The 56,205-nt window shown below is 60.1% G+C and carries 61 protein-coding genes (1 of these 61 only partly in view); 6 read left to right on the forward strand and 55 right to left on the reverse strand.

What is annotated here, in order from left to right; all coding sequences use genetic code 11:
- Positions 1–88 precede the first annotated feature (88 nt).
- Complete coding sequence (locus Q0K15_RS01220) at positions 89–421, forward strand: cupin domain-containing protein (protein WP_294510881.1); 333 nt, start codon at positions 89–91, stop codon at positions 419–421.
- A 16-nt stretch (positions 422–437) separates the two neighbouring features.
- Complete coding sequence (locus tag Q0K15_RS01225) at positions 438–626, forward strand: ferredoxin (protein ID WP_294510883.1); 189 nt, start codon at positions 438–440, stop codon at positions 624–626.
- A gap of 144 nt (positions 627–770) precedes the next feature.
- On the opposite strand, the gene leuB is transcribed toward Q0K15_RS01225, so the two are convergent.
- Genes leuB through leuC form a run of 3 tightly spaced genes read right to left on the reverse strand, consistent with a single transcriptional unit; the run spans position 771 to position 3,604 of the window.
- Positions 771–1,847: a 3-isopropylmalate dehydrogenase gene (gene leuB / locus Q0K15_RS01230; protein ID WP_294510886.1), complete on the reverse strand. Its 1,077-nt coding sequence runs from the start codon at positions 1,845–1,847 to the stop codon at positions 771–773.
- On the reverse strand, positions 1,844–2,329 hold the full coding sequence (locus Q0K15_RS01235) for a 3-isopropylmalate dehydratase small subunit (RefSeq protein WP_294510890.1): 486 nt from the start codon (positions 2,327–2,329) through the stop codon (positions 1,844–1,846). Before Q0K15_RS01235 ends, leuB begins: the two co-directional genes overlap by 4 nt.
- A 15-nt stretch (positions 2,330–2,344) precedes the next feature.
- Positions 2,345–3,604, reverse strand: a complete 1,260-nt coding sequence (leuC, locus tag Q0K15_RS01240) for a 3-isopropylmalate dehydratase large subunit (RefSeq protein WP_294510892.1) — start codon at positions 3,602–3,604, stop codon at positions 2,345–2,347.
- A 108-nt stretch (positions 3,605–3,712) separates the two neighbouring features.
- Between leuC and Q0K15_RS01245 the strand changes: the two genes are divergently transcribed.
- The 4 genes from Q0K15_RS01245 to Q0K15_RS01260 all read left to right on the forward strand — a co-directional run bounded on the left by Q0K15_RS01245 (position 3,713) and on the right by Q0K15_RS01260 (position 7,426).
- Positions 3,713–4,342, forward strand: a complete 630-nt coding sequence (locus Q0K15_RS01245; protein ID WP_294510894.1) for a Crp/Fnr family transcriptional regulator — start codon at positions 3,713–3,715, stop codon at positions 4,340–4,342.
- Between the two features lie 102 nt (positions 4,343–4,444).
- Positions 4,445–4,591, forward strand: coding sequence for a six-cysteine ranthipeptide SCIFF (gene scfA / locus Q0K15_RS01250; protein WP_130850054.1), 147 nt, complete (start codon positions 4,445–4,447; stop codon positions 4,589–4,591).
- Positions 4,592–4,703: 112 nt separating this feature from the next.
- Positions 4,704–6,080 carry a thioether cross-link-forming SCIFF peptide maturase gene (scfB, locus tag Q0K15_RS01255; protein ID WP_294510898.1) on the forward strand — a complete coding sequence of 459 codons (1,377 nt, stop codon included), beginning with the start codon at positions 4,704–4,706 and terminating at the stop codon, positions 6,078–6,080.
- Positions 6,081–6,082: 2 nt separating this feature from the next.
- Complete coding sequence (locus Q0K15_RS01260) at positions 6,083–7,426, forward strand: amino acid decarboxylase (protein WP_294510901.1); 1,344 nt, start codon at positions 6,083–6,085, stop codon at positions 7,424–7,426.
- A gap of 40 nt (positions 7,427–7,466) precedes the next feature.
- Here the strand turns inward: Q0K15_RS01260 and spoIVA are convergent, their stop codons facing one another.
- The 52 genes from spoIVA to Q0K15_RS01520 form a co-directional block, all read right to left on the reverse strand.
- Entirely contained in the window at positions 7,467–8,945 is a 1,479-nt protein-coding gene (spoIVA, locus tag Q0K15_RS01265) for a stage IV sporulation protein A (RefSeq protein WP_294510904.1), read from the reverse strand.
- Positions 8,946–8,960: 15 nt separating this feature from the next.
- Positions 8,961–10,487: an SPOCS domain-containing protein gene (locus Q0K15_RS01270; protein WP_294510908.1), complete on the reverse strand. Its 1,527-nt coding sequence runs from the start codon at positions 10,485–10,487 to the stop codon at positions 8,961–8,963.
- Between the two features lie 212 nt (positions 10,488–10,699).
- Positions 10,700–11,608: a ribosome small subunit-dependent GTPase A gene (gene rsgA / locus Q0K15_RS01275; protein WP_294510913.1), complete on the reverse strand. Its 909-nt coding sequence runs from the start codon at positions 11,606–11,608 to the stop codon at positions 10,700–10,702.
- Positions 11,605–13,686, reverse strand: a complete 2,082-nt coding sequence (gene pknB, locus Q0K15_RS01280; protein WP_294510916.1) for a Stk1 family PASTA domain-containing Ser/Thr kinase — start codon at positions 13,684–13,686, stop codon at positions 11,605–11,607. Before pknB ends, rsgA begins: the two co-directional genes overlap by 4 nt.
- Positions 13,687–13,705: 19 nt before the next feature.
- Positions 13,706–14,434, reverse strand: coding sequence for a Stp1/IreP family PP2C-type Ser/Thr phosphatase (locus Q0K15_RS01285; RefSeq protein ID WP_294510919.1), 729 nt, complete (start codon positions 14,432–14,434; stop codon positions 13,706–13,708).
- 27 nt (positions 14,435–14,461) lie between these two features.
- The gene (rlmN, locus tag Q0K15_RS01290; protein WP_294510924.1) at positions 14,462–15,508 is read right to left on the reverse strand and encodes a 23S rRNA (adenine(2503)-C(2))-methyltransferase RlmN; all 1,047 of its coding nucleotides are present in this window, start codon (positions 15,506–15,508) and stop codon (positions 14,462–14,464) included.
- Between the two features lie 31 nt (positions 15,509–15,539).
- Positions 15,540–16,904 carry a 16S rRNA (cytosine(967)-C(5))-methyltransferase RsmB gene (rsmB, locus tag Q0K15_RS01295; protein WP_294510926.1) on the reverse strand — a complete coding sequence of 455 codons (1,365 nt, stop codon included), beginning with the start codon at positions 16,902–16,904 and terminating at the stop codon, positions 15,540–15,542.
- A 27-nt stretch (positions 16,905–16,931) separates the two neighbouring features.
- A complete protein-coding gene (gene fmt / locus Q0K15_RS01300) occupies positions 16,932–17,861 on the reverse strand; it encodes a methionyl-tRNA formyltransferase (protein ID WP_294510928.1) in 930 nt (309 codons plus the stop codon).
- 2 nt (positions 17,862–17,863) lie between these two features.
- Positions 17,864–18,355, reverse strand: coding sequence for a peptide deformylase (gene def / locus Q0K15_RS01305; RefSeq protein ID WP_294510931.1), 492 nt, complete (start codon positions 18,353–18,355; stop codon positions 17,864–17,866).
- A 12-nt stretch (positions 18,356–18,367) separates the two neighbouring features.
- Entirely contained in the window at positions 18,368–20,848 is a 2,481-nt protein-coding gene (gene priA, locus Q0K15_RS01310) for a primosomal protein N' (protein ID WP_294510935.1), read from the reverse strand.
- A gap of 104 nt (positions 20,849–20,952) precedes the next feature.
- Positions 20,953–21,162, reverse strand: a complete 210-nt coding sequence (gene rpoZ / locus Q0K15_RS01315) for a DNA-directed RNA polymerase subunit omega (protein ID WP_204738544.1) — start codon at positions 21,160–21,162, stop codon at positions 20,953–20,955.
- A 75-nt stretch (positions 21,163–21,237) separates the two neighbouring features.
- The gene (gene gmk, locus Q0K15_RS01320; RefSeq protein ID WP_294510943.1) at positions 21,238–21,849 is read right to left on the reverse strand and encodes a guanylate kinase; all 612 of its coding nucleotides are present in this window, start codon (positions 21,847–21,849) and stop codon (positions 21,238–21,240) included.
- Positions 21,849–22,124, reverse strand: a complete 276-nt coding sequence (gene remA, locus Q0K15_RS01325; protein ID WP_294510946.1) for an extracellular matrix/biofilm regulator RemA — start codon at positions 22,122–22,124, stop codon at positions 21,849–21,851. The genes gmk and remA overlap by 1 nt, the downstream gene beginning before the upstream one ends.
- A 14-nt stretch (positions 22,125–22,138) precedes the next feature.
- Positions 22,139–23,017 (reverse strand): YicC/YloC family endoribonuclease, encoded by an 879-nt coding sequence (locus tag Q0K15_RS01330; protein ID WP_294510949.1) that lies wholly within the window; start codon positions 23,015–23,017, stop codon positions 22,139–22,141.
- A 38-nt stretch (positions 23,018–23,055) separates the two neighbouring features.
- Positions 23,056–23,592: a hypothetical protein gene (locus tag Q0K15_RS01335; RefSeq protein ID WP_294510952.1), complete on the reverse strand. Its 537-nt coding sequence runs from the start codon at positions 23,590–23,592 to the stop codon at positions 23,056–23,058.
- A complete protein-coding gene (locus tag Q0K15_RS01340) occupies positions 23,592–24,194 on the reverse strand; it encodes a J domain-containing protein (RefSeq protein ID WP_294510955.1) in 603 nt (200 codons plus the stop codon). Before Q0K15_RS01340 ends, Q0K15_RS01335 begins: the two co-directional genes overlap by 1 nt.
- Positions 24,191–25,066 (reverse strand): DUF5685 family protein, encoded by an 876-nt coding sequence (locus Q0K15_RS01345; RefSeq protein ID WP_294510958.1) that lies wholly within the window; start codon positions 25,064–25,066, stop codon positions 24,191–24,193. Before Q0K15_RS01345 ends, Q0K15_RS01340 begins: the two co-directional genes overlap by 4 nt.
- Positions 25,066–25,485, reverse strand: a complete 420-nt coding sequence (locus Q0K15_RS01350) for a SoxR reducing system RseC family protein (protein WP_294510961.1) — start codon at positions 25,483–25,485, stop codon at positions 25,066–25,068. The genes Q0K15_RS01345 and Q0K15_RS01350 overlap by 1 nt, the downstream gene beginning before the upstream one ends.
- Positions 25,486–25,499: 14 nt before the next feature.
- Positions 25,500–26,786, reverse strand: coding sequence for a hypothetical protein (locus Q0K15_RS01355; RefSeq protein WP_294510964.1), 1,287 nt, complete (start codon positions 26,784–26,786; stop codon positions 25,500–25,502).
- On the reverse strand, positions 26,761–27,645 hold the full coding sequence (gene cdaA, locus Q0K15_RS01360) for a diadenylate cyclase CdaA (RefSeq protein WP_294510967.1): 885 nt from the start codon (positions 27,643–27,645) through the stop codon (positions 26,761–26,763). The genes Q0K15_RS01355 and cdaA overlap by 26 nt, the downstream gene beginning before the upstream one ends.
- A gap of 202 nt (positions 27,646–27,847) precedes the next feature.
- The gene (locus Q0K15_RS01365; protein WP_294510970.1) at positions 27,848–28,972 is read right to left on the reverse strand and encodes an aminotransferase class V-fold PLP-dependent enzyme; all 1,125 of its coding nucleotides are present in this window, start codon (positions 28,970–28,972) and stop codon (positions 27,848–27,850) included.
- Positions 28,969–29,223, reverse strand: a complete 255-nt coding sequence (locus Q0K15_RS01370; protein ID WP_294510973.1) for a DUF3343 domain-containing protein — start codon at positions 29,221–29,223, stop codon at positions 28,969–28,971. Before Q0K15_RS01370 ends, Q0K15_RS01365 begins: the two co-directional genes overlap by 4 nt.
- A 106-nt stretch (positions 29,224–29,329) precedes the next feature.
- On the reverse strand, positions 29,330–29,812 hold the full coding sequence (gene ispF, locus Q0K15_RS01375) for a 2-C-methyl-D-erythritol 2,4-cyclodiphosphate synthase (RefSeq protein WP_365932889.1): 483 nt from the start codon (positions 29,810–29,812) through the stop codon (positions 29,330–29,332).
- Positions 29,812–30,540, reverse strand: a complete 729-nt coding sequence (gene ispD / locus Q0K15_RS01380; RefSeq protein WP_294510976.1) for a 2-C-methyl-D-erythritol 4-phosphate cytidylyltransferase — start codon at positions 30,538–30,540, stop codon at positions 29,812–29,814. The genes ispF and ispD overlap by 1 nt, the downstream gene beginning before the upstream one ends.
- 88 nt (positions 30,541–30,628) lie before the next feature.
- Positions 30,629–31,105, reverse strand: a complete 477-nt coding sequence (locus tag Q0K15_RS01385; RefSeq protein ID WP_294510979.1) for a CarD family transcriptional regulator — start codon at positions 31,103–31,105, stop codon at positions 30,629–30,631.
- Between the two features lie 208 nt (positions 31,106–31,313).
- Positions 31,314–33,248 carry a bifunctional 4-hydroxy-3-methylbut-2-enyl diphosphate reductase/30S ribosomal protein S1 gene (locus Q0K15_RS01390; protein ID WP_294510983.1) on the reverse strand — a complete coding sequence of 645 codons (1,935 nt, stop codon included), beginning with the start codon at positions 33,246–33,248 and terminating at the stop codon, positions 31,314–31,316.
- Positions 33,245–33,844, reverse strand: a complete 600-nt coding sequence (locus tag Q0K15_RS01395; protein WP_294510985.1) for a lysophospholipid acyltransferase family protein — start codon at positions 33,842–33,844, stop codon at positions 33,245–33,247. Before Q0K15_RS01395 ends, Q0K15_RS01390 begins: the two co-directional genes overlap by 4 nt.
- Positions 33,841–34,521 carry a (d)CMP kinase gene (cmk, locus tag Q0K15_RS01400; RefSeq protein ID WP_294510988.1) on the reverse strand — a complete coding sequence of 227 codons (681 nt, stop codon included), beginning with the start codon at positions 34,519–34,521 and terminating at the stop codon, positions 33,841–33,843. Before cmk ends, Q0K15_RS01395 begins: the two co-directional genes overlap by 4 nt.
- Before the next feature lie 27 nt (positions 34,522–34,548).
- Complete coding sequence (locus Q0K15_RS01405; protein ID WP_294510990.1) at positions 34,549–35,796, reverse strand: NAD(P)/FAD-dependent oxidoreductase; 1,248 nt, start codon at positions 35,794–35,796, stop codon at positions 34,549–34,551.
- 1 nt (position 35,797) lies between these two features.
- Positions 35,798–36,667 (reverse strand): MurR/RpiR family transcriptional regulator, encoded by an 870-nt coding sequence (locus Q0K15_RS01410; RefSeq protein WP_294510993.1) that lies wholly within the window; start codon positions 36,665–36,667, stop codon positions 35,798–35,800.
- 165 nt (positions 36,668–36,832) lie between these two features.
- Positions 36,833–37,528: a pseudouridine synthase gene (locus Q0K15_RS01415; protein WP_294510996.1), complete on the reverse strand. Its 696-nt coding sequence runs from the start codon at positions 37,526–37,528 to the stop codon at positions 36,833–36,835.
- Positions 37,529–37,562: 34 nt separating this feature from the next.
- Entirely contained in the window at positions 37,563–38,663 is a 1,101-nt protein-coding gene (locus Q0K15_RS01420; protein WP_294510999.1) for a D-alanyl-D-alanine carboxypeptidase family protein, read from the reverse strand.
- A 97-nt stretch (positions 38,664–38,760) separates the two neighbouring features.
- On the reverse strand, positions 38,761–39,171 hold the full coding sequence (gene ytfJ / locus Q0K15_RS01425) for a GerW family sporulation protein (protein WP_130850088.1): 411 nt from the start codon (positions 39,169–39,171) through the stop codon (positions 38,761–38,763).
- Positions 39,146–39,802, reverse strand: coding sequence for a DUF2953 domain-containing protein (locus Q0K15_RS01430; protein WP_294511005.1), 657 nt, complete (start codon positions 39,800–39,802; stop codon positions 39,146–39,148). Before Q0K15_RS01430 ends, ytfJ begins: the two co-directional genes overlap by 26 nt.
- Positions 39,803–39,808: 6 nt before the next feature.
- A complete protein-coding gene (gene scpB, locus Q0K15_RS01435; RefSeq protein ID WP_294511008.1) occupies positions 39,809–40,477 on the reverse strand; it encodes an SMC-Scp complex subunit ScpB in 669 nt (222 codons plus the stop codon).
- A 22-nt stretch (positions 40,478–40,499) separates the two neighbouring features.
- Positions 40,500–41,297, reverse strand: a complete 798-nt coding sequence (locus tag Q0K15_RS01440) for a segregation/condensation protein A (protein WP_294511011.1) — start codon at positions 41,295–41,297, stop codon at positions 40,500–40,502.
- 20 nt (positions 41,298–41,317) lie between these two features.
- Complete coding sequence (locus Q0K15_RS01445) at positions 41,318–41,995, reverse strand: site-2 protease family protein (RefSeq protein WP_294511015.1); 678 nt, start codon at positions 41,993–41,995, stop codon at positions 41,318–41,320.
- The gene (locus Q0K15_RS01450; RefSeq protein WP_294511018.1) at positions 41,988–42,716 is read right to left on the reverse strand and encodes a tyrosine-protein phosphatase; all 729 of its coding nucleotides are present in this window, start codon (positions 42,714–42,716) and stop codon (positions 41,988–41,990) included. The genes Q0K15_RS01445 and Q0K15_RS01450 overlap by 8 nt, the downstream gene beginning before the upstream one ends.
- A 67-nt stretch (positions 42,717–42,783) precedes the next feature.
- Entirely contained in the window at positions 42,784–43,542 is a 759-nt protein-coding gene (locus Q0K15_RS01455) for a fumarylacetoacetate hydrolase family protein (protein WP_294511021.1), read from the reverse strand.
- The gene (gene yihA, locus Q0K15_RS01460; protein ID WP_294511024.1) at positions 43,539–44,138 is read right to left on the reverse strand and encodes a ribosome biogenesis GTP-binding protein YihA/YsxC; all 600 of its coding nucleotides are present in this window, start codon (positions 44,136–44,138) and stop codon (positions 43,539–43,541) included. Before yihA ends, Q0K15_RS01455 begins: the two co-directional genes overlap by 4 nt.
- A gap of 13 nt (positions 44,139–44,151) precedes the next feature.
- Positions 44,152–46,563 carry an endopeptidase La gene (gene lon / locus Q0K15_RS01465; RefSeq protein WP_294511027.1) on the reverse strand — a complete coding sequence of 804 codons (2,412 nt, stop codon included), beginning with the start codon at positions 46,561–46,563 and terminating at the stop codon, positions 44,152–44,154.
- A 61-nt stretch (positions 46,564–46,624) separates the two neighbouring features.
- Positions 46,625–47,941 carry an ATP-dependent Clp protease ATP-binding subunit ClpX gene (gene clpX, locus Q0K15_RS01470; protein ID WP_294511031.1) on the reverse strand — a complete coding sequence of 439 codons (1,317 nt, stop codon included), beginning with the start codon at positions 47,939–47,941 and terminating at the stop codon, positions 46,625–46,627.
- A gap of 150 nt (positions 47,942–48,091) precedes the next feature.
- Positions 48,092–48,682: an ATP-dependent Clp endopeptidase proteolytic subunit ClpP gene (gene clpP, locus Q0K15_RS01475; protein WP_130850095.1), complete on the reverse strand. Its 591-nt coding sequence runs from the start codon at positions 48,680–48,682 to the stop codon at positions 48,092–48,094.
- An 89-nt stretch (positions 48,683–48,771) separates the two neighbouring features.
- A complete protein-coding gene (gene tig / locus Q0K15_RS01480; protein WP_294511035.1) occupies positions 48,772–50,175 on the reverse strand; it encodes a trigger factor in 1,404 nt (467 codons plus the stop codon).
- A gap of 110 nt (positions 50,176–50,285) precedes the next feature.
- Positions 50,286–50,975: a metallophosphoesterase gene (locus tag Q0K15_RS01485; protein WP_294511039.1), complete on the reverse strand. Its 690-nt coding sequence runs from the start codon at positions 50,973–50,975 to the stop codon at positions 50,286–50,288.
- A 21-nt stretch (positions 50,976–50,996) separates the two neighbouring features.
- Positions 50,997–52,484 carry a threonine synthase gene (gene thrC / locus Q0K15_RS01490; protein WP_294511042.1) on the reverse strand — a complete coding sequence of 496 codons (1,488 nt, stop codon included), beginning with the start codon at positions 52,482–52,484 and terminating at the stop codon, positions 50,997–50,999.
- On the reverse strand, positions 52,472–53,407 hold the full coding sequence (locus Q0K15_RS01495; RefSeq protein ID WP_294511045.1) for a dipeptidase: 936 nt from the start codon (positions 53,405–53,407) through the stop codon (positions 52,472–52,474). Before Q0K15_RS01495 ends, thrC begins: the two co-directional genes overlap by 13 nt.
- 2 nt (positions 53,408–53,409) lie before the next feature.
- Positions 53,410–53,778, reverse strand: a complete 369-nt coding sequence (locus Q0K15_RS01500; RefSeq protein WP_294511048.1) for a YraN family protein — start codon at positions 53,776–53,778, stop codon at positions 53,410–53,412.
- Positions 53,775–54,398, reverse strand: coding sequence for a ribonuclease HII (locus tag Q0K15_RS01505; protein WP_294511051.1), 624 nt, complete (start codon positions 54,396–54,398; stop codon positions 53,775–53,777). The genes Q0K15_RS01500 and Q0K15_RS01505 overlap by 4 nt, the downstream gene beginning before the upstream one ends.
- Positions 54,385–55,257 (reverse strand): ribosome biogenesis GTPase YlqF, encoded by an 873-nt coding sequence (ylqF, locus tag Q0K15_RS01510; RefSeq protein WP_294511054.1) that lies wholly within the window; start codon positions 55,255–55,257, stop codon positions 54,385–54,387. Before ylqF ends, Q0K15_RS01505 begins: the two co-directional genes overlap by 14 nt.
- Positions 55,258–55,412: 155 nt before the next feature.
- Complete coding sequence (gene rplS, locus Q0K15_RS01515; RefSeq protein WP_130850103.1) at positions 55,413–55,754, reverse strand: 50S ribosomal protein L19; 342 nt, start codon at positions 55,752–55,754, stop codon at positions 55,413–55,415.
- A 132-nt stretch (positions 55,755–55,886) separates the two neighbouring features.
- Positions 55,887–56,205, reverse strand: partial view of a site-2 protease family protein gene (locus Q0K15_RS01520; protein ID WP_294511059.1) — the 3' portion only. Its footprint extends 275 nt past the window's final position; only the last 319 of its 594 coding nucleotides appear in the window; its start codon lies off the right edge, out of view; the stop codon is at positions 55,887–55,889.

Genomic DNA, 56,205 nt, shown 5'->3' on the forward strand with positions numbered 1-56,205 from the left:
TTTTCAATCACCTCCCCAACAGCGCTAGATATGAAGGCGTATTAGGAGCCACAGACTATCGCATAATTATCATTAAGGAGGTACCATAATGAACATGAAAATGAAAAACATCCCCCAGGCAGAGGTGCTGGTTTTGAAGGATCAGATTGCCTACCAGGAAGGACAGGTGGTCAGCAAGACACTGGCGCAGAACGATGCCCTGAGCATCACCTTGTTCTCCTTTTCCAAGGGTGAGGAGATCAGTACCCATGAATCCGGCGGAGACGCCTTTGTTACCTGCCTGGACGGAGTGGGTAAAATCACCATTGACAGTGTTGATTATCTTCTGCACGAAGGCGAGTCCATTGTCATGCCCGCCGGGCACCCCCATGCCGTTTACGGAGAAGAAGCATTCAAGATGCTTCTGGTGGTCGTATTTTAAAAAAGGAGCGATTGATGTGAAAGCATTTGTAGATCAGGATACCTGTATTGGCTGCGGCCTGTGCTGTGGAATGTGCGACGCGGTGTTTCGCATGAATGACGACGGTAAAGCCGAAGCCTACCAGGCGGCATCCGAGGAGGATCGGAGCGATGTGCAGAGTGCCATCGACTCCTGCCCGGTATCCGCCATCCGCTGGGAGGACTGAGCAGTGTTACAGCCCTGCCCCTTTTAATGAAAGAGCAGGGTTGACACTGACATTGTATAGGGGGCTCTCTCCCCCCACAATAGGCTGAGCCCAATAGGTGCACCATGTGACCTATTGGGCTCAGCCTTCTGCTTTTTACAGAATTCAAATATGCTCCCGGATGAGCCGGCCCATCTCTTTGGTACCGATGGATTTTACACCCGGCTCAGCAATGTCGGGGGTCCGCCAGCCCTCGGCCAGCACTGCGTCTACCGCCGCCTCGATGGCGTTGGCCTCCTCGGCACGCTGGAAGGAGTAGCGGAACATCATGGCCACGGACAGAATGGTGGCAATGGGGTTGGCCTTGTCCTGGCCGGCGATGTCGGGCGCGGAGCCGTGGATGGGCTCATAGAGGCCGGGGGCTGTATCTCCGATAGAGGCAGAGGGCAGCAGGCCGATGGAGCCGGTCACCATACTGGCCTCGTCGGAGAGGATGTCGCCGAACATGTTCTCAGTGACCACCACGTCAAACTGGCCGGGGTCCCGGACCAGCTGCATGGCGCAGTTGTCCACCAGCACATCCTCATACTGGACGTCGGAGTACTCCTCCGCCAGGCGGTGCATAACGGAGCGCCACAGGCGGCTGGTCTCCAGCACGTTGGCCTTGTCTACGCTGGAGACCTTTTTCCGGCGCAGGCGGGCCAGCTCGAAGGCCCGGCGGCCGATGCGTTCGATCTCCTTCTCAGAGTAGGCCATCAAATCTGTGGCCTCCAGGCCTCGGTCCTCGGTCTGGTACTTGTCCCGCTTGCCAAAGTAGATGCCGCCGGTGAGCTCCCGGACCATCATGAGGTCGATGCCCTTCTCAGCGGTCTCCTTCTTCAGGGGGCAGGCATCGGCCATGGCGGGACGAAGAGCGGCGGGACGTAGGTTGGCATAGAGGCCCAGGTCCTTCCGGATGGCCAGCAGGGCGGTCTCTGGCCGCTGCTCGGCGGGTTTATCACTCCCCCACTTGGGCCCGCCCACGGCGCCCAGCAGCACAGCGTCACAGGCCTTGCACTTCTCAGCGGTGCCGTCGGGGTAGCTCTTCCCCACCGCGTCGGTAGCGCAGCCGCCCAGCAGCACGTCCACGAACTCGAAGGTGTGGCCAAACTTCTTACCCACGGCTTCCATGACGCCCACAGCCTCATTCACAACCTCTGGTCCGATGCCGTCACCCTTGATGAGCGCGATCTTGTAATTCATTTCGCCACACCTCTCACCTTCAGAGAATTGAGGAGGCCACCGGCCTCGATGATGCCGTCCACAAAAGCCGGGAAGGGTGCGGCCTGGAAGGTTTTACCCTGGGTCTCATCGGAGATGACACCGGTTTTGAAGTCCACAGTGACGGTATCACCGGGCTGGATGGCTTCTGCGGCCTCGGGACACTCCAGGATGGGGAAGCCGATGTTGATGGAGTTGCGGTAGAAAATACGGGCAAAGCTCTTGGCGATAACGCACTTCACACCACAGGACTTCAACGCCAGGGGGGCGTGCTCCCGGGAGGAGCCACAGCCGAAGTTGGCGCCGGCCACCACGATGTCGCCGGGCTCCACTGTGGAGGCAAACTTCTCATCGATGTCCTCCATGCAGTGGGAGGCCAGGGCCTTGGGGTCGGGGTTATTGAGGTGGCGGGCGGGGATGATGACGTCGGTATCCACGTTGTCGCCGTATTTATAGATCTTCATTGCCTTTCTCCTCCCTTACAGCTTTGCCGGGTCGGCGATGCAGCCGGCCACAGCGGAGGCCGCCGCCACGGCGGGGCTGGCCAAAATGATCTCGGAGTCGGTGGGACCCATGCGGCCCACGAAGTTGCGGTTGGTGGTGGACACCGCCCGCTCCCCGTTGGAGAGGACGCCCATGTGGCCGCCCAGGCAGGGTCCGCAGGTGGGGGTGGAGACGGCGCAGCCGGCCTCGATGAAGGTCTGGATGAGACCCTGGGCCATAGCGTCCATCATGATCTGCTGGGTGGCGGGCAGAACGATGCAGCGCACGCCCTTGGCCACCTTGCGGCCCTTGAGGATATCAGCAGCCTCCTGGAGGTCCTTGAGCCGGCCGTTGGTGCATGAGCCGATGACCACCTGCTGGATGGGCAGGCCGGCCACCTCGTCCACCGTCCGGGTGTTGGAGGGCAGGTGCGGCAGGGCCACGGTGGGCCGCAGGGTGGAGAGGTCGATGACTACCTCCTGGTCGTAGACGGCGTCGGCGTCGGGCTCCACCGCCTCCCAGGGACGGTCTACTCGACCCTTGAGGTACTCCCGGGTCTGGTCATCCACAGGGAAGATGCCGTTCTTGGCGCCGGCCTCGATGGCCATGTTGGCGATGGTGAAGCGGTCATCCATGGTGAGCTGGGCCACACCGTCCCCGGCAAACTCCAGCGACTTATAGAGGGCGCCGTCCACACCGATCTCACCGATGAGGTGGAGTATCACGTCCTTGCCGCTCACGTAGGGGGTGAATTTTCCGGTGAGGGTGACCTTGATGGCGGATGGCACCTTGAACCAGGCGAGACCAGTGGCCATACCAGCAGCCATGTCGGTGGAACCCACGCCGGTGGAGAAGGCGCCGAGAGCGCCGTAAGTACAGGTGTGGGAGTCGGCGCCGATGATGGCCTCGCCGGGGGCGGCCAGGCCTTTCTCGGGAATGAGGGCGTGCTCTACGCCCATCTGCCCCACATCGTAGAAGTGGGTGATGTCGAACCGCTGGGCAAAGGCCCGGGCCTGGGCGCAGAGCTGAGCGGATTTAATGTCCTTACAGGGGACGGAGTGGTCCAGGACGATGGCGATCTTGTCCTTGTCAAAGATCTGCGTGAGTCCCGCCTTGTCAAACTCGGTGATGGCCACCGGAGTGGTGATGTCGTTGCCCAGCACCAGATCCAGCTTCGCCTCAATAAGCTGCCCGGCCTCCACCGATGCAAGGCCCGCGTGCTTTGCCAGGATCTTTTGGGTCATGGTCATACCCATTTTTGGTCCCTCCTGTTTGTTTGATTGGTTTTATTATGGCAGAGGGCTTGCAGAAAGAATGTAAACCGTGATACAATGCTGCCAATAGGTGGAAAGGTGGGAAGGCATATGACAGAGCAGGGCGAAAACGCTCCCTGGGTGTCTCTGGCTCAGGGACAGTTCCCCAGAACTTACGCCCCGGGGCAGCTCATCTACCTACAAGGCACCGAGGCGGATACTTTTTATTATCTTCTCTCCGGCAGTGCCCGGAGCTACATCAGCTCGGAGACAGGAGATGAGCGGGTACTCACCACCCACCGCTCGGGGGATCTGATGGGCGAGGCCGCTTTTTTTGACGGCTGTCCCCGGGTGTCCTCCGCTGTGGCCGTGACTGAGTGCAAAGTAGTCTCTATCGACCGCGATCGGCTGGACCGGGTCCTCCGGAGCCACCCGGAGCTGGCGCTCCCCATGCTCCAGTACCTGGCTCGAACTGTGCGTCTTCTCTCCGACCATGTGGACGGTATGTCCTTTCGTCCGGCAGGCCAGCGGGTGGCGCGGTATCTCCTTTCCATCCCGCCAGAATCCGGCGGGGCTCTGCGTTGCACCCACGAGGAGATCGGTGCCGCCGTTGGGGTGAGCCGGGTGACCGTGAGCCGGGTGCTGGGGGAGTTTACCCGGAAGGGATGGCTTAAAACCGGGTATCGGGCCCTCTATGTTACCGATGATGCCGCACTCCGGGCCTTTGCCTTTACCGATTGACGGGCGTTTTCCTCTTGACAATCTGCCGTTCTTGTTTTAATCTGTATAGAGGAAAAGCTGTGCTCTGCACAGAACAGACTGAAACGATTGGAGACTTGGACCATGAATAGAATCAAGACCATCGAGACCCGCGACCTCTGCAAGAGCGTGACCACCGGCGGCTGCGGCGAGTGCCAGACCTCTTGCCAGTCCGCCTGCAAGACCAGCTGCGGCGTGGCCAACCAGCCCTGCGAGAACAACGAGCAGTAAGCAGACGTCAAACCTGAGTGCCGCCTTGCAGTGAGGCGGCACTTTTTTTGCCGTGGGCCGGTCTGAGGCTCCGTTTCCAAGAGACAATCATCCTGTGGAGGGATCAAGATTTATGGTACATCAATACAAGCTGGACGGCTACAACATCGTCCTGGACACCTGCAGCGGCTCGGTCCATTTGGTGGACGAGGTGGCGTATGACATCATCGCCCTCTACCCCAACCACACCCCCGCCGAGATCTGCCAGCGCATCCTGACCGACTACCCCGACCGCCCAGACGTCACCGAGGAGGAGGTCCGCGCCTGCATCGACGACGTGACGGCGCTGAAGGAGGATCACAAGCTCTTCACCCCCGACACCTACGCCCCTATGGCCGCTGACTACAAGAACCACTCCAACGTCATCAAGGCCCTGTGTCTCCACGTGGCCCACACCTGCAACCTGAGTTGTTCCTACTGCTTTGCCAGCCAGGGCAAATACCAGGGCGAGCGGGCCCTCATGTCTTTTGAGGTAGGCAAGCAGGCCTTGGACTTCCTGGTGGCCCACTCTGGCACCCGCCGGAACCTGGAGGTGGACTTCTTCGGCGGTGAGCCCCTGATGAACTGGCAGGTGGTAAAGGACCTGGTGGCCTACGCCCGGAGCCTGGAGCCAATCCACAACAAGAATTTCCGGTTCACCCTCACCACCAATGGTGTGCTTCTGAATGACGAGGTCATCGACTTCTGCAACAAGGAGATGCACAACGTGGTCCTCTCCTTGGACGGCCGTAAGGAGGTCCACGACCGATTCCGGAAGGACTACGCCGGAAACGGCAGTTATGACACCATCGTGCCCAAGTTCCAGCACTTTGTGGAGCGCCGGGGCGACAAGGGCTACTACATCCGGGGTACCTACACCCACCACAATACCGATTTCGTCAACGACATCCTCCATATGGCTGACCTGGGCTTTACCGAGCTGAGCATGGAGCCGGTGGTGTGCTCCCCCGACGACCCCTGCGCCCTCACCCAGGAGGACCTGCCCGTGCTCTTCGAACAGTATGAGACTCTGGCCCGTGAGATGCTCCGGCGGCAGCGGGAGGGCCGTCCCTTTACCTTCTACCACTATATCCTGGACCTGAAGCACGGCCCCTGTATTTACAAGCGCATCTCCGGCTGCGGCAGCGGCACCGAGTACATGGCCGTCACCCCCTGGGGCGAGCTCTTTCCCTGCCACCAGTTCGTGGGCGACCCCAAGTACTCCCTGGGTAACATCTGGGACGGAGTGACCAATACCTCCGTTCAGGATGAGTTCCGCAGCTGCAACGCCTACGCTCGGCCCGAGTGCGCCGACTGCTGGGCCCGACTCTACTGCTCCGGCGGCTGTGCCGCCAACAGCTACCACGCCTCCGGTAGCATCCGGGGCATCTACCCCTATGGCTGTGAACTCTTTAAGAAGCGGATGGAGTGCGCCATCATGCTCCAGGTGGCCCAGAGCCAGGACGCTTAGGCATGAATACCCCCATTTGTGATTTCGTGCGCAGCTACGCCGCCGCTTATCCCGCCCGGCTCCACATGCCCGGACACAAGGGAAATGGCCCTCTGGGCTGCGAGGCCCTGGACATCACCGAGGTGGCCGGCGCCGACGACCTCTCCCACCCGGAGGGCATCATCCTGGAGAGCGAGAACAACGCCTCTGCCCTCTTTGGGACCCGCCACACCTTTTACAGCGCCGGCGGCTCTTCCCAGTGCGTGAAGGCCATGCTCCACCTGGCTCTCCTCCACCGGGCACCCAACGCCTCCCGGACGGTGCTGGCCGGCCGGAATGCCCATAAGGCCTTTCTTCACGGCTGCGCTCTCCTAGATTTGGAGCCGAAGTGGCTTCTTCCAGAGGGGGAGAGTCCCATGTGCGCTTGTCCCCTCTCCCCTGCCGGTCTGGACCGGGTGCTAGCGGAGCAGCCCGTACCCCCTCTGGCGGTATACGTCACCTCCCCCGACTATCTGGGGGGCATGCTGGACATCGCCGGTCTGGCCGAGGTCTGCCACAACCACGGCGTCCCCCTGTTAGTGGACAACGCTCACGGGGCCTACCTCCGCTTCCTCAAGCCCTCCCGTCACCCCATGGACCTGGGAGCCGACCTGTGCTGCGACTCCGCCCACAAGACCCTTCCAGTGCTCACCGGCGGCGCCTATCTCCACGTTTCCCCCACTGCCCTCGCCTCCTATGAGCAGGAGGCCCGGCAGGCCATGGCCCTCTTCGGGTCCTCCAGCCCCTCCTATCTCATTCTCCAGTCCCTGGACGCCTGCAACCGCCGCCTGGCCGAGGGCTACGGTGCTCAGCTGGAACAGGTGGTCCACCATCTGGATACATTGAAGTCCAAACTCGCTGCTCAGGGTGTCCCAGTGCGTCCCGGGGAACCCCTGAAACTGGTGGTGGACGGCTGGGCAGCGGGTATCTCCGGCTACAAGCTGGCGGACCTGCTGCGCCGGAACGGTGTGGAGCCGGAGTACGCCGACCCCGACGCGGTGGTGCTTATGTACTCCTCCGACGCCTTGGAGTCTGACTTTCAGAGAGTGGAGGCAGCTTTTTCTGGCTTCCTTCCCGGTGTGGGGCGGACCCCTGCTGCCCTCCCCGCTCCCGGTGAGCGGGTCCTCTCCCCCAGGTCAGCCATGCTCTCCCCCTGGGAGGAGGTCCCGGTGGCGGAGGCCGCAGGCCGGATCTGTGCCGGGGCAGCGGTATCCTGCCCCCCGGCCATCCCCATTGCCGTCAGCGGCGAGCGCATCACGGCGAAGGCCGCCGCCCTCATGGCAGAACTGGACTTCGACACGGTCTCAGTGGTACGAGAAGCTATATAATCTGAAAAAATGCCGCGGACCGGCCGGTCCGCGGCATTTTTTATAAGATGATACAGATGAGTCCGCCGGAACCCTCGTTGATGATGCGCTGGAGGGTCTCCTGAAGCTTGCTTCTGGCATCCTCCGGCATCCGCTTGAGCTTGGTATTCAGGTCCTCGCTGACCAGCTCGTGGAAGGAGCGGCCAAAGATGTTGGATTGCCAGATGGCCTTGGTGTCCCCCTCAAACTCCTGGAGCAGATAGTGGACCATCTCCTCGGACTGCTTCTCGTTGCCCACGATGGGCGAGACTTCTGTCTCAATATCGGCCCGGATCATATGGATGGAGGGGGCGGAAGCCTTGAGGCGGACCCCATACCGCCCCCCCTGCCGGACAATCTCTGGCTCCTCCAGCTTGAGCTCGTCGGTGGTGGGCACCACGATGCCATAGCCGGTCTCCTTCACTTCCCGGAGGGCGTCGGCCACCTTGTCATAAGACCGTTTGACCTCCGAGAGCTGGGTGAGCAGGCCCATGAGGTCGCCGTCATCCTGGATGGAGAAGCCGGACTGGGCGGATAGAGTCTCGTAAAAGAGGCTGCGGGGCAGCTCCAGGTCGGCGGCAGCCAGGCCAGTACCCAACTCTACCGAGGTGACCTGGGCCCGGCTGACCCCTTCGCTGTTACCGATTGCGGAGATCACGCCATCCACATCCCGAATGCGCCGGAGCCCGCCAGCCTGCTCCCGGATGGCGGCGTAGAGACCGCTCTTGATGGGATGGTCCCCCGGCAAGGCATCCACCCAGGCGGGAAGATTTAGATCCAGCTCTCGGAGTGGGAACTCGAAGAGCACTGCCCGGATAATGTCTGTCACATCCGCCTGGCTCAGTTCAAGGCAGTTTACCGCTACACAGGTCACGTCGTACCGGCCCGCGATGTCGTTCCGGATGGCCTTGGCCCGCTCCGAGTTGGGGAATGCCGAGTTGAGGAGGACCAGGAAAGGCTTTCCCAGCTCCTTAAGCTCGGTGATGACCCGCTCCTCTGCCTCTAGGTAATCCTCTCTCTGGATATCGGTGACACTGCCGTCGGTGGTCACCACTACGGCGATGGTGGAGTGCTCGGAGATCACCTTTCGGGTCCCGATCTCCGCCGCCTCCGTCATGGGGATGGGGTGATCGAACCAGGGGGTAGTCACCATCCGGGGCTGGTCGTCCTCGGTCTGCCCCACAGCGCCGGGCACCATATAGCCTACGCAGTCCACCAGCCGCACCGACATACGAGTGCCGCCCTCCATGGTGAGCTCCACCGCCTCCTCAGGCACGAACTTGGGCTCGGCGGTCATCACCGTCCGGCCGGAGCCGCTCTGGGGCAGCTCATCCCGGGCCCGCTCCTTGCGGTAGACGTTTTCGATGTTGGGCAGCACCAACGTCTCCATGAACCGCTTGATAAAAGTGGATTTGCCCGTCCGTACCGGACCCACCACACCGATGTAGATGTCGCCCTCAGTGCGCCGGGCGATGTCCTCATAGATATTCCGATCTTCCAATGGAGACGCCTCCTTTTACCGCTTCTTGGGGATGAGCAGGACCCGCCCCGCCGTGAGGGCGTCCTCCCCCAGGCTGTTGGCCTGGACGATGTCCTCCATGGTGGTGCCGTAAGCTTTGGCAATATCCCAGAGCCTTTCCCCCTCTTCCACGGCCCGCAGCACGATGGAAGGACGGGCTGAGGGATCCCTGGGCGTATCCTCATCCAGCCGGACCTGGGCTACACCGGTAGCCTGCCGCGGCATCAGAGATAGATAGCGAAACTCCAGGGGACAGCGCAGCTCTACGCCGCCTCCCGCTGGGGCCGCCGCCCCTTCACCGGAACAGACGCAGCGACAGCTACAAATCACACCGGCTGGAAGTTCCACCGGACACACTGCGGAGATGGTACGGGTGACCGCCTCTAGCATCCCCTCCTCGGAGAGATAGACTACTGTGGCCGAGAGCTCCGCCTTCAGCCGCCCCTGCTCTCCGTCATGTTCCGCCTCCACCTGTCCCACGTGGATATGGACGTCACAGACCTCCCGCACCGGGGATGCCGTCTCCAGCAGCTCCCGGGCGGTAATCCGCCGCTCCCCATGCTCCAGCAGCCGGGCCAGTGTATAGTTCCGGCGCTGGACCGTCAGGTCGTAGGCGGTGCTGTAGATGTCGGCCAGAAGGGTCACCTGGCGCTCCTCCCTGACCACCGCCTGGGCCAGCATACCAAGAGACACCGACATCATCCTCCCCTCGTTCCCATCGAGGGTGCAGTCGATCCCGGTGAGTACCACCGACAATGTGCAGTCGGCCTCCTCACCTACACCACTCACCTCCATAATCTGTGAAAATGGCAACGTAAAGTCGGCGCCACACAGCCCACCGCCCGGCTCCCGGTATACCAGCCGCAGTCCAGCTTCTCCTTTGAAGATGAGCTTGTTGCCGATGAGTTTAGACTCTCCGCACACCATATCCACCCGGCTTTTCAGTATTTCCTCCGCCGGTGGCCGTGTTGCTGACAGGCTCAGGTCGTCCGAAAATGTGAAGGACTTCTCCTCTACACCTATGATAAAGCATGCGGTCTGAGATTCTTCCAAGGTCTGAATTCCGTTTTGCTCCTCGCCGTCCACACCATCGCAGAAGTTGGGGGCCTGTGGGACGTAGGCCTGTACCGCTATGGCCAGGCTCACCCGCACCAGAACCTTCCTGGGATTAAGGCTCCGGGCATCTGCCCACATCACCCGGGGCTCCGCCGACAATCGGCACTGTCGGGTGAGCCCCAGTGCCTCAGCGGTACAGGTGAAGGGGATGCTGACGGTGATCCGCCGCACCCCCTCACCGCTCTCCGCTTCATAGAGAACGGCGCACCGGGCCGTCCCAGTCACCTCCGCTTTGCCCTCCTGGGCCTCCTTGGTCCCCAGACACACCGCCGCCTCCGTGTCCACGATGCGCAGGATATCCGGACAGGCGTCTGGGACGATGCTCTCCAGTGTCTCCTCCTGGAAGAGCGTGGTATCCAAAACGGTATCGTAGCAGTTGAGTTGGGTGGTCTTCAGTTCCAGCTCCATAGCGTTCCTCTCCTTGTAGCGTTTCTACAGGGAGCATATGTACAAGGTTTCCGGGCTATGCCATTTTTTCAGCGCAGGCCGAAAAGGGCCTTTAACACACCTCTGAGGTACTTGGGGGATCGCACCACGACGATCTTCATAAAAATAGCCTCCTTCCACGTAGACTGGCACCGCTGTTACCAGTATACGCAGAAGGAGGCGTGATGTGTGTCTCAGCCCTTTCCGTGCTTTTCCAGCTCCCATTCCCGCAGGTCCTTGACCTGCTCCCACAATCTGATGTAGCTGGCGTGTCGGCTGGGCATGATTTTCCCTTCCTTCAGGGCGGCAAGCACTGCACAGCCCTTTTCCTTTACATGTGAGCAACCCACGAACTGACATTCACCCAGATAGGGGCGGAACTCCCGAAAGGCCCTCTCGAGCTCCTCCTTCCGGAGCAGCTCCATGCGTTCCGTGTCAAAGGAGGAGAAGCCGGGGGTATCAGCCACCACGGCGTCCGCCCCCAGGCGGTAGAGCTCCACATGGCGGGTGGTGTGGCGGCCGCGGCCCAGCTTTTCGCTGACCTCTCCCACCTGGAGATGGAAGCCGGGAGAGAGGGCATTGAGGATGCTGGACTTGCCTACGCCAGAATTCCCTGTAAAGGTAGATACCTTTCCAGATATTGCAGCTCTAAGACTATCAATTCCTTCCCCTGTGGCGGCGCTGACCCGGAGGGTGGGAAAACCAGCGGCAGTGTAGATCTCATAGAGCTCATCGGCGGGAGCCAAGTCGCACTTGTTGATGCAGATCAGGCAGTCACAGCCTTCTTTGCTGTCAGCGATGGCGGTCACTCTGTCAATGAGGAAAGGGTCGGTGACTGGAATGGCCCCGGAGGCGATGATGACCAGTTGGTCAATATTGGCCACAGCGGGCCGCTGAAACTCGTTTTTCCGGGGCAGGATCTCATCCAAGGCCCCGGTACCCTCAGGAAGGCGGGTGAATCTCACCCGGTCCCCTACCAGGGGGGTAATTTTCTGATGGCGGAACTTGCCTCTTGCCCGGCAGGAGACCAGTTCTCCGCTGCCGTCATCCACATAGTAGAAGCCGCTGAGGGCTTTGCGGATCATACCGGTCTCCTGACTCATCCCGCCTTCACTTCCCCGGTATCAAAGTCGATCTCGATACTGTGATCCTTTTCTCCATTGATATAGATATCATATTTCTGCTTCCCTTTTCCGGTGATATTGAAAACAACGGTTTGAACCATCAAAGGAACCTGCTTGGTCTGGTCATAGCCGGAGCCGTTGATCCGCACAGTGACGATCTCGTCTGGATCACCATCCGGAAGTGTGACGGAGTACTGCTTTGTCTTCACTTCCAGATCCACGCTGGGTGTAGGCGAGTCACTGGGAGTCGGCTCTTCCGGAGCCGGACTCTCGACATTAGGCTGTTCTTCCGTGGTACCGGAACCATTGCTCACCTGAAGCGTAACGGTTTCTCCCTCATCCACCTGGGCACCGGTGGGAATGCTTTGAATGAGCACCGTATCCTTGGGCTTGTCGCTATCGATATAGACAGCTTTTACTACCAGCCCCAAGCCATTCTCCCCTTCCAGGAGATCCTTAGCCTTATCAAGGGTCATCCCCTCAACCGTGAGCATGGTACGCTGGACCACCTTGGGACCCTGGCTGACGATAATCTCCACCATGGTATCAGGCTGAATGGCGCTATTGGCCAGAGGCACTGTACGGATGACATAGTTCTCGGTGATCTCGTCAGAAGTCTCATATGTCATTGTGATGTTGGCTTTGGAGATCCCCAGATCCAAAAGGGCCTGTTGAGCCTCCAGATAATCCTTGTTCACCAGATCGGGCATATAAATAGGCTCTTCACCCGCGCTGGTCATCACCGTGATGGTAAGGTCCTCACCAGTGACCTGCTGCTTCGCATCAGGCTCCTGAGAGACAATCTTACCTGGTTCTAGGCTGCTGGATACCGATCCGCCCTCCACAATCTCGAAGATTCCCTGGACCTTGGGGTCGGCCATGGCCTCCTCCACCGTCATACCATAGAGATTGGGGACAGTGTGGCGCTCGTCAGAGTGGAAGCTGTTGCTAAAGAAAACCACCCACAGCAATACGCCGATCCCGATAATAAAGACCAGGATAGAGGCTACAGCCAGAGGGACCGACATGTTGGCTTTCTGCCGTTTTCTGGGGTGTTCGGAAGAAGAGGCACGTTCCCCGCGCTCCGCCTCCTCCCGATTCCGCCGACGCATGGAGCCGGTATCACCGCTCCTGCGTCTACTCCCTGTTCCAATGACCTGGGTAGGCTCATCAGTAACGTCCGGCGTGGCAAAGAGCTTAGCCGGGTCATACTCCAAATCGATGCTGGGGTCTTTCCGGAACTCTTCCAGATCATAGAGCATGTCATCGGCGTTGCGGTACCGGTTCTCCACCTTGGGCGCCATAGCCTTCATGGTGATGGCCTCCAGGGCCTCCGGAATGTCAGGATTAAGTTCCTGGGGCGCCAGCGGGATCGAGTTGATGTGCTGGATGGCCACCGATACCGGGGTGTCCCCTTCAAAGGGCAACCGACCGGTGAGCATTTCATAGAGCACTACGCCGGCGGAATAAATATCACTTCGACCGTCGATACGGCTCCCTCTAGCCTGCTCAGGAGAGATATAGTGGACAGACCCCAGGGCCTCCTGCGTCAGGGTACTCTGGGCGGCAGAGGCTAGCCGGGCGATACCGAAATCGGTGACCTTGATGCTCCCATCCCGGAGGACCATAATATTCTGTGGCTTTATGTCCCGGTGAATGATACCCCGTCCGTGGGCATGGGACAATGCCTTCATAATCTGAGTGATAAAATGGAGGGATTCCTTCCAACTCAAGGGGCCTCCCTTCCGCTGCATATACTGCTTGAGGGTAATGCCGTCAATGAGCTCCATAACGATGTATTCCACCTGCTCAGAGCGGCTTACATCGTACACCGCCATGATATTGGGGTGAGAGAGCATGGCTACAGCCTGGGACTCATCATGAAACCGGCGACGGAATTCAGCGTCCTTCGCCAGATCATCCTTGAGGATCTTGATCGCTACCAGTCGGTTGAGTCGGTGGTCACGTCCCTTGAACACCACCGCCATACCGCCGGTACCGATCCGCTCCAGGATCTCATATCGGTTGTCCAGCAATTTCCCTATGTATTGATCCATAATGGGGGTATCCTCCTTGTCACATCTGAAGCAGGACCGCAGTCACGTTGTCCGGTGCACCTCTGGACAGTGCGATGTCCAGTAGCCTCCGGCAGCAGTCCTCCGCAGGGCCGCCGTGGAGGACCTCATAGAGTAGTTCCTGATCGGAGACCATGTTGCTCAAGCCGTCGGAGCATAGGAGCAAAGCATCACCCGGCTCCATCGGCTGCCGGAAAAGATCGGCTCGAAGCTTGGATTCTGCCCCCAAAGCCCGAGTGATGAGGTTCTTCTGCGGGTGCTGTCTGGCCTGTTCCGGCGTAATCTGTCCCCGGGCCACCAGATCCTCCACCACGGAATGATCCCGTGTCACCCGCGAAATACCCTCCGGCCGCACCAGGTAGCATCGGCTGTCACCAATGTTCAGAACGTATGCCTGATTCCCGATGACCAGCGCGGCCACCATGGTAGTACCCATGCCACGACAGTCAGCGTCAATATTGGCGCGAAAATGGACGGCGCCGTTGGCCTGCTCTGCTGCAAAGTGGAGGAGAGCCTCCGGCTCGTTCCGCCATTGCTCCGGCGGCTGGGCCTTAGCCGTCTCCAAAAAAGTCTCCACCGCCAGCTGACTGGCCACATTGCCCGCCTTGGCACCACCCATACCGTCGCAGACGATACCCAGTGCCATGTCTTCTGCCAGGAGCTCAATGTGGTAGTCATCCTGGTTTTGCTGTCGGACTATGCCCACATCGGTAATACCCCATATGTTCATATCGAATCAGTCCTTTCGCCCATCCGGCTAGACCTTATGCGTTGGCGACTCAGCTGCCTCGCCCATGGCCTTTCGCCGGAGCTGACCGCAGGAGGCGTCAATATCGCCTCCAAGCTTTCTGCGCACCGTTACGGTGATACCCTGGCGTTCCAGACGGCGCTGGAACTCCGCCACACGGCGACTGGGCTTCAGCGGGCTCTCCTTAACCTCATTGAGGGGGATGAGATTCACATGTCCTGGCGTCCCCTTCAAATGATGTGCCAGGAGGTCTGCCTGTGCATCGCTGTCGTTGACCCCGTCGATCATGGCGTACTCATAAGAGATACGCCGGCCCGTAGTCTCAAAATATCGGCGGCAGGTGTCGAAGAGCTTCTCCACTCCAATCCCCCGATTCACCGGCATGATTTTGCTCCGGGTTTCGTCATCCGGTGCGTGGAGGGAAACCGATAGAGTTAATTGTAAACGATGCTCCGCCAGTTTGTCAATTTTCTCCGTGAGGCCACAGGTGGACAGGGAGATATGACGCATACCGATGTTGAGCCCATCCGAGTGATTCACCAGCTCCAGGAAGCGCAGCACGGTATCAAAATTGTCCAGCGGCTCACCGATGCCCATGAGGACGATGTTGGAGATGGGCACACCCGCGTCGAGCTGAGTAAACAGGACCTGATCGATCATCTCGGAAGGTGTCAAGTCTCTAACCTTGCCACCCAGTGTGGAGGCACAGAAGGCGCAGCCCATCCGGCAGCCCACCTGGGAGGAGATACATACAGTATTCCCATGGTGGTAGCGCATCAAAACCGTCTCAATACAATTTCCGTCCAGGAGCCGCCAGAGGTATTTGATAGTGCCGTCCTGGGCGGAGACCTGCTTGCGGGCCACCTCCGGATGGGTGATCACACACTGGGCGCTCAGCCGCTCCCGTAAAGACTTGGAGAGATTGGTCATCTCGTCAAAGGAGGTCGCTCCCCGGTGGAGCCAGGTAAAAATCTGCTTGGCTCGAAAACCGGGTTCCCCCTGCTCCTTGAGCCATATGCCCAGTTCCTCCTGGGTCATAGATTTGATGTCGATCATGTCATGCTCCCTCGCCGCCTTTTCGGCGGCATCAGTCCTTATTCTGAGGCGGACAGATATCCTCCGCCCTTCTCCTCAGCTTTGCAAAGAAAAAACCATCAGTGCCATGTCGCTGGGGCCACAGGGTGACCATGCCCTCCGGCACCTCTCCCACCGGTCCCGGCAGGGTAAAGCCCTCCAAAGTGTACTCCGGATGGCGCTCCAGGAAGGTGATCACAATGTCCTCATTCTCTGTTGTCTGTAAAGTACATGTGCAGTATAGTAACACGCCTCCAGCTTTTACATAGGTGGAAACATTCTCTAAAATGGCCGCCTGCACCGCGGGAAGTCCGGCCAGAGGTGCCGGGTCCTTATAGCGGATGTCTGGCTTTTTTCGGATGATGCCCAGACCGGAGCAGGGCACATCAGCCATCACCAGGTCAAAAGTTCCCTCCCACTCGGCACGGTGAGCTTTCCCATCCTGGACGGCGGCGGTGAGGCAGGTGATCCCCAACCGCTTGGCACCGGCATCGATCAGCGTTTTCTTATGGGCATGGATATCGCAGGAGACCAGATTCCCCTGATCTTCCATGGCAATGGCGGCGGCAAAAGACTTGCCTCCGGGGGCGGCGCAGGCATCCAACACCGCCATTCCGGGCTTGGGTCCGGCCGCCAGCACCGCCAGACGGGCGCCGGCATCCTGGATGTAGATACGGCCCTCCCGGAAAGCCGTAAGGTTCTCCACATCACCGCCACCGGTGAGGGTCAGACAATCAGGCAGCCAGGGGTGGGGTTCCGCCTGGGCACCCTCATCCCGCAGAGAGGCCAGCACCTCCTCAGAAGTTCCCCGAAGACGGTTGACCTGGGCCACCGTAGGCGGCTCACCGTTGTCCAAGACCAGAAGGCGCTCCGTCTCTACCGGACCAAGCGCCTCCAAAAAGGTTTTTACCAACCACTCAGGGTGGCTATAACACACAGAGAGGTAGGAAACCGGGTCCTCCTCCGGGATAGTAGGCAGGCGGTCGATGTTCCGGGCCATAGAGCGGAGGATGCCGTTCACCAATCCCGGGCTTCTGGCGTTCTTACTGTGGCGCTTCACCAGGTCCACCGATTCGTTGACGGCGGCACTCACCGGCACTCGGGTGAGAAAGGCCATTTGGTAAGCCCCCAGACGCAAGGCATTGAGGACCTTGTTTTCCATCCGCTCTGGCTTCACAGTAGAGAATTTCCCAATATAGAAGTCCAGTAGTAGCCGGTTCTGGAGCACACCAAAGCACAACCGGGTGGCCAGTGCGGCGTCCCGGCTGTCCAGACCAGCGGCCCTGATATTCTTTTTTAGCGACAGATCCGACCAGGCACCCTGCCGATCACAGGCGGACAGGGTCAGCAGCGCCACCTCCCGGGCATTGCCGGCCATAGGATCACTCCCTCTCTCCTACTCTACTTACAGCTTTTCGCCCTCTGTCAGGGGATGTCCGCGGAGAAAATCCGCCGCCGCCATCCGCTTCTTCCCATCGGGCTGAAGTTCCTTGATTCGCAGCAGGGTCCCTCCGCCGCAGGCCATGACGACCCCTGTCTTTCCCGCCTCCGCGACTGTGCCGGGAGCCAGATCCGTTGTACTGTCAATAATGTCAGTTAAAAACACTTTACATCTGATCCCACCGAATTCCGCCGTAGCACAGGGCCAAGGCAGCAACCCGCGGACCTGGTCATGGAGGGCCTGTGCCCCTTTGGACCAGTCCATGGGGGAAAGCTCCCGGCTGAGCATGGGGGCATAGGTAGAGACCGCAGCGTCCTGCGGTGTCCTGGGGGCCTCCCCCTTGGCCAGCAGCTCCACTGCCTCCACCAGTAGCTTGCCGCCCAGCTCCGCCAGGCGGGCAAACAGTTCGGGGGCCGTCTCATCGGGGCCGATGGAAGTCTCTCCCTGGAGGATCATGTCTCCGGCGTCCAGCTCCGGCGCCATGTGCATGATGGTGACGCCGGTGGTCTTGTCCCCGTTGAGGATGGCCCAGTTAATGGGCGCTGCTCCGCGGTACTTGGGCAGCAGTGAGGAATGGACATTGATGCAGCCATAAGCGGGATAGTCTAAAATATCAGAAGGCAGGATGCGGCCGTAGGCCGCCACCACGATAAGCTCCGGCCCCAGGTCACGGATATAGCCCATGGCCTCTCCGTCCTTCATTTTCAGAGGCTGGAACACTGGGATATCATGTGCAATGGCATATTCCTTTACAGGGCTTGCCTGGAGCTTCATGCCCCGGTTTTTGGGCTTGTCTGGCTGGGTAAAAACACCGCACACCTCGTGACCGGCCTCCAGGAGGGCGGCTAGAGAGGCCACGGCGAAATCGGGGGTGCCCATAAAGAGGATGCGCACGGTCAGTCCTCCTCTTCGTACATCTCGTCCAACTCCTTCTGGGTATAGAGCCGGTCAGTGAGTTCGGTAAAGATGTGGCCCTCAAGGTGATCCAGCTCATGGCAGAAGCAGCGTGCCACGATGGCCTCCCCCTCTACCTCAAACCAGTTGCCGTTCCGATCCTGGGCCTTAACCCGGACCTTCATGGGCCGCTCCACAGTGCCCCACTTGCCGGGGACGCTGAGGCAACCCTCCCAGCCGTCCTGGATCTCCTCGGAACGCCAGATGATCTCCGGGTTCACCAGCTCCAGCATCTGCTCCTGGGCGTCCACTACGATGACGCACCGGCGCAGGATGCCAACCTGCGGGGCGGCCAGACCGGCGCCGCCGGCATCGGCCAAGGTTTCTTTGAGATCGTCCAGCAGGTCCCAAAGCCGCTGGTCGAAGTTGTTAACTGGACGGCAGACCTTATGGAGTGCGGGGTCCTTGTCGGTCAGGATCTTTCTCAGTGCCATAGTCGTATCCTCCTAATCGTATGGGTTCACATCGGCAAACACCGAAACGCCCCGGATCTCACGGTCATCGGCGGCGGCTTGGAGCAGGCCGGCGATGAGCTGCCGGACCTCCCTGGTGTTTTGGCAGAGCAGGGTCAGTCGATAGCGGTAGCGGTTGTTCACCTTGGCCACTGCCGCCGGAGCAGGCCCCAGCAAGCGTGGCCGCGTATCATAGTCATTCCAGGCCGCTGCCCAGCTCTCCAGGCTGCGACGGAGCTTTTGGCATTTTCGGAGTACGGCGGACTCGTCGGTACCCGAGGCGGTGAGGACAAAGACATCCCGGAAGGGCGGGTAGTCCATGAGTCGCCGCAGGTCAATTTCTTGGGCGTAGAAGCGGTTGTAGTCCTGGACAGCGGCACAGCGGATCACGTCGTTGTCTGGCGTATAGGTCTGGATCACCGCCCGGCCGGTCTTTTCTCCCCGGCCAGCCCGGCCCACCACTTGGGTGAGGAGGGAAAAGGTCCGTTCCGAAGCCCGGAAACTGTCCACGTACAGAGCCAGATCGGCGGCAACCACCCCCACCAGGGTCACATTCTCGAAGTCAAGGCCCTTGGCCACCATTTGGGTGCCCACCAGAATGGGCACTTTTTTTCGCTGAAAGCGGTCCAACAGCTTCTGGTGGCCGTCGGCGGCCGACACGGTGTCGGCGTCCATCCGAAGAATCTCCACTCCGGGAAAAAGTTCCTCTAGCTCACTCTGGACCTTCTGGGTTCCGGCGCCGATAAAATTCAGGGTGCCACCGCAAACCGGGCAGGCCTCCGGCAAGGGCTCGGAGTGGCCACAATAGTGGCACATGAGCCGGTGATTGGCCGAGTGGTAAGTGAGGTGGACTGAGCACCGGGGACACACCGGCACCTCGCCGCACTCTCCACAGGAGACCATGCGGCTGGCCCCACGGCGGTTGAGGAACAGGATGGACTGCTCCCCACGTTCCAGATTGGACTCCAGCTCCCGGCGCAGCAGGGAACCAATACTGGTACCGTTGCCGGAGCGGAGTTCCTCCTTCATGTCCGCAATATAGACGGCCGGAAGTGCCCGCTCATTGTAGCGTTTGGTCAATGCCACCAGGCGATAGACCCCGGTCTTGGCCAGATACATGGTCTCCACCGACGGGGTAGCCGACCCCAACACCAGTAGTCCCCCCGCTTTGGCACAGCGGTATTTGGCGATCTCCCGGGCGTGGTACCGGGGGGTATTTTCCGACTTGTAGCTCCCCTCCTGCTCCTCATCCAGGATGATGAGGCCCAGGTTTTCCAGAGGGGCAAAGACAGCGGAGCGGGTACCCAGGGCCACACGGGCCAGACCGGAGCGCAGGCGCTTCCACTCATCGTAGCGTTCCCCGGCCCGGAGAGAGCTGTGGAGCACGGCCACGTCGCTTCCAAAGTGGGCGGTGAAGATCCGCAGGAGCTGCGGGGTGAGGGCGATTTCAGGTACCAGGACCATGGCGGTCTGCCCCCGGTCCAGCGCCGCTTGGATGAGGCGGAGATAGACTTGGGTTTTTCCGCTGCCCGTCACACCATAGAGGAGGGCTACGGCGGGCTCCGGGGACCGGCACAGGCCGTCCAGAGTCTGAAAAGCGGCCTCCTGCTGCGCATTGAGCACTGGTGGAGGCGCTGTGGGTCCGTCCGCCTCCTCATGTCCCCCACGAAAGACCTCCCGCTCCTCCAGTGTGACCAGCCCGCTTTTGACCAGAGACTTGATGGTGGGGCCAGAAGCGCCGGTGAAATAGCAGATTTCCTTGACGCTGGCGCTGCCCACGGTGCTCAGGAGTTCCACCACAGCATACCTCAGGGGGGCGCTCCGGCGCTTGGACGTTACCTGAGCCATGGCCTCCTCCGCCGGAACGGCCAGGGAGGCCACTTTTTCCCGTTTGTCTCCCACCCCCCGCTGGGCGCTGGTCTCCAGGGTGAGCACGCCCTGCTCGGTGAGCAGCTTCAAAGCGGGGGCGGGATCGGCAGTACCCAGAGCGGCATGGATCTGCCCCAACTCGGCGGAGCCGCCACAGGCCCAGATGAGGTCCAGGATCTGCGTAGCCAGACGGGAGCGTCCCACCGCGGCATAAGAGGCCTCCCGGTCCACACTGGAGGCGATGTGATAGCTGTCACGGATGGAGAACCACAGCCCTGCTGGCAGCATGGCCCGGGCAGCGTCGTACACGGTGCAGAAATACCGCTCCCGCATCCACAGGCACAGCTTCAGGCCCTGTCCGTCCAGTACGGGGGCGTCATCCAGAACGGCAAACACCTCTTTGAGACGCTTTCCCTCCGGCAGCTCACTGGATAAGGCCAGCACGATGCCTTCTGTACGCTTATTTCCACGACCGAAGGGCACCAGCACCCGAACACCGGGCACAACCCTGCCCTCCAGCTCTGCTGGAACCAGATAATCGTAGGGCCTGTCGATGGCATAGGCGGCCGCCGCCAGGGCTATTTTTGCGATGACCGCCCCATCCACCGCTGCTCTCTCCTTCCGTCACAGAAAAGGCAAGCGCCGGGGGCTGTTCGCCCGTCCGGCACTTCCATCACGCCTGGGAATGTGTCCGTACCCCCGGACACAAGTCAAGCCTGGGGCTGAGGGGGCAGGCTCAAATCCACCTTGCCCTCGGCGATCTCACGGATCGCGATGCTCACGGGCTTATCGTTGAGGGGATAGCCCCCCTCTTCGGCATCGGCGGCAATCTGACGGGCCCGGTGGGCCACCACATTCACCAGTTGATAACGGCTGGGCACCTGCGCGAGCAGGTCCTTCATAGCGGGATAGAGCATCATAACAGATCCAACTCCTTTGTTTACTGCATAGAATATCCGGAACTGCGTCCGGTATGGACACTGGGCGGAAGATCCTCAGATCCCCTCCACCAGGTGCATGCGATTTCTGGTCCGGCAGTCCTCTGCCGTCAGGATGGAAATGATCTCCGCCGCGGCGTCAGAGACCTTATCATTGACCACCAGGTAGTCATAATTGGGAATCTGAGTATATTCCTCCTGGGCCTTGGTGAGCCGACCGGCGATGACCTCCTCGCTGTCGGTATTGCGTCCCCGCAGACGGCGGGAGAGCTCCTCAAAGGAGGGGGGGATGATAAAGATAAGCACCGCCTCGGGACATTTTGAACGGACCTTGGCTGCGCCTTGGACTTCGATGTCCAGGAGCACATCAATTCCGGCATCCAGCTTCTCCTGGATGACCTTCAGCGAGGTGCCGTAGTAGTTACCCACATACTCTGCGTGCTCAAGGAGTTCTCCACGGGAAATCATGCCCTCAAACTCCGCACGATCCACAAAGTTATAGTTGACACCGTTAGCCTCACCCACCCTGGGCTTCCGAGTAGTGAATGAAACGGAAAAATAAATATCCTGCCGCTGACTGAGCAGCTCAGCGATCACCGTACTCTTACCCACGCCGGATGGGCCGGACAGGACAATCAGCTCGCCGTGTGTCTTTTTCTTGAGTGCCATCAGTCCTCTGCCTCCTCTTCCTCATCCTCCGCCGCCGGCTCACCGCCGGCAAAGCGCCCGGCCACCTTCTCTGGCTGGATGGCCGAGAGTACGATGTGGTCGCTGTCCATGACCAGAACCGCTCGGGTCCTCCGGCCAAAGGTGGCGTCGATGAGGACGCCCCGCTCCCTGGCCTCCTGGACCATACGCTTGATGGGGGCGGACTCCGGACTCACCACCGCGATGAGCCGGCTTGCTGAGACCATATTGCCAAAGCCGATATTGATGAGCTTCATGCTGCCGCTTCCTCTCACTCGATGTTCTGGACCTGCTCCCGGATCTTTTCGATCTCTGCCTTGATATCAATGACATGGCGGGCGATCTCCAGATCGTTACACTTAGAGCCAATGGTGTTGGCTTCCCGGTTGAACTCCTGGATGAGGAAGTCCAGCTTCCGGCCGATAGGACCACCCTGGCTCAGCATGGTCCGGAGTTGGGAAAGGTGGCTGCGTAGGCGGACGGTCTCCTCATCCACCGCCACCTTGTCGGCAAAGATGGCCGCCTCAGTGAGAATGCGGCTCTCGTCCAACTGCTGATTCTGGAGGACTTCACGCATTTTGGCCTCCAAACGAGCCCGATACTCGGCTACCGTTTTTGGGCTTTGCTCCTCCACCTGCCCGGTGAGGGCCTCGATGGTATCGGCCCGAGAGAGGATGTCGGCGGAGAGCCGCTCCCCTTCCCGCTCCCGCATGACAGCAAAGTCGGCCAGAGCCTGGTCCAGCACCGCGCAGATATCGGCGGCAGCCTCCTCCACATTCTCCGGCGCCTTCTCCGTCTGGAGCACATCAGGGAACCGGGCCATCAGGGCCAGATCGGGCAGGCCCAAGAGTTGATAGGTGTCTTTGAGTTCCTTCAGCGCCGCCACATAGCCGGCCGCCACCGGATGGTTCACCTTTACAGTGACCGCGTCGGCGCCTGCACTGTCCATGGTGACAAAGACGTCTACTTTTCCCCGGGAAATGGCGCTCTGGACGCGGCTTTTCATGGCGTCCTCGGCAAAGATATAGGCTCTGGGCATCTTGATGTTGCAGTCCAGGTACCGGTTGTTCACCGACCGGACCTCCACCACGATGGAGCGGCCGTGGAGCACGGCCTCCCCCCTACCATAGCCAGTCATACTGCGGACCAAGGGTGGTCTCCCCTTTCTTCTCTCTTCTGTTGTTCCGATCAGCCACCGCGTCCCCGGCGCATAGGCCGGTCCACACGGGCGACGTAAAAAGCAATGAGCTTACTGAAGCCATAGTCATAAACCAGGAACACCACGTTCCCAGCTGGATAGAGAAGCCAGCCCAGCTCCTCCGCCTGTGGCATGCCCCACAGGAAGACGCCACGGAACCCAAACCACATTATGGTGAAGGCGACGTTGAAAAAGGCCAGCTTCACCACCAGTTCCAAAGGCAACCGCCGCAAGCGCTCAGCCACCCATTTAACCAGTGGATAGAGGCCGAAAAAGATCAGGTAAAGCAGCCCGCATCCCTTACTGGGCAGCAGGATCAGGGCCAGCACCGAGGTGCCAGCCCAGCACAGCCCTCCCGCCGCTGGACCGGCGGAGATAACGGCGGCAGCTGGCATCAGTCCGGCTACGGCCACCAGCCCAATCCGGCCCCAGGGCGCCATGGCAGCCGCCCACAGCACCACCAGGGAGAGAGCCGTCAGCATGGCCGCCAGGGCCAGCTTTCCGGCATACGGTGTCCGTCCTCTCATCAGTTTCCGCACCCGCCGCACAGGCAGTTGAGACACAGAAGGGTGGTACAGCAATCACAGGAATCCATTCCTCCGTTGGTGTAACCGTAGGGCCGGTAGGACTGTCCGCCCTGCCGCATCATGTTGTAGGCCTGACGGTACTCCAGGTTGCCCGGGTCCATATTGCACGCCATTTGATACTGCTGCATGGCCTCGTCCAACCAACCCTTCCGGTAGGCGATGGAGCCCATGAGAAAGTGCCACTCGGCATCCTGCCCAGGCACTGACTGGAGCAGTTGCTCCGCCTGGGCCAAATTGCCCAGATTGATGGCCTGCCGGGCACGGGCGTACACCGAGGAACCACCGGACTGGCTTTGCCGCTGATAACCACTCTGCTGCTGGTAGGCGCTCTGATATCCGCCTCCGCCCCGACCGGAACGCTGCTTCGTGATGGCATCGTAGGCCTCGTTGATGGCCTTCATCTTCTCCTCAGCCAGATCGGCCAGCGGGTTATTCTGATAGTTGTCCGGATGATACTTTCGGGCCAACTCCCGGTAGGCCCGCTTGATCTCCTCGTCGCTGGCATCCGGGCTGACGCCCAGCACGCTGTAAGGATCGTTCATAGCTTGTTCTCCCTGTTTTCTTTCTTGCGCCGCCGCCACTGTCCGGTGAAGACGGCCTCCTCCACCATGGGAAGTCCCAGGCACAGAATATTCATAATGATGCCGTTCCACGGACCGGTATCCGTAAGGTTGCAGGCTGACACCGCCAGGTTCAGCGAGTGCCGCAGCGTCAGGCGGACCTCCTCCCGGTGTGCCTCTGGCCCATCCGGGAAACGCAGGAGCAACGGATTGTAGCTTCCCGATTTCCGGTCTTCATCCAGGTCGTCCCAGGCATCCACTAGATAGATCCAGCGGCCCACGTGATAGAGCATCTGACCCAGAGCCCGGTCCCGGACTTCCTCGCCGGTAGCTGGAGCCGCCGCCGCCAAAATACGGGCGAAGGTGTCTGCTGTCCGGTCCAGGGAAGAGGACCTGTCCTTCTCCAGCATGTGGAGTTCCTCCAGGCAGGCCACTGTCTGCCGGTCAAAGTCCGGCCGCCTCAGAGCAGCCTTCCGATAGGCTGGACGAAGCAGCAGGCTCAGCAATCTGGCAGGCAGTCCCCGGAAAAATCCCCGGTCAGCTACGCTGTCACGCAGCTTCCAGTAAGTGAGGATGATACTCTCATCGGCCGCCGTATCCAGTCCAGGTCGGGATGGGCAGACCTGTTTTCCCCGAAGGGGACAGGCCACACACCGCCGCCGCTCCAGTCCTACCGTCTCCCCCGGCGGGGCCAAAACCATGGCCAGAAAGGCGAAGTCATAATTGAGGAGCAGTCTTGGAAAAAAGCCGTACCGCCGGCCCAGCGTGTGGCACAGGCCGCAGTAAATTCCCTGGTATGCGTCCAGTTCCCGGACCTTCAGTTCCCCCCTTAGGGGGACTACATAGCCGAACATCAGCCCTCTTTGCGAGCCACGATGCGGAACTGAAGGGACTTACGGCGCTTTACCCTGCGATCCAGGGCGATGATAAGCAGCACGCTGACGGCGAAGGCGGCGGCGCCAGCCAGGATGCACCAGCCCTGGGTGAGACCAAAGGCCTGCGCCACCAGATAGCCGGCTACCAACAACACCATGGGTACCAGGTAGACAAAGGCGATGATGCCCATGAGCTGGGAATTCTCTGTCTCCACCACCACCAGCTCACCCACCTTGGCATCCACGGTGTTTTCGGCCAGAGCGGTGACAGTGGGCTGGGCCGCCGTCATGCAGCCGCCGCACTCAGAGCAGTTATGGGCGCATGCGCCCTGCCGGATCACCGCTACCTCGGCGGTGCCGTTTGGAAAGGTCTGTTTGATCTGCGCAGTTTGTGTCATAACGAAAGACTCTCCTATTGTGACTGGATATTGACCACGACGATGTACCCATTGCTACCGGGACTGATCACACCGCAGCGGCTGTCACCATCCAAGTAAATCTTAGGCGTGAAGGGGAACTGAGCTTGCCGCAGGTTCTGGCCCTCCAGATCCACCACCACTCGGATTTGATAGCCCTCCACGGTATCCAGTGCATCGGCAGGCCCTCGGACCTTCACCTGGAGGGACTGGGTCACTGCATCGGCAGTAAATCCTTCCGGCGTGTTGATGACGTCGATATTGGAGGTTTCCACCGTTTTGGTTTCTAATCCGCGGATGGTAACGGTAACTGTGGCCTGGGTGATTCCGCTGTCATTACTCAATTCCGGCGTGAGTTCAATGGGGAATACAAATTCCTGCTGGTCCTGGACCACTTGGGACAGGTCAATCTTACCGATGGTGATGGTTTTGCCCTCCAGGTAAGATACGTCGGCTTCGTCGCCGGAAACCTGGATGGTGGCGGGCTGGATGTCCACCGTCACGTAACGTCCAAAGTTATCCTCGGTGATCCCACCGCCATAGACGTACTCCACGCTCAGCGGGACTTCCATGGTCTTGACCACCGGCATGACCACGCTCACTGTATTCACGTTGGTGGTAAGATCATGGTCGTCCACCACCTCGCCGTCAGCAGTCATGAGCTGGAATCCCAGCTCGCCAGTATAGGTCTTGGTGAGATTGTCGCCCGTAATGGTGACCTGTGCGTACTCCACCTGATTAACCAAGGACTCAGGGCCCTGGACCTTGAGGGTACCCGGAGTGACCTCCACTGGGTTGGCCCGGTAGTTATTGTCCTCGTCTACCGTACCCTCAAAGACACCCCTGACCTCTACCGTCTTGGACATGAGTCGGGTAACCGTGACCTGGATGGTCTTGCCCTCCTGATCCATCACCCGCACTCCAGTAGATGTGAGTGAAGTAAATTCCGGGGTGATGGTACAGCTGAGATCATAGGTTCCGGGCTCAGTGATCTCGGCCACATTGATGGTGGCACTGAAATATTCGCTTGGATTGGAGGCCATGCTTACCAGCAGGCTTCGATTTCCGCTGACCCGAGCGCTGACAGTAAGTTTGGTATTGGGATCGATCATCAAGCCCTTGGCGTTCAGGGCCTCCTCCCCCACCACCGTCACTGGAATACTGCGCACGGTGGATTCACCCACGTCGGTCACACTGGCTGTCACATAGGCCCACAGTCCCAGAGCGATGAGGATGGACAGGATGATATTGAAGATTTTACTTTCCGTGAACTTCTTCCCCATCGTTTTTGTCACCTTTTTTCGACTTGAATAGGGCGGAGAACTTATTGGAAGAACCGGAGGTGTCCTCCTTGGGCAGCAACTCGTTGCGCAGCAGCCGTTCCAGGGTCTCCGGAGCCAGATGCCGTTTGAGCATTCCGTTGACGGCCACGGAGATGGAGCCGGTTTCCTCCGAGACAATGGCCACCACGGCATCGGAGTTCTCACTCATGCCGATACCAGCCCGATGGCGCATACCAAGGTCCCGGGACAAATTGGTATTTCCGGACAAAGGAAGCACACAGCCTGCGCCCACAATATGTCCGTTCCGGACGATGACAGCGCCGTCATGGAGGGGCGCCTTGTTCCAAAAGAGGTTTTTGAGAAGCTCTGCTGCTACGGTTGAGTCCAAGGCGGTACCTGTCTTAATGATGTCGTCCAGAGGCACTTTGCGCTCAAAGACCATCAGAGCACCTACTTTATCCCGCGAGAGAGAGGCATAGGCCTGGACGGTCTGTGAGATCGCCTCCTCCACCTCCGGGGGGGCCTCCTCCCTGCTGAACATATCGCCCAGGGTGGTGCTGCCCAGCTGCTCCAAAAATCGGCGGATCTCCGGCTGGAACACCACAATGAGCGCCAACATTCCCATCTCCACCATATGGGAGAGGAAAAAGTTGATGACACGCAGCTGCAGTACCGAGGACACTACCAGAGCAGCCAACAACAACAGAATAGCCTTGGCTACCTGTGCTGCCCGGCTCCGTCGGACCAGCATAAGCACCCGGTAAATAATCACCGAAATGATGGTCACGTCCACGATATCGAATATGGAAATGTTAAAGGTCAGGATGTAATGATACACCCTCTGAAAGATGTCCGTCATTTCCATTATCTCCCATATATAAAAATGGCCCAGGGCCGGGCACAATAACCTCCCGCCCATTTCAAATATTATACTGTATCCACCGGCAAATGGCAAGGACTCCGCCTATTAAATTTCCCTGAACTTCTCTCAAAAATGGACGAAAAAAAGCGTGCGAGGGCGCGCGGCGGAGAAACCGCGGTCCTCGCACGGCGGGACACGTTCAGCGTGCCCGGAGGCGGCTCACTGCCCGGACCAGGGCGGAGACCTCTCCGGGCGTATTGAAAGCGGAAAAGCTGGCCCGCACTGTCCCTGTCTCCAGGGTACCCGCAGTACGATGGGCCAGAGGGGCACAGTGGAGGCCGGACCGGACGGCGATGCCTTGCTTGGCAAGCCGGGCTCCCACCTCCTCGCAGTCCATGCCCTCCACCCGGAAGGAGACCACGCCCGCCTGATGGGCCAGTCGAGGCGCGGCGTAGACAGTGACTCCTTCCAAACGGGTCAGTGCATGGACACACTGGGCGGCCAGGCGACGCTCGTGCGTCAGGATGTGTGCTGGGCCTTTGCGTGCTACGAACCGCAATCCTTCCAGCAGCCCGGCGGCACCTGGGACGTTGTGGGTGCCCGCCTCCAGCCGGTCGGGCAGGAAATCAGGCATCTCCTGGAGCATGGAGAGAGACCCAGTTCCCCCTTCCATCAAAGGCCGTCCCGGTTGTGCACACAGCAGAAGTCCAGTTCCCTGGGGCCCGTAGAGGCCCTTGTGACCCGGCATGGCGATAAAGGCGGCTCCCAACTCCTCCAGGGAAACGGGCAGCGTACCGGCAGATTGGGAGGCGTCCAGGATGAGTGGAATCCCCCGCTCACGGCACAGAGCGGCGATCGCTTCCACCGGCAGCACATACCCGAAGACATTGGAGACATGGGTACAGATGACGCAGGATACTTCTGGAGTCAGTAGTGCCCGGAACCGCTCAGCCATGGCCTCTGGCTGAAACAGCGGGGCATCGGCCACTTTCACCGTCACATTGGGGATGGCAGTCAATGGGCGTGTGACGGCGTTGTGCTCATACCCAGAGATGAGCACCGTATTTCCTGGAGCAATCAAAGTCTTGATGGCCAGGTTGAGGCCGTGAGTGGCGTTCATGGTAAGCACTACTTGGTCTGGCTCCGGTACGTGAAAAAGCCGGGCGGCGGTCTCCCGGCAGGCGAAAATGGTATCGGCCGCCGCCATGGCAGCGGGATAGCCGCCCCGACCGGGACTGGCCATTCGGCTCATGGCATTGGCCGCCGCTCTGGCCACCGCTGGCGGCTTCTGAAGGGTGGTGGCAGCGGAGTCCAGATAGATCATGGCCCCACCTGGCGGTAGCTGCCGTCCGACTCCGCGATATAGATCCCCTTGGGCCGCAGCTCCGCCCGATTGAGCAGCACCAGGGACTGGGCCAGCCGGCGCTCTGACACCTTCACCGCATACCCGCAGCCCTCCCCTACAATGGATTTGGGCGCCCGAAGGACCACTCCGGTGATTCCGCCCCGCTCCAGCACGGCCGCCGTCCGCTGGGCATAGGTCAGCGAGCGGCAGACGATAAGATAATAGACCATAGGCATTACGCTCCTCTCTGGAGCATTCTATGTTTTCCGCCCTATAGAGGACACCAATTGGAAAGGACCGGAGTCCTCTGTCATAAGGCTCCGGTCCTCCGTCTCTTTATATCCGCTCTAACAGGGTTACCGCGTGGGCCGCCATGCCCTGGCCGGTGCCGGTGAAGCCCAGTCCTTCCTCGGTGGTAGCCTTCACATTCACCCGCTCCTGGGGCACCCCCATATGGAGGGCCAGGTTCTGCCTCATCTGGGGGATATGTCCGGCCAGCTTGGGCCGCTGGGCCACGATGGTGGCGTCCACGTTACCCACCTGCCATCCCTCCTTCCGAAGGCAGTCGCACACCCGGTCCAGCAGCACCAGGCTGGAGATTCCGGCAAAGGCCGGGTCATTGTCAGGGAAATGCTTCCCGATGTCTCCCAATCCCGCCGCACCCAGTAAGGCATCCATCACCGCGTGGGTGAGGACATCAGCATCGGAGTGACCTAACAGTCCCTCCTCCCACGGAATATCCACCCCGCCAAGGATGAGCCTACGTCCTGCTGTCAGTCGGTGGACATCATAGCCGTGCCCAACCCGCAGCTCTGCCACTACGCCTCTCCCCTTCTCATCAAAATACCCAACCCCAGGTCCAGGTCCGTGGGGGTGGTCAGCTTCAAATTGGCCCGGTCTCCTTTAGTAAGGGAGACCCGCATGCCCAGGCGCTCCACAGCGGCGCAGTCGTCAGTGAGGGTGACACCATCCTCCGCCGCCTTCTGGAGGGCTGCCTTCAGAAGAGATGACTCGAAGACTTGGGGTGTTTGAATGGCGAAGAGGGTCTCTCGGTCCAGGGTCTCCTCCACTACACCGTCTTTTGCACGCTTGACTGTATCGGTCACCGGCACCGCCGGCGCCGCCGCGCCGCACTCCGCCGCCTTCCGAATGACCTCTTCCAGCAGTTCCTGGGTAACAAAGGGCCGGGCACCGTCGTGGACGGCGATGAGTTCAGCCTCCGGGCTGGCCGATCGGATGCCGGCTAGTACTGACAAGGTACGGGTAACGCCTCCGGTCACCACCTTGGTGACCTTCTCCAGGCCAAAATCCCGGCACAGACGGCTTACCGGTACCACTAGGTCCTCACGGGTCACTACCACGATCTCATGGATCAGGACACAGGCCTCCAGAGTCTGGAGCGTCCGGACCAGTACCGGACGGTCCCCCAGCTCCAAAAGCATTTTGTCCTGACCCTCCATGCGGGTAGAGGAGCCAGCGGCAGGCACCACAGCAGTGCAGAACGGCGCAGCCGGACGTCGCTTCCGCAGCGCGCCAAAGATCGGCATGATGGGAACACTCCTTTCCAATTAAATGACAGGTCTCCCTCTCACCGCAAAAAGGAGCCTTTCGGCTCCTTTTTGATCTGTCGGGTGGTTAGCTCAGAGCGGTGTTGATGCGCTTCTCCACGTCCTCATAACTGGCATCCTGGGAGAGAACCAGCTCGGATATGAGGATCTGCTTGGCCGAGTGGAGCATCTTACGTTCCCCCGTGGAGAGCCCCCGGTCCTCGTCCCGGAGCATCAGGCCCTTCACCACCCGGGCCACCTCCATCAGGTCCCCGCTCTTGATCCGGAGCATGTTCTCCCGATAGCGGCGATTCCAATTCTGGGTCATGTCCACCTTGATGTTTGGCATAGCCGCAATGATCCGGTCAGCTGCGTCCCGATCCACCACGGGCCGCACCCCGATTTCCTCCGTGTGCTCGGTGGGTATCATGACCAGCATGCCCCCCACTGGCAGCTTGAGGATGTAGTAGTCCCGCACCACGCCGTTGACCTTTTTGCTGACGATGCTGTCGATCACGCCGGCACCATGCATCGGATGGACGATCTTGTCTCCTATCTGAAACATGATAACCACCTCCTTGACTTGAGAAAAATAACTTGACAAACCTACAAATCAAGTTTATTATAAACCATTTATCACTGTTTCGCAAGTAAAAAGCGCCTTGTCTTCCGCAAAACAGGTGTCAAATCTCAGTCAAGGATGTGAAAAGCAGTAAAAAAGGACCTGCCTCTATAAGAGACAGGTCCTTTTTCATTTAACGAGCCAGTGAGGATTACTCCTCATCCTCCACGGGAGCAGAATCCTCCAGCAGGGCACGGATGGACAGAGAGACCTTCTTGTTCTCCATGTCGATGTCAGTAATCTTCACGTCGACCATATCGCCCTCGGCCAGCACGTCACCGGGCTTGTCGATGCGGTGATCAGCGATCTGGGAGATGTGGATGAGGCCGTCCACACCGGGAACGATCTCAGCAAAGGCGCCGAAGGTCATCAGCTTGACAACCTTCACGTTGGCCACGTCGCCCACGCTGTACTTGTCGGTAAACACGGTCCAGGGATCCTGGCTCCGGTCCTTCATGCCCAGAGAGATCTTCTTCTTCTCGGGATCGAAGGAGATGACATACACGTCCACGGGGTCACCCACACTGACAACCTCGGAGGGGTGCTTAATGCGGCTCCAGGAGAGCTCGGAGATGTGGACCATGCCGTCCACGCCGCCGATGTCCACGAAGGCGCCGTAAGAGGTCAGGGACTTCACAACACCGTTGTAGTGCTTGCCGTTCTCGATCTCAGCCCAGACCTTGGCGGCCTTCTCGGCGCGCTCAGCCTGCTCCACGGCACGGATGGAACCCACCACACGGCGGCGGGCACGGTTGACCTCGGTGATCTTCATGCGGACCTTCTGCTTCAGCAGAGCGGTCATGGCAGCGTCACGGGGCAGACCAGTCTGAGAGGCGGGGATGAACACGCGCACACCCTTGACAGAGGCCACAACGCCGCCCTTGTTCTCCTCGGTGATGACGCCTTCCACCACGGTGCCGGCCTCGCGGGCGGCCTCCACGTCATCCCAGCTCTTCACGGTGTCCAGGCGCTTCTTGGACAGGGTGACCACGCCCTCAGCGTCGTTGACGCGCATGACATAGGTCTCGATCTCGTCGCCCACCTTGACGATGTCCTCCACCTTCACAGTGGGATCGTCGGTCAGCTCGGATACAGGAATGTAGCCAGCGTGCTTGGTGCCCAGATCCACATAGATCTCAGTGGGCGTGATCTCAGTGACGACACCGGTGACCTTCTCTCCTGTATTTAAAGTTTTGATCGATTTCTCCAGCAGATCAGCGAAGGATTCCTCGATCTCCATGATTTCGTCGCTCATTTTGTCATAGACCTCCTTTATAATCCACCCGGGCGTTGATGCTCCCGCGGTGATGCCGATCGAAGCCGCCCCTGCGAAAGAGGCCGGTTCCAATTCCTCCGCCCCCTCAATGGCGACCACCCGGGGACAAAGGGCGCGACACAGCTCTGAAAGCCGCTTTGTATTGGAGCTTTTGCGATCTCCGATGACGATCATCGCATCGCAACGGGCTGCCAATTCCTGGGCTTCCGTCTGCCGTATATACGTAGCATTACATATTGTATCAAAAATTTCAGCGTTTGTACACTCTTTTTTTGCTGTTTCTATGGCGTGATCCCAAATTTTACGGGTCGATGTGGTCTGAGAGACCAGTGTAAGCGGCATTTTCCGCCGTTCCGGACGCTCGGTGAGCCAAGCGGACAGGGCCTCCCCATCAGGCAACACCACCGGATGGCGGCACCAGCCGGCGATCGCCACGATTTCGGGATGGTCAGGAGTGCCGATGATGACCGGCTGCCGTCCCTCCGCCTCTGCCTCTGCCACCAGACGGTGGATACGCTGAACATTGGGGCAGGCAGTATCTATGATCCGGCAACCCTTCTGCTCCAACACGTCATGAACCCACTTGGCCTCTCCATGAGAACGAAGGATCACCGGCGCTCCCGCAGGGACCTCCTCCACTGTGCGGACCAGGAAAGCGCCCTCACGTTCCAGTTTGGATACCACATGGTCGTTGTGGATCACTGGACCCAGCAGTACAGCACCGCCAGCCTGAGCGGTCTGCTCCGCCATTTCAACCGCACGCTTCACCCCGTAGCAGAAGCCGGCAGACTTGGCCAGTTCGATCTTCATACGACCTGCTCCCCCAGCTTACGAATGCGCTCCATGAGGTCGGCGGTGATGGCGTCGTACTCCTCCGCAGTGCCCTTCCGGCTGGACACCTGGGGCATATAAGGCTCACCAATAACCACAGTGGTCCGTCGGAACCAAGGTTTCCGTTCCGGCACATACACCGGGAGAATGGGAACACCGCACCGGACAGCCAGCATGGCAGCGCCGTTTTTAGCCTCACCCTGCTCTCCCCTGCTCTCGTGGATCCGGTGTCCCTCCGGATAGAGGAGCACCTTCTCCCCCTCCTTTAAAAACTTCATGGCCTGTTTGATAGCGCCCACGTCGGACTTGCCCCGCTCCACGCCAAAAACTCCAACATGGCGGAGGATCCACCCGATAAAAGGGACTCGCAGCAGCTCCGCCTTCGCCATGGGGCGGAGCTGGTTTTTATGCTGGAAGGCAAAGGCCAGAAACAATGGGTCAGACATGGCGGTGTGGTTTCCGCACACCAGCACACCGCCCTCCGGGATATTCTCTCGGCCAATGGCACGGCCTGGATGGACCAGATTGAAAAAGGGATAGACGATCATATAAATCACATTGTAAAAGGTTCTCATGCATTAAGCTCCCCTCTGACGGCGTCCAGCAGTGCCTGAAGGCTCTCCGCCAGATCAAGCTCGGTGGTATCCACCAAAACGGCATCCTCTGCCTGACGGAGGGGCGCCGCTGCCCGGGTGGTGTCGCGTCGGTCCCGCTCCACGATCTCCGCCAGGACGGTCTCCAGGTTCTGAGGTGTCCCCCGCTGGGCCAGCTCATCACAGCGGCGGCGGGCCCGTGCCTCAGGTGAGGCGGTGAGAAAGATCTTGGCATCGGCCTGGGGCAGCACCACCGTGCCGATATCCCGGCCATCCATGACCACGTCGTGCTGACGGGCCAGCTCCCGCTGAGTATCCATGAGGAAGTCCCGCACCGCCTGAATGGCGGATACAGACGACGCTGCCCTGGAAACCTCAGGGCGGCGTATGTCCTCAGTGACATCCCGGCCGCACAGGTACATATGCTGAAGACCGTCGCTGCTGTCGTAGGCCAGGCGGATGTCAGCCTGGGGCAGCAGTGCCTGCACCGCCGCCGGGTCCGCCGGGTCCACCCCACGCTCCAAAGCCAACAGCGCCAGAGTCCGATAGATCGCGCCGGTGTCTACATAAAGAAAGCCAAGGGCCTTGGCAGCCTGCCGTGCCAAAGTGCTCTTTCCCGCCCCGGAGGGGCCGTCGATGGCTACGCTTTTATGTCCCATGTCTCTGCCTCCTATTTTTTGGCCCCGTCATTGGAGCCCCTCTACCGCCGCCTGCCCGGCCGCACGACCGGTGCACCAGGCAATCTGGAGGTTGAAGCCGCCGGTATAGGCGTCTACGTCCAGCAGCTCACCGGCAAGGTAAAGTCCTTGTGTTAGCTTGGAACCCATAGTCTTGGGGTCTACCTCGGACACCTTGACACCTCCGCTGGTGACGATGGCGTCCTCCACCGGGCGAGGCCCCGCCACTGGGAAGGATAATCCCTTTAACGTTTCCAACAGACGGCGGCGCTGAACCTTTGTAACGGCGTTGGCAGGCAAATTCGTAGGGATGTCCGCCCGTTTGGCCAGTACCGGAATCAGCAGCCTGGGCGCCAGGGTTTCCAGCACATTGTGAAAAGCCCGGTTGGGCTGTCCGGTGAGCTCCCGTACCAGGCGATCATCCAGAGCGACTTCATCCAGGGCAGGCTTCAGATCGATGATCACCGTATACTGGTCCTTTTCAAAATCCCGCATATGGGCACTGGCACTGAGAATCAAGGGACCTGAGAGGCCGAAGTGGGTGAAAAGCATTTCCCCTTGCTCCCTGAAAATCACCTTGCCCTTTTTGTTTTTGACCTTCACCACCACGTTCCGCAGGGAGAGGCCCTGCATGCTGGGGCACTCCTCCCCCTCCACTACCAGGGGAATCAGAGACGCCTTGGGGGGCAGTATGGTGTGGCCCAGGGCGGCGGCCATGGCATAGCCGTCCCCGGTGGAGCCGGTAAGCGGATAGGACGCGCCGCCGGTGGCCAGGATCACGGCGCTGCCGACATAGCTGCCCCGCTCTCCCTTTACCCCACTGACCGCGCCATGATCGGTGAGAATCTCCCGTGCCCGGTCCTGAATCAGGTCCACGCCGGACCGGCGCAGGGCAAAAAAGAGGGCGTCCACCACGTCAGCGGCCTTATCGGAGACCGGGAAGACCCGATTGCCCCGCTCCGTCTTCAGCGGCACCCCAAGGTCGGTGAAGAAGGCCTTTACTTCGGCAGGTGGAAACCGGGTGACGGCGCTGGTGAGGAACTTGCCGTTCCGAGGTACATTGGAGAGCACCTCCGCCGGGGGGCAGTCATTGGTCAGGTTGCACCGGCCCTTGCCGGTGATATAGAGCTTCCGTCCTACCTTCTGGTTGCGCTCCAAGAGGGTAACAGATGCCCCCATCCGGGCAGCAGTCAGCGCCGCGAGCATGCCCGCGGCGCCGCCCCCTATGACAATGATACGCTTTTCTTTCTGCGTCAAATCAATTCTCTTCCTCTACTTGTTCATATACGCCATACTCCGACCAAATCTGCTCCAGAGTGGCAAAGGTCTGAGCCACGTCGGCGTTCTTCCGCCGGCCCACCGCCACGATAAGGGTGTTGATGAGGCTCAGCGGCGCAACCAGGGAGTCCACAAAAGAGGCCATGTCGCTCTTGGCCAGGAGGGTGACAGTGGCCATCTCCGCCAGAGGCGAGGTCTCCGAGTCGGTGAGCGCCACCACCTTGGCACCCCGGTCACGGGCGAAGCGCATGGCCTGCACTGTCCGGCTAGAGTACCGTGGAAAGCTGATGCCGATGACCACATCCTCCCGGCTCACCCGTAGCAGCTGCTCAAAGGTTTCACTCACCGACGTGGTTCGGATGAGGACCACATCATCAAAAATCAGATTGAAATAGAAGCCCAGAAAATCAGCCAGAGCCGCAGCCGAACGGGCCCCTACAATGTAGATCCGCCGTGCGGCCAGGATGGCGTCCACCGCCCGGTTGAAGCCGCTGCGGTCCGCCTCCTCCAGAGTGAGCCGGATCTTCTCGATGTCCGACTGCATCACGGTGGAGAGGATGTCGTGGTCCCCAATGCGGTCGTTGGCTACCTCAATGCGTTGGATGGAGGTGAGCTTGCTGCGGATCATCTCCTGCAGGGCCTTCTGCATGCTTGGGTAGCCGTCGTAACCCAATTCGGCGGCAAAGCGCACAACGGTAGACTCACTGACATTGACCGTCTTACCCAGACGGCTGGCTGTCATGAAGGCGGCCTTGTCATAAGAGTCCAATATAAAATGGGCAATGAGCTTCTGTCCTTTTGAAAAAGTCGGCATCCGATTCTGGATGGCAGTCAAAACATCCCTTGACATATAGGGGCACCCTCACATTTCCTCCCCGGCGCATTCCGGGCTACTGTACGGACCGATCAACGAATACATATCGTTTTCGACAATGGTCCAACAGATACTATCATAGCGGGAAACGGGAGGAAAATCAAGCACGATCTGCAAGGAGGGATCTCTCCTCCTGCATGCTCACAGCGACTTGAGAATAGCGACCTCTTCGTCGGTGAGATAACGCCACTTCCCCAGCTTGAGACCGCCCAGCTGGACCTGTCCTTCCCGGACCCGACGAAGAGCCTTCACCGTCAGGCCCACCTGCTGGCACATCCGGCGGATCTGCCGGTTCTTCCCCTCGTGGATCCGGAAGGAGAGCAAATTGGGACCCAGCCGGTCCACCTTAGCCGGTGCCAGAGCCACACCATCCAGCTCCATGGGTCCATTAAGCACCGGCAGTGCGGCTTCGATGTCCCCGGTGACCATCACTAAGTACTGCTTGTCCACCTCATGGCTGGGGTGGATAAGCCTGTGGGTGAGCTCCCCATCGTTGGTGAGGAGGAGCAGTCCCTCCGAGTCCAGGTCCAGCCGGCCCACCGGCCACACCCGGACCCCGCAGTCGGTCACCAGCTGGGCCACCGTGGGCCGTCCCTCCTCGTCGGAGAGGGTGGTCACATAACCTCTGGGCTTGTTGAGCATGAGATAGACCGGCTCCGCTGCCGGACCCACCTCCACCCCGTCCAGGGCCACCCGGTCCCGGGTCAGATCGGCTTTGTCGCCCAGCTTGGCGGTCTGGCCGTTGACAGTGACTCGCCCGGCCTCGATATAGTCTTCCGCAGTCCGCCGGGAGCAGAGTCCGGCGGCGGAGAGCAGCTTTTGCAGGCGTTCCTCCATGAGGGGCACCTCTTTCTTCAGATGTACGGGCGGGCTACCCCGCCCAGGGGAACAGGGACCAAAGCCGCTCCAAAGGACCGGTCTCAGGCGCCTGATCGGAATGAACTCCGGCGGCACACACCAGGGAGGTCTCCCCGATGGTCGCCCCGTCCAGAGTGAATACCAGAGCACCCACTGACACATCGTCGGCCACCGGTGTCTGGATACCATCAGGCAACTTCAGCTCGGCCCGGACCTGCTCGGACTCTGTCAGAGGATACCACACCTCCTCCGCCGTCCGTACTGGGACTGCGGGTACCAGGGACCCGGAGGTCTTTACCATCCCCACCGTCTTACCAGCACTGGCCAGCAGGCACCGCGGATAGGTTTCGAAGCCGTAGTCAAAGAGGGTGGCGTGATCCTTCCAGTCGTCTGGGTCGTTGAGAGTGACGCACAGCAGCAGCTGGCCGTCCCGCCGGGCAGCCGACACTAGCGTTCGACCGGAGGAACGGGTATATCCTGTCTTCATGCCCACGCAGTCGGGATAGAGGCTCAGCAGCTTGTTGTGGTTAACGAAGGTCCGGGTCCCGGTGGTGGCCGATTTGGTGGAAACCACCTTGGCCACCAACTCGTTGTCCATACAGGCCGCCGCCAAAATGGCCATATCGGCGGCAGTGGAGTAGTGATCCTCGTCGTCTAGGCCGTTGGGGTTGGCAAATTTGGTGTCCGCCATCCCAAGCTCCCGGGCTTTTTCGTTCATCCGGGTCACAAAGGCCTCCACGTCCCCGGCGCAGTACCGTGCCAGAGTCAGAGCGGCGTCGTTGCCCGACTGGAGCAGCAAGCCATAGAAGAGGGCCTCCACCGTGACGGTCTCCCCCACCTTCAGGTACATGGAGGAGCCTTCGGTAAGAGTGTCCTCCCGGAGGACCTCCACCTGATCACTCAGGTCGGTGACCAACTCCGCCGCCACCAGAGCCGTCATCAGCTTGGTGGTGCTGGCAATGCCCCTGCGGGTGTGGGCGTCTTTCTGATAGAGGACCCGTCCGCTCTCGGCATCCACCAGAATGGCAGAGGACGCCGATATGACCGGCTCCGCCGCCTGGGCAGCGGGACAGAGCAGAGATAAGGCCAGCAAAAGGGCGGCAAAGTGCTTCAAGGGACATCACCTCAACAGATAGATGCCGTTAGTATGCCAGCCGTTCTCCTGGATTATCCCGCTCACCGCTCCGGTCAGTCACAGATGTGGGGACTGATTACTCTGCGAATTCCTTTTTTTCTTTGTCCTGCTTCTCGATGAAGCCAGTGACCTTGTCGAACATCTCAGGCACCAACTCAACCACTCGGTCCACCGCATTTCCGGCGGGAGGCGCCACAGGCAACAGCTTTACCGAGTCACCTTTGATGATGAGGAAGGCTACCGGAGCGATGTTGACGCCGGCACCACTGCCGCCGCCGAAGGAGTTATCAGCGTCGGGTTTCTGGTTCTTGGTGGTGAAATCGCTTCCGCCGGAGGCAAAGCCGAAGGACAGCCGAGACACCGGAATGAGGGTCACTCCGTCGTCGGTGTGGATGGGAGTGCCCACGATGGTGTTGACATCCACCATCTCCCGGATCTTTTGCATGGTAGTGGACATGAGCTCACTGATGGGATGGTTCTTTTCCATATGGTACCGCCCTTTCTGTTGTGTGTTTGGCCGTTTTTTTCGTCTCGTTCTGCCGCCGCCAGCGGATCAGCACACCCAGGGCCTGCCACCCGAAGCGCAGAGCGAAGGTCACGCCCTGCCCCACGGTCAGGGACAGGGCCGCCTTGGCCTGCACCTCCGAGTGAGTCCGCTGAAAATCTGCCGCCGTTCTGATGTCACGCTGGCGGATATGGAAATTCTGCTCCAAAAGGGGCAGGACCATACCGATGATGGCGTTGGCGCTGCCAAAGGCCGTCGCCACAGCAGCCGGATCACTGCCGGCCAGCAGGATGTGGGCCTCCAGCAGATCCACGGAGATCTTTCGCCGAAGGCTGCCCGCTGCCCGCAGGGCCACCGGCAACAGCTCCCAGAGAAGGGACAGCTTCTCACCGGTGCCCGGCTCCGGCACCTCCCGCTTTTTCTGCGGTTTTGGCTTAGCAGGCTTTTCTGTCTCCTTTTTCTTTTGTTTCAGGGGATAGACCCGCAGTGCTGCCGGTCCCATCCGGAGGCGAACGGTGAGCTGTCGGCCGTCATATTCCACCCTCACTCCGACCCGGATGAGGGATATCAGGAACAAGGCGGCCAGGATACACGCCAGGACCACCCAGATCACACGGCCTCAGCCTCCCTCCCCGGTGCCCGTCTCGGCCCGGGCCAGGATCTCCGCCGCCGAGCGCAGCTCCTCCTCGGTGGGCTCCTCACCCTCTTCACGAAGGTCCCGCAGTTTTTCCAGGGCCGCCTGCATATCCATGCTCAGTTGCCCCTCCTCCGGCGCGGCGGCAGGAAGCTCGGGGAGCTCATCCAGGCTGCTCAGGCCAAAGGAGCGCAGAAAGACCGATGTGGTCCGGTAGAGGATCGGCCGGCCGGGCACGGCCAGTCGGCCGCACTCCTCGATGAGCTCCCGATCCAGCAGCAGGCCCACGGTGTAGGCGCTGTCCACACCCCGGACCTGATCCACATAGGCCCGGGTGGTGGGCTGGTAGTAGGCGATGATGGCCAGCACCTCCAAGGCGGGCGGTGACAGCTTCGGCGGACGCCGGCTCTCAAAGGTCTTACGGATGAGGTCGGCATGCTCCGGTGCCGAACAGAGCTGGTAGCTGGTGTCCAGACGCACCAGCCGGATGCCCCGGCGGTGGTAGCTGTAATCGTCCATCAGCTTCTGGGCCACCGCATCCGCCGTGGCCCGGTCAATCTCCAGAGCCAGACACAGCCGCTCCACACCCACCGGCTCACCGGCCGCGAACAGGATGCCCTCCATGGCCGATTCGATCTCTTTCAAATCTGTCAAAGGCTCCTCCCCCTTCCGTGTGTCAGTAGGCGTCGGTGGAGAACTCCATCTGGGTCTCCCCTTCCCCGGTACAGGTCACCGTGCAGTCGGTATCAGTGCCCGCCAAACGGATACGCCTGGCCTTACACAGCTCTAGCACGGCGATAAAGGTGGCCACCACCTCTGAGCGGCTCCGGTTGCCCTGGAACAGGGCCTGAAACCGGGTAACACCGAAGCGGACCAACCGCTGGATAAGCTCGGCCGCCTTCTCCGACACCGGGTAGGGTTCCCGACCCACGATGCCGTCAAAGGCACTCACCGGCGGCGGCAGCAGGGTGCCCATCCGCTCCCGTACTGCCAGCATGGCCCGACGCAAATCGTCCCTATTGTGGACATAGCAGTAGGTTCGGTCGGCAGGCATGGCCTCCGGCCCTTTGGTGATGTAGTCCCTGCCCAGCTCAAACCGGTCGGAGAGCTCCGGCACCACCGCCTTGATTTTTAAATAGTCCTCGTGACGCTGGTGGGCCTCCAGGGAGGCAATGAGCTGTTCCATCTCGGAGAGGGCCTCCTCATCGTGGATGGAGAGGAGCATCCGGGACTTAATAAAGACCAGCTGGGCCGCCATGGTGACGAACTCACTGGCCACCTCCAGGTCCAACTCCTTCCGCCTGTCCATCCAGGCCAGATACTGGTCCAGGATCACGGAGATCTGGATGTCTTTGATCTCCATCTTATTCTTGCTCAGCAGAGCCAGGATGAGGTCCAGAGGACCGGTGAAATCCTCCAGGTCCTCCGCCTTGGCCTTCACCACTTTTTCCAGATGATAGATGGGGCCGTCCAACGCATCCTCTCCCTTTCCTCTTATGTGAGCAGATAGTAGGGCCAGGCTGCTCCCCGGAGCAGCAAGTCCAGCACCCAGGTCCGTGCGGCACTCAGAGGGGCACTGAACACCCCCAACCAAAGCAATACCATAAGGAGGAGCATCCCCCACCGCTCATAGCGCATGAGCTGATAGTAAGCCCGGTCGGGCAAGAAGGCCCCCAACACCTTAGAGCCATCCAGCGGCGGAAAGGGAATCAGGTTGAAGATACCCAGACCCACGTTGAGAACAGCCAGAGTCTCGCAGAAGCCGATAACCCCCTCCAGAAGGGCGGAACCGGGGTGGTAAAAGGCCAGTAGGACTGCCCGGAGCAACAGGGCCAAATAGGCCATGACCAGATTGGATACCGGCCCGGCCAGAGCAGTGATAGCCATACCCAGCTTGGGGTTTCGGAAATATCGCGGGTCCACCGGCACAGGCTTGGCCCATCCAAAGCCGGCCACCAGCATCATGAGAGCGCCGAAGGGGTCGATATGCCGCAGAGGGTTGAGGGAAAGACGGTGAAGCCGCTTGGCGGTAGGGTCCCCCAGGGCCCAGGCCGCCAGACCGTGGCAGGTCTCGTGGACCGTCAGGCACAGCAGGATGGCCGCCACTGACAGCAGCAGGTCCATCAGACCCGCCCAGTCCATATGTTGTGCAAAATCGGAAAAACTACCCAAGCGCCGGGCCTCCTTCTGTGTGGTCCGTGGGCAGGAGCTTTCTCCGCAAGGCGATGAGCTCCCCCTCCGTCAGGCCAATGGCCCGGAGATAACCTGAGACAGAGCCATACTTCTCCTCCAGCAGATCCAGACAGTCGTCCAAATACTCCGCCTTGGAGGCCCCGGCAAAGGCTGAGAGGTCTGGGACCTTTTTTCTGATCTGATGGATGACGTCTGCCAGATAAGTCTCTGACACCTGGTAGTCGGCCAGCAGATCGGCCCGCTCCACGCCCACAAGGCCCAACAGCAGGGCGGCCATCAGACCAGTGCGGTCCTTGCCCGCCGTGCAGTGGAAGAGGACGCCGCCAGGGGCAGCTGCCACCGTCTTGAGGGCCTTGGCCACCAAGTTGGAGGCGTCCAGCATGCGAAAATATCCTCGCCCCACATCTGTCTCCAGGTTGGGCATACCGTCTCCCTCCGTCAGAAGAGGACAGTGGAAGTAGTGAAAGTCGGGCTGAGATGCCAACTGGTCGGGCTTGCGCCCGGCCTCCGTCTCGTTCCGTAGGTCCACCACCGTGGTGATATCCCGATCCAGAAGCCACTGGAGATCCTTCGCCGTCAAGTGCTCCGGGTTATCCCCACGGAGTAGCCGCTCCCAAGCTGTCTCCCCGCCCTCGGGAACGGGGTAGCCACCCAGATCCCGCAGATTATACATTCTTCCCAGTGGGATGTGTCGCAGCATACCGCCGCCCCCTTTCGTTCGTTCGACATTATATCAGCTTGTGCCCAAAAGCACAAGGCGGAGCTGGTCACACCACCCGGCTACGCAGGGTACCGATGCCCTGGATCTCCACCTCCACGGTGTCGCCCGGCATCATGGGTCCAATACCGGCAGGAGTGCCGGTGGACACCAGGTCACCAGGCTCCAGGGTCATGGAGGCGGTGATAAAGGCCAGCATCTCGGGGATCTTAGTCATGAAGAGGGACGTCCGGGACGACTGGACCGTCTTGCCGTTGAGGCGGGTCTCCAGCAGCAGGTCGCTGGGGTCCACCTCGTCGGTGACCACCGGCCCCACAGGGGCAAAGCCGTCCATACACTTGCCCCGGGTCCACTGCCCGTCCCCTTTCTGAATATCCCGGGCGGTGACGTCATTGAGGCAGGTGAAGCCCAAGATATAGTTCCATACCTCGTCGGGTTTCAGGTCCTTAGCCCGCTTTTTCATGACGACGGCCAGCTCACCCTCATAATCCAGGCGCTTGACGAAATCCGGAGCGTGGACCTCCCCCTCCGGATCGTTGACACAGTTAGGGGTCTTGATGAACAGAATGGGCTGCTCGGGCACGCCCTCCCCCATCTCCTCGGCGTGGTCCTTGTAGTTCTTGCCCACACACACGATCTTCCCCGGCTCGCAGGGGGCAAGGAGCCGACACTTTTCCAGCTCCCAGGTCTTGCCGTCATAGTACTCGGTCTCCCCAGCATACGGGGGGTATTTCAGGGTGTGGACCACCTCTCCGTCCAGCACCCCCCAGCGGACCTTGCCCAGCCGCTCCACGCGGACATATCTCATCGGAATCCCTCCCCAATGTGCTCGGCCAACTCACCCAGCAGGGCGTCTCGGCCTTCTCCCTTCTCTGCCGAAAAGGGAATTACCTTTACAGTTTCGTCCAGTTCCAACGTCTCACGGATGCGCTGGAGGTTGGGCTCGATCTCGCTTTTCTTCAGCTTGTCCAGCTTGTTGGCTACCACCACAAAGGGTCTACCAGTCTCTTTAAACCAGTTGCCCATGGTGCAGTCGTCCGCCGTGGGCTTGTGACGGGCATCCACCAGCATACACCCCAGGGTCATGAGGCTGGGGTCGTCAAACCAGGACTGGATGAGCCGGCCCCACCGGGCCTTCTCTGCCTGGGAGACCTTGGCATAGCCGTAGCCTGGCAAATCTACAAGGTAGAATTTACCGTCAATCTTGAAATAGTTGATGTGGGTGGTCTTCCCCGGCGCGCTGCCCACCCGAGCAAAATTCTTACGGCCCAGAATGCGGTTGATCACCGAGGATTTTCCCACATTGGAGCGACCGGAAAAAACAATCTGGGGCAGTCCGTCCCGGGGAAAGTCCTCCTTTTTGGCGGCGGAGCGGACAAATTCCGCCATTTGTAAATTGATCATGGCTCCTCCCCCATCACTGCTTCAAATCCAGGGAACGCACCGTCCCCTGGGCGGGCTCAGCCAATGCCTCTAGATCAGGCAGGGCCTGAGCCCCATCCGCCTCCAGAACCACCGAGAGCACCTGGTCAACCTGCTCCACAGGCACAAACTTCAGCGCCGCCCGGACAGTCTGGTCGATCTCCTCCAGGTCCCCCACATTGTCCGCAGGGATGAGCACTGTCTTCATGCCGTTGCGCAGGGCAGCCATGGTTTTCTCTCGTAAACCGCCAATGGGCAGCACTCTACCCCGTAAAGTGACTTCGCCTGTCATTGCCACATCCTGCCGCACCGGAGTATTGGTGAGGGCGGATACCATGGCGGTGGTGATGGTGATGCCAGCCGAGGGGCCATCCTTGGGCACGGCTCCCTCCGGGAAGTGGACATGGATGTCTTTGGTCTTGTAGAAGTCCTCGTCTATGCCCAGGCGCTGAGCCCGGCTGCGGATATAGCTCAGGGCGGCCTTGGCGGACTCCTTCATCACGTCGCCCAGATTGCCGGTAAGCTCCACCTTGCCCGTACCGGGCACCACGTTAACCTCCACCTGGAGCATCTCGCCTCCCACCTGGGTCCAGGCCAGACCGTTGACCACACCCACCAGGCTTTCAGTCTCCCGGTGGTCCGGATGGTAGGGCTTCGGGCCCAAAAATCCTTCCAGATCAGATGCTGTCAGGGAGATCTGCTTCACATCTCCGGAAACGATCTTCATGGCGGTTTTCCGGCACAGGGCGCCGATCCGGCGCTCCAGCACCCGGACGCCGGACTCCCTGGTGTAGCCCGTGATGAGGGCCCGGATGGCGTCGTCAGTGAGCTTGAGCTGGGATTTCTTCAGGCCGTGGCGTTTGCGCTCCTTGGGCAGCAGGTGCTCCTTGGCGATCTGGAGCTTCTCCTCGTCGGTATAGCTGGAGAGCTCAATGACCTCCATCCGGTCCAGCAGCGGCCGGGGAATGGTGTCCGTGGTATTGGCGGTGGTAATGAAGAATACCTCAGAGAGATCGAAGGGCACCTCCAGGAAATTGTCCCGGAAGGTGCTGTTCTGCTCTCCGTCCAGCACCTCCAGCAAAGCAGAGGCTGGGTCGCCGTGGATATCGGAGGCCAGCTTATCAATTTCATCCAGCAGCAGCAGTGGGTTGCGGCTCCCCGCCCGGCGAATGCCGTCGATGATACGGCCAGGCATGGCGCCTACGTAGGTCTTCCGATGGCCCCGGATCTCGGCCTCATCGTGGACGCCGCCCAGAGAGATCCGGGTCAGCTTCCGGCCGGTAGCCCGGGCTACCGACATGGCAATAGAGGTCTTTCCCACGCCCGGAGGGCCCACCAGGCAGATTACCTGCCCCTTGAGCTCCGGCGCCAGCTGCCGTACGGCCAGGAACTCCAGGATGCGCTCCTTCACCTTCTGGAGACCATAGTGGTCGGCGTCCAGGATCTTCCGAGCCGCCGCCACGTCGGTACGCTCCTTGGTGCGCTTGTTCCAGGGCAGGTCCAGAAGCACGTCCAGGTAGTTTCGGATGACGGTGGCCTCGGCGGAGCCGAAGGGCTGCTTGGAGAGCCGTGAGAGTTCCTTTTCCGCCTTCTTGGCGACCTCCTCAGGGAGTCCCGCCTTCTCGATGCGGGCGCGGTACTCATCCTGCTCGCTGTCGCCGTCCTCGCTCTCTCCCAGCTCCTGTCGGAGGACCTTGAGCTGCTCACGCAGAACATAGTCCCGCTGGTTGTCGGCCAGTTGCTCCCGGACCTTGGATTGGACCTCCTGTTCCAGCTCCAGAATGGAGACCTCCCGGCTCAGGGCGTGGGCCAGCTTGGTGAGGCGCCGCACAGGCTGGAGTTCCTCCAGGATGGCCTGTTTGTCTGAAGCCCGCATAGCGATGTTCTGGGCGATATAATCGGCAATATAGCCAGGGTCCTCACTGGCGAGCACACTGATGAGCACGTCTCCAGTCATCCGGGGGGAGAGTTCGGCGTAGCGCTCAAAAAGCTCATAAGTACTGCGGATGAGGGCCTCGGTCCGGGGGGTGTTCCGGGTGTGCTCCGGCACAGCGAGCACTTCCACCTCGCCCTGAAGGAAGGGTGCGGTCTTGCCCAGGCTCACCAGACGTCCCCGTGAGGAGCCCTCCACCATGACGCGCACGTTGTCCCCCGGTAGGCGTAGGATCTGCTTGACATTGGAGACGGTGCCGACGGTATAAAGGTCCTTCTCCCCCGGCTCTTCCACGGTGAGGTCCCGCTGAGCTACCAGGAAGATAGGCTGGCCCTCGGTCATGGCCTCATCCAGAGCCTTAATAGAGGCACCCCGGCCCACGTCAAAGTGGAGGAGCATATTAGGAAAAATAGTAAGGCCCCGGAGCGCCAGCACCGGCATGGTGGTAATGGTATTGGGTTCAATGGTCATCATGGATCACTTCCTAAAAACAAGCAGGACGGGAGACACGCCCCCGTCCTGCTCTTTCGCTTTTTTAAGATACGTTGCTCTGGGTCCTCAGACCTCCGTGCTCGGCCCGGAGAGCCGCGCCGCCCAGACGGGGACGGGCGGGCCGGTCCGGATCCCGGATCAGCTCCGGCTGCGCCCGGTCGGTGACACAGGCCGGGGTGATGATCACTTTGGCAATGGTACTATCGGAAGGCACGTCGTACATGACCTGAGTCATAACCTCCTCCAGCACCGCCCGGAGCCCACGGGCACCGATGCCCCGCTCAATGGCCTTCTCAGCCACCGCGGTGAGGGCCTCAGGCTGGAACTCCAGCTCTACCTCGTCATACTCCAGCAGCTTCTTGTACTGCTTCACCAGGGCGTTCTTGGGCTCGGTGAGGATACGCACCAGCTGCTCCTTCCCCAGGGACTGGAGGGCAGTGATGACGGGCAGACGCCCCACCAGCTCAGGGATAATGCCGAATTTCAGAAGGTCATGGGGCTGGATTTCCCGCAGAAGCGCCGAGATATCCCGCTCCTTCTTGCTCTCGATCTCGGCCCCAAAGCCAATAGACTTCTTGTCCAGGCGCTGCTCAATGATCTTATCGATACCATCAAAGGCACCACCGCAGATGAAGAGGATGTTTTTGGTGTCGATCTGGATGAATTCCTGGTGAGGGTGTTTACGGCCGCCCTGAGGGGGCACGTTGGCCACGGTACCCTCCAGGATCTTCAGCAAAGCCTGCTGGACGCCCTCGCCGGACACGTCCCGGGTGATAGAGGTATTCTCGCTCTTCCGGGCAATCTTGTCGATCTCATCCACGTAAATGATGCCCCGCTGGGCCAGCTCAATGTCGTAGTCAGCCGCCTGGACCAGACGAAGAAGAATATTCTCCACGTCGTCGCCCACATAGCCAGCCTCGGTAAGGGTGGTGGCATCGGCAATGGCAAAGGGCACCTTCAGGATCCGGGCCAGCGTCTGGGCAAAGAGGGTCTTGCCGCAGCCTGTGGGACCCATGAGAAGGATATTGCTCTTCTGGAGCTCCACATCGTCTCCGCCGCCAAAATAGATGCGCTTATAGTGGTTGTAGACCGCCACGGAGAGCGCTACCTTGGCTGCCTCCTGACCGATGATATACTCATCCAGCACATCCCGGATCTCACGGGGCGTGGGAATCACATCTGGGATGTCGGCCCGGTCCTCAATAGGCTCGTCGCCCGCTTCGTCCAGAATGCTCATGCACAGCTGGACGCACTCATTGCAGATATAAGCCCCAGGTCCGGCGATGATCCGGGACACCTGCTCCTGGTGCTTGCCGCAGAAGGAGCAGCGGACCGACCGTTTGTCGTCGTTTTTAGGCATGGGTTTCACCTCTTTGTTTGGGCCCAATGGCCCAGGGTCAGGCATGGCGATGCCATGCCCCGAAACGTGGTCAAGAGGAGCGAAGGCCTCGGTCTCCGCTCCCCTTTCCACTCCGTCCTGGTCCGGCAGGGCCGTCCGGGACGGTCTTCATCACTTTCTGGTGATGACCTTGTCGATGAGGCCGTAGGACACGGCCTCATCGGCGGACATAAAGTTGTCGCGCTCGCAGTCGGCGGTAACCACTTCGATGGGCTTGCCGGTGTTCTCGGACAGGATGTGGTTCATCCGCTTCTTGATGATCTCCAGCCGTTTGAGGTGGATGGCCATGTCCGTGATCTGGCCCTGGGTGCCAGCCGAAGGCTGGTGGATCATGATCTCCGCGTTGGGCAGGGCAAAGCGCTTGCCCTTGGCACCGGAGGAGAGCAGGAAGGCACCCATGCTGGCGGCCATACCAATACAGATGGTGGACACATCACACTTGACATACTGCATGGTATCATAGATGGCCATGCCGTCGGTGACAGAACCGCCGGGGCTGTTGATGTAGAACTGGATGTCCTTGTCCGGGTCCTGTGCTTCCAGGTAGAGAAGCTGGGCCACGACCAGGCTGGCGGTGGTGGCATTGACCTCCTCACCCAGGAAGACGATCCGGTCATTGAGCAGCCGGGAGAAGATGTCGTAGGAACGCTCTCCCCGGTTGGTCTGCTCCACCACATAGGGTACGAGGCTGGATTGGAACATAGCGATAAAATCTCCTTTTTCCACTGGCCCTTTCCGGGCCGAAAACAGTGTACGCTGGAAAGTATGCCCGAATGGAGGAAGGTTATTCCTTACTCCGCGGACTCCTCGGCTTTGTCAGGGGTACCCTTCTTGGCGCGAGTGGTGCGCTTCTTGGGCGCAGTCTCACCCTCAGCGGAGGGCTCCTCCTCCTTGGCGGCCTTCTTCTTGGTGGTCTTCTTGGGCTTCTCCGCCTTGGACTCAGCCTTCACCAGCTCCATGGCCTTCCGGCGCAGGAGAGTATCCTTCACATCCTCAGCATCGGCAGCAGCCTTGACCTGTTCGACCTCCATGCCGTACTGCTCGGCCAGAGCCTTATACTCGGCCTCCAACTCCTCATCGGTAACGGTCATGTTCTCGGCAGCGGCCACGGCATCCAGCGCCATCTCGATCTTGATCTGGTGCTCGGCGGCAGCCTTAGCCTGCTCACGCATAGCGTCCAGAGTCTGGCCGGTCATCTGCAGGTACTGCTGGAAGGGCAGGCCCTGGCGTTCAAAGCGGTTGGCGTACTCCTGGAGCACCTGATCGCCGCGGAAATCGATCATGGCCTGGGGCAGCTCCACCTTCAGCTCACCAATGAGGGCGTCGGTAATGGCCTCATCAAAGGCGTTCTGTGCGGCGTGCTCACGGCGCTCCCGCAGCTTGCTCTCCAGATCCTTCTTAAACTCCTCCAGAGTGTCGAACTCAGACACGTCCTTGGCGAACTCGTCGTCCACCACAGGGGCCTGGGGCTCCTTCACCTCGTGGACCTTCACCTTGAAGACCACATCCTTGCCGGCCAGCTCGGGGGTATACTCCTCGGGGAAGGTGACGTTCAGGTCCTTCTCATCGCCGGGCTTCATGCCCACAACGCCCTCTTCAAACCCGGGGATAAAGGAGTGGGAACCCAGCTCCAGAGCATGGTTCTCACCCTTGCCGCCCTCAAAGGGCACGCCGTCCTTGAAGCCCTCGAAGTCGATGAGGACAGTGTCGCCCTCCTTGGCCTCGCGCTCCACGTTCACCAGACGGGTGGCCCGCTGGATGTAGGGCTTGAGCTCGTTCTCCACGTCCTCGGCGGTGATCTCCACCTCTTCCTTGGAAGCGGTCAGGCCCTTGTAATTGCCGATCTCAAAGGGAGGACGGACGGTGACCAGAGCCTTGAAAGTGAAGCCATCCTTGCCGGCCTCCAGAACCTCCACCTTGGGATAGGCTACGGGGTCCAGACCCTCCTGCTCCACGGCCTGGGCATAAGCGGTAGGATAGAGCTCGTCGATGGCGTCCTGATAGAACACGCCGGAGCCATACATGCCCTCAATGATCTTCCGGGGGGCATGGCCCTTCCGGAAGCCGGGGACAGCGATGCTCTTCCGGTTCTTGCGATAGACCTTGTCCACCGCGGCCTCAAACTCCTCGGCGCCCACCTCGATGACCAGCTCGACGGCGCTGTTCTCCTGATTTTCTTTACTCTTGACGTTCATCTACTTACTTCCTCCTGAATGTGTAATATCAGAATCCTATCTATAGTACCAAATCTTTTCGGACTTTTCCACTCTTTTTTTCAAAATCGAAAAAATTCTTCTTTAGGGCTTTACGGGAGCACCAGTTTGGGCACGAAGCGCAGGTAGTCGGCGGCCACCAGGCGGTAGTCCACTCCATTGCGCTCTCCCTCGATGGCCAGGCGGTGGCTGCCCCCGTGGAGGTGGCCATAAAAGCACCGCTCCACCCTGTAGCGCTCCAGCAGCGCCAGGATCTCGGGGCAGGTATAGCCCTGGTAGAGAGGCGGATAATGGAGAAAGCACAGCTTGGGCTTGTCCCCCGCCGCCTTCAGGGATGCCTCCAGACGGATGAGTTCCCGGTTGAAGACCTTCTCGTTGTGCCCCTGCTGGTCCTCCTCATAGAACCATCCACGGGTGCCGCACAGGGCAATATCCCCATAGAAATGACAGTTGTTGTGGAGGATGTCCAGGGTCTGGAAGCCGTTCTCAGCAAAGAATTTCTTCATTTTGGAGGCGGTGGTCCACCAGTAGTCGTGGTTGCCTTTCAATAGGAGCTTCCGCCGTCCCGGCAGGGCATCCAGCCAGGCAAAGTCGGGCTTGGCCTGTTCCAGACTCATGCCCCAGGAAATGTCCCCACACAGGACCACCGTGTCCTCCTCCCCCACCACGCCGAAGCCGGCGGAGAGCTTTTCCACGTATCCCTCCCAGGTGCCCCCAAAGACATCCATGGGCTTGTTCGCCCCCAGAGAGAGATGGGGGTCGCCCAGGGCGAATAGGGCCATGGATCTACCTCCTTCTCGACCTTACTGGAGCATCTCCAGCACCCGGTCGGCCATGTTCTCCTTCTCAGTGACCTGCTGGAACCGGATCTCTTTCCCCTTCAGGTTGGCCAGAGGGGCAGGTACCGGAACACCGGTGACCTGGGAGAGCTGGTCCAGAATGTCGGTACCAGCGGCCAGGTCGGTGACGCCCAGAGCGCCCAAAACATTGTCGCAGAACTTGAAGGGGCTGGCAGTGGACACCACCACGGTGGGGGTGTCGTCCCCTGTCTCCCGGCGGTACTCCTCCAGCACGTGGAAGGCCACAGCAGTGTGGGTGTCAATGAGGTAGCCCTTCTCTTTCCACATCTTTTCAATCATGGCCTGGGTCTCAGCGTCACCGCAGCAGCCGGCAGCGAAGTTTTTATCCAGTTGCTTCTTCACCTTCTCGCTGACCTCATAGCGCCCCTCAGAGGCCAGCGCAGACATGTACTCCTTCACAGCCACGTCGTCCCGCTCCGTGAACTCAAAGAGCATCCGCTCCAAATTGGAGGAGATCAGGATATCCATGGAGGGAGACATGGTGCTGTAGAAGGGCCGGTTGCGGTCGTACACGCCGGTTTTGATGAAGTCGGTCAGGACGTTGTTCTGGTTGGAGGCGCAGATCAGCTTGTGAATGGGCACCCCCATCTGCTTGGCGTAGTAGGCCGAGAGGATGTTGCCGAAATTGCCTGTGGGGACGCAGACGTTGATAGGATCACCCTTCTGGAGCTTGCCCTCCTTGAGGAGATCACAGTAGGCCGAGATATAGTAGACAATCTGCGGCAGAATGCGGCCCCAGTTGATGGAGTTGGCAGAGGAGAAGAAATAGCCCCGGCCGGCCAGAGTGTCCCGGAGGGCAGCGTCGGAGAAAAGCTGCTTCACGCCGGTCTGAGCGTCGTCAAAGTTGCCCACCACGGCACAGACGCCCACGTTGTCCCCCTCCTGGGTCTGCATCTGGAGCTGCTGGATGTCGGAGACGCCGTCCTTGGGATAGAACACCAGAATACGGGTCCGGTCCACATCCTTGAAGCCCTCCAGGGCGGCCTTGCCGGTATCTCCGGAGGTGGCCACCAGAATGCACACCGTCTTCTGCTCCTCGTTCTTGCTCAGAGAAGCCGACAGCAGGTGGGGCAGCATCTGAAGGGCCATATCCTTAAAGGCACAGGTGGGTCCATGCCAAAGCTCCAGGCAGTAGGTCTTGTCGTCCAGCTGCCGTACCGGCGCCACAGCTTTGGTGTCAAACTTGTCAGGACCGTAGGCCCGCGTGGCATAGGCGGAGAGCTCAGAGGCCGTGAAGTCATCCAAGTAAGAGCCCATCACAAAGACCGCCCGCTGCTGATAGGACATATCGGTCATGGTTTTGAGCCCGTTGGGAGAGAGCTTGGGCAGCACTTCCGGCGTCAGCAGACCGCCGTCCAGGGCCAGCCCTTGGGCGATCGCCTGGGCCGCGCTGCATTTCTGGTTCTTGTTTCTTGTGCTTACATACTGCATACTTCGTTCACGACCCTCATCAGATTAGAATAAAAGACCTTCTCCAGCAGCGCTTCGCTGTAATTGCGCCGGAGCAGGTGCTCATAGAGCTTTTCCATGTCCTGGATACCGCTCATGCCCCGGGGCATGCTGGTGATCCCGTCCCAGTCACCGCCCATGGACACATTGTCCTCCCCGCCCAGGGCGAGGAAGTACTCCAGGTGGGAGACCACCGTGTCAAAATCCGGGTCATCTCCCAGGAAGCCGGCGTACATGTTGAGGCCGGCCACCCCATTGGTGTTTATTATGGCAGTAAATTGCTCATCGGTCAAGTTCCTCGAATGAGGAAATACGGACCGGGCGTTGGAATGGGTGGCCACCACCGGCCGGTCGGTGATCTCCATCACATCCCAGAAACCAGGGTCGGACAGATGGGACACGTCCACCAGCATTCCCAACTCCCCCATGGTATTCACAAAGGCTCTTCCCTGTTCAGACAGTCCCCGGTCCTGCTCCTCGGCATTGGTACCAGAGAGGGCGTTAGGATGGTTCCAGGTAATGTTCACAATGCGGACCCCCATCTGATGGGCCATTCGAAGCTTCTCCAGATCACAGTCCAGAAGCTCTGCGCCCTCTGCAGACAGAAAGGCCGCCGTTTTTCCGGTGGCAAAGGCCGCCTCAGCCTCAGCGCCGGTCCGACAAAAGATTACCAAATCGGCATTGGCATCTATCTCGCTTCGAAAGAGGGCGTATTCCTCCAAAAAGACCTCCCACAGCGACCGGCCCGGCATGTCCTCCGGGGAGCCAAAGGTGGCAAAAAACTGGGCCCAGCGACCCTTGCCCCGCCGACGCTCCAGGTCCAAGTGACCCGTCTGGCGGCGAAGCCCGCCGCCCTCCAGGTAACATTTTAATATGGTATCACAGTGTCCGTCAAACAGATCCATGGCTAAAACGCATCCTCTATGTAGTTGATCTCCGGTTCGCGGGTGGCTGTACCCTCCGGGGCGTAGACCTCCGCCACATCGAATCGGGGTTGGAGTTCCGTGGTGTATTCCTGCAAGTAAAGCTGGGCCGATATCCGCACCCGCTCCTGCTTTCCCCGATCCACGAAGGCCCTGGCCGGAGCAAATGCGGCGCTTTTTCTTAGCTTCACCTCTGTAAAGACAATGTACTTGTCATTTACTGCAATCAGGTCGATCTCGCCGAACCGGCACCGCCAGCCAGCGGCAACTATCCGCCATCCCTTAACTCGTAGCCAATCCGCCACTTGGGACTCTCCCCAGCGGCCCAGCAGCCGCCGGTCTCCCCCCGTCACGGTATCTCACCGCCGGCATAAAACTTTTTGAGAAAGCTCTTCCGGTGGATGGGACAGGGTCCGTGCTGCCGCAACAGTTCATAGTGTCGTTTGGTGGGGTAACCTTTGTGGCGTTCAAACTCGTATTCCGGGTACGCCTTGGCCATCTCCTCCATGTACCGGTCCCGGCTCACCTTGGCCAGAATAGAGGCCGACGCGATATTGGCACTGAGGCTGTCTCCCTTAATAATGGTGCGGTGTGAACAGGAGATTCCCTTGTCACGATTTCCGTCGATGAGGGCAAAATCCGCCTTCGGGTCCAGGGCCCGGATGGCCCGGTCCATGGCCAGCAGGCGGGCGGAGAGGATGTTGATCTCGTCGATGGTGGCGGCATCCATAGAGGTCACCGCCCAAGCCACCGCCCTCTCCCGGATCTCGTCGAAGAGCCGGTCCCGCTGCTTTGGGGTCAGTTTTTTAGAATCGTTGAGGCCTTCCGGGACCCATCCCCAGGGCAGGATCACCGCCGCGGCGTACACATCTCCGGCCAGAGGACCCGCCCCCGCCTCGTCAGCGCCGCACACCATCAGGGCGCCCTCCTGCCGGCACTGGGTCTCAATGGCCCAGAGATCAGTCTGTTCCATCTTCTTCGACTCCTTCCGGCATCTCGAGTGTAAAGCGTCCAAGCTTACCACCGCGAAACTCATCCAGCAGCACCCTCGCCATACGGTTGAGGTCTACTTCGCCCCTGGAGATGAGAAAGCCGCGCTTCCGGCCAGCCGCCTCCAGCAGCTCCCAGCCGGGGGTGCCCGGCTCCGGGGTCAGCTTATAGCGGTCGGTCAGGGCCTGGGGGTACCGGGCGGCCAGCTCCTCCATGAGGGTACAGCCCAGCTCCTCAACGTCCATAATATCGTCCTTGATGGCGCCAGTATAGGCCAGACGGCGTCCCACCTCCTGGTCCTCGAACTTGGGCCAGAGGATGCCGGGGGTGTCCAGCAGGTCCAGTCCGGCATCCACCGCCACCCACTGCTTGCCCCGGGTGACACCCGGGCGGTCCTGGGCCTTGGCTGACTTGCGTTTGGCTACCTTATTGATAAAGGTGGATTTTCCCACATTAGGCACGCCTACCACCATCACCCGGACGGGGCGGCCCACCTGGCCCTTCTCCCGCCACCGGGCGATCTGCTCCTTCAGGGCCTCCTTTGCCACATTGGAGAACTGATCCACACCCTTTCCCGTCTTGCTGTCGGTCTCCAGTACAGCGCAGCCCCGGTCCCGGAACCATTTGCCCCAGGCCTTGTTCAGTGCCGGGTCAGCCTGGTCCGCCCGGTTTAGGACGATGAGCCGAGGCTTGCTCCCCGCCAGCTCGTCAATGTCCGGATTCCGACTGGACCGCGGGATACGGGCGTCGATGACCTCCGCCACCAGGTCCACCAGCTTCAGATCCGCCTCTATCATCCGGCGGGTCTTGGTCATGTGGCCAGGATACCATTGGATATTCAAGCCCTTTCGCTCCTTCCTCCGCAACCTTGCGCCTTCGCGCTATATTGGAGTTTATTATACAACACTTTCAGGCGAAATGAAAAGAGTCCTGTTGCCTTTTTGAAAAAGGATACAAAAAAGGAGCGGCGAACCGCTCCTTTTCCGTAAGGATTTTCTTACAGCTTCTCCTTGATCTTGGCACTCTTGCCCACACGGTCACGCAGGTAGTAGAGCTTAGCCCGGCGCACCTTACCGGTACGAACGGTCTCGATCTTCTCAATGACGGGAGAGTGGAGGGGGAATACCTTCTCCACGCCGACGCCGTAGGAGACACGGCGAACGGTAAAGGTCTCGGCGATGCCACCGTGCTTCTTGGCGATCACAGTGCCCTCGAAGACCTGAATACGCTCACGGTTGCCTTCCTTGACCTTGATGTGCACCCGGACGGTGTCGCCCACTTCCACCTTGGGGGGCTCGGCCTTCAGGTACTTCTCATTGAAATTCTGCATGAGATCCATTTTTACTTCCTCCTGTTTATAGGCGTTCGTGCCGACTTTTACGCCGCTCTCCCCTTTTGGGAGCGGCACCGCAGAGGACCACCCTTTATCAAAGCCAAAATATGATACCATGGAAAGCAGAAAAATGCAAGTCTATTTTTCCATTTTTCTCTCTCTGAACTGGCAGAGCAACAGCCAGCAGCCCATGATGGCCAGGGTAGCGCCTCCTCCACGAGCCAGGAGGCTGATCCCCCCTGCCAGCAGCCCGGCACCCAGGGCCAGGGAACAGAGCCTCACCCCTGCCACCGCGGTGTCGTGGGGCAGGAATCCGGTCAGGATAAGTAGCAGGGCCCGCCCCCCGTCCAGAGGCCACACCGGCAACAGATTGAACCAGCCCAAGCACAGGCTCAGGCCTGCCAGAAGCCAGCTCTCCTCCCGGCCATTTCCCAACCGCAGCGCTGCTAGGGCCAGC

Origin of the sequence: uncultured Intestinimonas sp., assembly GCF_944387245.1 — a bacterium.
Lineage (GTDB): Bacteria > Bacillota > Clostridia > Oscillospirales > Oscillospiraceae > Intestinimonas.

Excerpts from the sequence above, each read along its gene's own strand:
- Q0K15_RS01505 (WP_294511051.1), bottom strand. The coding sequence starts at position 54,398 with ATGGAACAGACTGATCTCTGGGCCATTGAGACCCAGTGCCGGCAGGAG.
- Q0K15_RS01270 (WP_294510908.1), bottom strand. The coding sequence starts at position 10,487 with ATGGAGCTGGAACTGAAGACCACCCAACTCAACTGCTACGATACCGTT.
- cmk (WP_294510988.1), bottom strand. The coding sequence starts at position 34,521 with ATGGGACATAAAAGCGTAGCCATCGACGGCCCCTCCGGGGCGGGAAAG.
- Q0K15_RS01340 (WP_294510955.1), bottom strand. The coding sequence starts at position 24,194 with ATGAACGATCCTTACAGCGTGCTGGGCGTCAGCCCGGATGCCAGCGAC.
- cdaA (WP_294510967.1), bottom strand. The coding sequence starts at position 27,645 with ATGACGGACATCTTTCAGAGGGTGTATCATTACATCCTGACCTTTAAC.
- thrC (WP_294511042.1), bottom strand. The coding sequence starts at position 52,484 with ATGCAGTATGTAAGCACAAGAAACAAGAACCAGAAATGCAGCGCGGCC.
- Q0K15_RS01410 (WP_294510993.1), bottom strand. The coding sequence starts at position 36,667 with ATGTCAAGGGATGTTTTGACTGCCATCCAGAATCGGATGCCGACTTTT.
- Q0K15_RS01335 (WP_294510952.1), bottom strand. The coding sequence starts at position 23,592 with ATGAGAGGACGGACACCGTATGCCGGAAAGCTGGCCCTGGCGGCCATG.
- Q0K15_RS01345 (WP_294510958.1), bottom strand. The coding sequence starts at position 25,066 with ATGTTCGGCTATGTAGTCCCCCTAAGGGGGGAACTGAAGGTCCGGGAA.
- scfA (WP_130850054.1), top strand. The coding sequence starts at position 4,445 with ATGAATAGAATCAAGACCATCGAGACCCGCGACCTCTGCAAGAGCGTG.
- Q0K15_RS01285 (WP_294510919.1), bottom strand. The coding sequence starts at position 14,434 with ATGAACATATGGGGTATTACCGATGTGGGCATAGTCCGACAGCAAAAC.
- Q0K15_RS01415 (WP_294510996.1), bottom strand. The coding sequence starts at position 37,528 with ATGGAGGAACGCCTGCAAAAGCTGCTCTCCGCCGCCGGACTCTGCTCC.
- yihA (WP_294511024.1), bottom strand. The coding sequence starts at position 44,138 with ATGATCAATTTACAAATGGCGGAATTTGTCCGCTCCGCCGCCAAAAAG.
- Q0K15_RS01260 (WP_294510901.1), top strand. The coding sequence starts at position 6,083 with ATGAATACCCCCATTTGTGATTTCGTGCGCAGCTACGCCGCCGCTTAT.
- def (WP_294510931.1), bottom strand. The coding sequence starts at position 18,355 with ATGGCACTGAGAAAGATCCTGACCGACAAGGACCCCGCACTCCATAAG.
- Q0K15_RS01365 (WP_294510970.1), bottom strand. The coding sequence starts at position 28,972 with ATGATCTATCTGGACTCCGCTGCCACCACCCTTCAGAAGCCGCCAGCG.
- clpP (WP_130850095.1), bottom strand. The coding sequence starts at position 48,682 with ATGTTCCAATCCAGCCTCGTACCCTATGTGGTGGAGCAGACCAACCGG.
- Q0K15_RS01350 (WP_294510961.1), bottom strand. The coding sequence starts at position 25,485 with ATGACACAAACTGCGCAGATCAAACAGACCTTTCCAAACGGCACCGCC.
- pknB (WP_294510916.1), bottom strand. The coding sequence starts at position 13,686 with ATGGATCAATACATAGGGAAATTGCTGGACAACCGATATGAGATCCTG.
- scfB (WP_294510898.1), top strand. The coding sequence starts at position 4,704 with ATGGTACATCAATACAAGCTGGACGGCTACAACATCGTCCTGGACACC.
- Q0K15_RS01495 (WP_294511045.1), bottom strand. The coding sequence starts at position 53,407 with ATGGATCTGTTTGACGGACACTGTGATACCATATTAAAATGTTACCTG.
- leuB (WP_294510886.1), bottom strand. The coding sequence starts at position 1,847 with ATGAATTACAAGATCGCGCTCATCAAGGGTGACGGCATCGGACCAGAG.
- Q0K15_RS01450 (WP_294511018.1), bottom strand. The coding sequence starts at position 42,716 with ATGCTGCGACACATCCCACTGGGAAGAATGTATAATCTGCGGGATCTG.
- ytfJ (WP_130850088.1), bottom strand. The coding sequence starts at position 39,171 with ATGGAAAAGAACCATCCCATCAGTGAGCTCATGTCCACTACCATGCAA.
- Q0K15_RS01390 (WP_294510983.1), bottom strand. The coding sequence starts at position 33,248 with ATGAAGATCGAACTGGCCAAGTCTGCCGGCTTCTGCTACGGGGTGAAG.
- tig (WP_294511035.1), bottom strand. The coding sequence starts at position 50,175 with ATGAACGTCAAGAGTAAAGAAAATCAGGAGAACAGCGCCGTCGAGCTG.
- Q0K15_RS01395 (WP_294510985.1), bottom strand. The coding sequence starts at position 33,844 with ATGAGAACCTTTTACAATGTGATTTATATGATCGTCTATCCCTTTTTC.
- Q0K15_RS01385 (WP_294510979.1), bottom strand. The coding sequence starts at position 31,105 with ATGTTTCAGATAGGAGACAAGATCGTCCATCCGATGCATGGTGCCGGC.
- Q0K15_RS01235 (WP_294510890.1), bottom strand. The coding sequence starts at position 2,329 with ATGAAGATCTATAAATACGGCGACAACGTGGATACCGACGTCATCATC.
- rpoZ (WP_204738544.1), bottom strand. The coding sequence starts at position 21,162 with ATGATGCTCTATCCCGCTATGAAGGACCTGCTCGCGCAGGTGCCCAGC.
- Q0K15_RS01355 (WP_294510964.1), bottom strand. The coding sequence starts at position 26,786 with ATGGGGAAGAAGTTCACGGAAAGTAAAATCTTCAATATCATCCTGTCC.
- Q0K15_RS01485 (WP_294511039.1), bottom strand. The coding sequence starts at position 50,975 with ATGGCCCTATTCGCCCTGGGCGACCCCCATCTCTCTCTGGGGGCGAAC.
- lon (WP_294511027.1), bottom strand. The coding sequence starts at position 46,563 with ATGATGACCATTGAACCCAATACCATTACCACCATGCCGGTGCTGGCG.
- Q0K15_RS01245 (WP_294510894.1), top strand. The coding sequence starts at position 3,713 with ATGACAGAGCAGGGCGAAAACGCTCCCTGGGTGTCTCTGGCTCAGGGA.
- rsmB (WP_294510926.1), bottom strand. The coding sequence starts at position 16,904 with ATGGCCGGCAATGCCCGGGAGGTGGCGCTGCTGACCCTGTCCGCCTGT.
- rlmN (WP_294510924.1), bottom strand. The coding sequence starts at position 15,508 with ATGATCGACATCAAATCTATGACCCAGGAGGAACTGGGCATATGGCTC.
- rsgA (WP_294510913.1), bottom strand. The coding sequence starts at position 11,608 with ATGAGTCAGGAGACCGGTATGATCCGCAAAGCCCTCAGCGGCTTCTAC.
- leuC (WP_294510892.1), bottom strand. The coding sequence starts at position 3,604 with ATGGGTATGACCATGACCCAAAAGATCCTGGCAAAGCACGCGGGCCTT.
- remA (WP_294510946.1), bottom strand. The coding sequence starts at position 22,124 with ATGAAGCTCATCAATATCGGCTTTGGCAATATGGTCTCAGCAAGCCGG.
- Q0K15_RS01370 (WP_294510973.1), bottom strand. The coding sequence starts at position 29,223 with ATGGTCTATTATCTTATCGTCTGCCGCTCGCTGACCTATGCCCAGCGG.
- Q0K15_RS01220 (WP_294510881.1), top strand. The coding sequence starts at position 89 with ATGAACATGAAAATGAAAAACATCCCCCAGGCAGAGGTGCTGGTTTTG.
- rplS (WP_130850103.1), bottom strand. The coding sequence starts at position 55,754 with ATGGATCTCATGCAGAATTTCAATGAGAAGTACCTGAAGGCCGAGCCC.
- ispD (WP_294510976.1), bottom strand. The coding sequence starts at position 30,540 with ATGCCGATCTTTGGCGCGCTGCGGAAGCGACGTCCGGCTGCGCCGTTC.
- clpX (WP_294511031.1), bottom strand. The coding sequence starts at position 47,941 with ATGCCTAAAAACGACGACAAACGGTCGGTCCGCTGCTCCTTCTGCGGC.
- Q0K15_RS01455 (WP_294511021.1), bottom strand. The coding sequence starts at position 43,542 with ATGAGATATGTCCGCGTGGAGCGGCTGGGCAAGGTCCGCTGGGGGGTG.
- gmk (WP_294510943.1), bottom strand. The coding sequence starts at position 21,849 with ATGGCACTCAAGAAAAAGACACACGGCGAGCTGATTGTCCTGTCCGGC.